The organism is Enterococcus sp. DIV1368d (assembly GCF_050542975.1).
Lineage (GTDB): Bacteria > Bacillota > Bacilli > Lactobacillales > Enterococcaceae > Enterococcus_D > Enterococcus_D casseliflavus.
Window position 1 is genome coordinate 1,556,026 of record NZ_CP172939.1, and the last position, 57,671, is coordinate 1,613,696.

General features: G+C 41.6%; 60 protein-coding genes (2 of these 60 only partly in view). 50 read left to right on the top strand and 10 right to left on the bottom strand.

Translation table 11 applies throughout. The features are described from left to right. Positions 1–456, top strand: partial view of a hypothetical protein gene (locus IGJ44_RS07175; protein ID WP_254777448.1) — the 3' portion only. The gene continues 114 nt to the left of window position 1, outside the view; 456 of the gene's 570 nt are visible here — the last part of the coding sequence; its start codon lies beyond the left edge, outside the window; the stop codon is at positions 454–456. Between the two features lie 71 nt (positions 457–527). On the opposite strand, the gene rlmD is transcribed toward IGJ44_RS07175, so the two are convergent. After that, a complete protein-coding gene (gene rlmD / locus IGJ44_RS07180) occupies positions 528–1,904 on the bottom strand; it encodes a 23S rRNA (uracil(1939)-C(5))-methyltransferase RlmD (RefSeq protein ID WP_074535747.1) in 1,377 nt (458 codons plus the stop codon). Positions 1,905–2,018: 114 nt separating this feature from the next. Between rlmD and recX the strand changes: the two genes are divergently transcribed. From recX to IGJ44_RS07200, 4 genes are all read left to right on the top strand, one after another. Next, positions 2,019–2,813, top strand: a complete 795-nt coding sequence (recX, locus tag IGJ44_RS07185; RefSeq protein WP_074535748.1) for a recombination regulator RecX — start codon at positions 2,019–2,021, stop codon at positions 2,811–2,813. Then, on the top strand, positions 2,806–3,957 hold the full coding sequence (gene mutY / locus IGJ44_RS07190) for an A/G-specific adenine glycosylase (RefSeq protein WP_074535750.1): 1,152 nt from the start codon (positions 2,806–2,808) through the stop codon (positions 3,955–3,957). The genes recX and mutY overlap by 8 nt, the downstream gene beginning before the upstream one ends. Positions 3,958–4,050: 93 nt before the next feature. Continuing rightward, positions 4,051–4,584, top strand: a complete 534-nt coding sequence (ntdP, locus tag IGJ44_RS07195) for a nucleoside tri-diphosphate phosphatase (RefSeq protein WP_005225863.1) — start codon at positions 4,051–4,053, stop codon at positions 4,582–4,584. A 160-nt stretch (positions 4,585–4,744) separates the two neighbouring features. After that, positions 4,745–5,707, top strand: a complete 963-nt coding sequence (locus IGJ44_RS07200; protein WP_074535752.1) for an N-acetylmuramoyl-L-alanine amidase — start codon at positions 4,745–4,747, stop codon at positions 5,705–5,707. 67 nt (positions 5,708–5,774) lie between these two features. On the opposite strand, the gene IGJ44_RS07205 is transcribed toward IGJ44_RS07200, so the two are convergent. After that, positions 5,775–6,209: a GNAT family N-acetyltransferase gene (locus IGJ44_RS07205; protein WP_016610225.1), complete on the bottom strand. Its 435-nt coding sequence runs from the start codon at positions 6,207–6,209 to the stop codon at positions 5,775–5,777. A 143-nt stretch (positions 6,210–6,352) separates the two neighbouring features. Here IGJ44_RS07205 and IGJ44_RS07210 point away from each other — a divergent pair, with 143 nt between their 5' ends. After that, positions 6,353–7,468 carry an AI-2E family transporter gene (locus IGJ44_RS07210; RefSeq protein WP_010748066.1) on the top strand — a complete coding sequence of 372 codons (1,116 nt, stop codon included), beginning with the start codon at positions 6,353–6,355 and terminating at the stop codon, positions 7,466–7,468. 112 nt (positions 7,469–7,580) lie between these two features. Next, entirely contained in the window at positions 7,581–8,957 is a 1,377-nt protein-coding gene (locus tag IGJ44_RS07215) for a hemolysin family protein (RefSeq protein ID WP_167827487.1), read from the top strand. A gap of 215 nt (positions 8,958–9,172) precedes the next feature. On the opposite strand, the gene IGJ44_RS07220 is transcribed toward IGJ44_RS07215, so the two are convergent. Both IGJ44_RS07220 and IGJ44_RS07225 read right to left on the bottom strand, forming a co-directional pair. After that, positions 9,173–10,039, bottom strand: coding sequence for an IS3 family transposase (locus IGJ44_RS07220; RefSeq protein WP_311776546.1), 867 nt, complete (start codon positions 10,037–10,039; stop codon positions 9,173–9,175). A 26-nt stretch (positions 10,040–10,065) separates the two neighbouring features. Further along, positions 10,066–10,758 (bottom strand): helix-turn-helix domain-containing protein, encoded by a 693-nt coding sequence (locus IGJ44_RS07225; protein ID WP_205821544.1) that lies wholly within the window; start codon positions 10,756–10,758, stop codon positions 10,066–10,068. A gap of 264 nt (positions 10,759–11,022) precedes the next feature. Between IGJ44_RS07225 and IGJ44_RS07230 the strand changes: the two genes are divergently transcribed. The 6 genes from IGJ44_RS07230 (at position 11,023) to IGJ44_RS07255 (ending at position 17,388) form a co-directional block, all read left to right on the top strand. Next, entirely contained in the window at positions 11,023–12,039 is a 1,017-nt protein-coding gene (locus tag IGJ44_RS07230; protein ID WP_074536447.1) for a lipoate--protein ligase, read from the top strand. A gap of 11 nt (positions 12,040–12,050) precedes the next feature. Beyond that, positions 12,051–12,776, top strand: a complete 726-nt coding sequence (locus IGJ44_RS07235; protein WP_074536446.1) for a methionine ABC transporter ATP-binding protein — start codon at positions 12,051–12,053, stop codon at positions 12,774–12,776. Beyond that, positions 12,763–13,431, top strand: coding sequence for a methionine ABC transporter permease (locus tag IGJ44_RS07240; protein WP_074536445.1), 669 nt, complete (start codon positions 12,763–12,765; stop codon positions 13,429–13,431). The genes IGJ44_RS07235 and IGJ44_RS07240 overlap by 14 nt, the downstream gene beginning before the upstream one ends. Before the next feature lie 5 nt (positions 13,432–13,436). Next, a complete protein-coding gene (locus tag IGJ44_RS07245) occupies positions 13,437–14,252 on the top strand; it encodes a MetQ/NlpA family ABC transporter substrate-binding protein (protein ID WP_074536444.1) in 816 nt (271 codons plus the stop codon). A gap of 191 nt (positions 14,253–14,443) precedes the next feature. After that, positions 14,444–16,024, top strand: coding sequence for a peptide chain release factor 3 (locus IGJ44_RS07250; RefSeq protein WP_005225872.1), 1,581 nt, complete (start codon positions 14,444–14,446; stop codon positions 16,022–16,024). A 665-nt stretch (positions 16,025–16,689) separates the two neighbouring features. Continuing rightward, positions 16,690–17,388 (top strand): hypothetical protein, encoded by a 699-nt coding sequence (locus IGJ44_RS07255; RefSeq protein WP_081343891.1) that lies wholly within the window; start codon positions 16,690–16,692, stop codon positions 17,386–17,388. Between the two features lie 184 nt (positions 17,389–17,572). On the opposite strand, the gene IGJ44_RS07260 is transcribed toward IGJ44_RS07255, so the two are convergent. Together IGJ44_RS07260 and IGJ44_RS07265 are read right to left on the bottom strand one after the other, a co-directional pair. Further along, positions 17,573–18,631, bottom strand: coding sequence for a hypothetical protein (locus tag IGJ44_RS07260; RefSeq protein ID WP_167827391.1), 1,059 nt, complete (start codon positions 18,629–18,631; stop codon positions 17,573–17,575). A gap of 21 nt (positions 18,632–18,652) precedes the next feature. Then, positions 18,653–19,147: a hypothetical protein gene (locus IGJ44_RS07265; RefSeq protein ID WP_074536442.1), complete on the bottom strand. Its 495-nt coding sequence runs from the start codon at positions 19,145–19,147 to the stop codon at positions 18,653–18,655. A gap of 1,032 nt (positions 19,148–20,179) precedes the next feature. Here IGJ44_RS07265 and IGJ44_RS07270 point away from each other — a divergent pair. Both IGJ44_RS07270 and IGJ44_RS07275 read left to right on the top strand, forming a co-directional pair. Continuing rightward, positions 20,180–20,647: a hypothetical protein gene (locus IGJ44_RS07270; protein WP_016610197.1), complete on the top strand. Its 468-nt coding sequence runs from the start codon at positions 20,180–20,182 to the stop codon at positions 20,645–20,647. Between the two features lie 472 nt (positions 20,648–21,119). Further along, on the top strand, positions 21,120–22,439 hold the full coding sequence (locus tag IGJ44_RS07275; protein ID WP_430606574.1) for a helix-turn-helix domain-containing protein: 1,320 nt from the start codon (positions 21,120–21,122) through the stop codon (positions 22,437–22,439). A 162-nt stretch (positions 22,440–22,601) separates the two neighbouring features. On the opposite strand, the gene IGJ44_RS07280 is transcribed toward IGJ44_RS07275, so the two are convergent. Together IGJ44_RS07280 and IGJ44_RS07285 are read right to left on the bottom strand one after the other, a co-directional pair. After that, positions 22,602–22,913, bottom strand: a complete 312-nt coding sequence (locus tag IGJ44_RS07280) for a DUF1827 family protein (protein ID WP_005225878.1) — start codon at positions 22,911–22,913, stop codon at positions 22,602–22,604. A 148-nt stretch (positions 22,914–23,061) separates the two neighbouring features. Next, a complete protein-coding gene (locus IGJ44_RS07285; RefSeq protein WP_205821503.1) occupies positions 23,062–25,326 on the bottom strand; it encodes an ATP-dependent Clp protease ATP-binding subunit in 2,265 nt (754 codons plus the stop codon). Positions 25,327–25,596: 270 nt separating this feature from the next. On the opposite strand from IGJ44_RS07285, the gene IGJ44_RS07290 reads away from it, so the two are divergent. The 7 genes from IGJ44_RS07290 (at position 25,597) to IGJ44_RS07320 (ending at position 31,747) form a co-directional block, all read left to right on the top strand. After that, entirely contained in the window at positions 25,597–25,788 is a 192-nt protein-coding gene (locus tag IGJ44_RS07290) for a hypothetical protein (RefSeq protein ID WP_005225880.1), read from the top strand. A gap of 160 nt (positions 25,789–25,948) precedes the next feature. Continuing rightward, complete coding sequence (locus IGJ44_RS07295; RefSeq protein WP_003126335.1) at positions 25,949–26,215, top strand: phosphocarrier protein HPr; 267 nt, start codon at positions 25,949–25,951, stop codon at positions 26,213–26,215. Then, a complete protein-coding gene (gene ptsP / locus IGJ44_RS07300) occupies positions 26,215–27,942 on the top strand; it encodes a phosphoenolpyruvate--protein phosphotransferase (protein WP_005225882.1) in 1,728 nt (575 codons plus the stop codon). The genes IGJ44_RS07295 and ptsP overlap by 1 nt, the downstream gene beginning before the upstream one ends. Positions 27,943–28,208: 266 nt before the next feature. Further along, on the top strand, positions 28,209–29,219 hold the full coding sequence (locus tag IGJ44_RS07305) for a glycosyltransferase (protein ID WP_010748077.1): 1,011 nt from the start codon (positions 28,209–28,211) through the stop codon (positions 29,217–29,219). Positions 29,220–29,250: 31 nt separating this feature from the next. After that, on the top strand, positions 29,251–30,483 hold the full coding sequence (locus IGJ44_RS07310) for a glycosyltransferase family 4 protein (RefSeq protein ID WP_005225884.1): 1,233 nt from the start codon (positions 29,251–29,253) through the stop codon (positions 30,481–30,483). Between the two features lie 74 nt (positions 30,484–30,557). Beyond that, entirely contained in the window at positions 30,558–31,433 is an 876-nt protein-coding gene (locus IGJ44_RS07315; RefSeq protein WP_074536438.1) for an NAD(P)-dependent oxidoreductase, read from the top strand. A gap of 83 nt (positions 31,434–31,516) precedes the next feature. Then, positions 31,517–31,747: a YkuJ family protein gene (locus IGJ44_RS07320; RefSeq protein ID WP_005225886.1), complete on the top strand. Its 231-nt coding sequence runs from the start codon at positions 31,517–31,519 to the stop codon at positions 31,745–31,747. Positions 31,748–31,815: 68 nt separating this feature from the next. Here the strand turns inward: IGJ44_RS07320 and IGJ44_RS07325 are convergent, their stop codons facing one another. Continuing rightward, positions 31,816–32,757: a GIY-YIG nuclease family protein gene (locus IGJ44_RS07325; RefSeq protein WP_016610190.1), complete on the bottom strand. Its 942-nt coding sequence runs from the start codon at positions 32,755–32,757 to the stop codon at positions 31,816–31,818. Positions 32,758–33,077: 320 nt separating this feature from the next. On the opposite strand from IGJ44_RS07325, the gene fabT reads away from it, so the two are divergent. The 24 genes from fabT to IGJ44_RS07445 all read left to right on the top strand — a co-directional run bounded on the left by fabT (position 33,078) and on the right by IGJ44_RS07445 (position 51,776). Further along, entirely contained in the window at positions 33,078–33,518 is a 441-nt protein-coding gene (fabT, locus tag IGJ44_RS07330; RefSeq protein WP_008378199.1) for a fatty acid biosynthesis transcriptional regulator FabT, read from the top strand. 9 nt (positions 33,519–33,527) lie between these two features. Next, a complete protein-coding gene (locus IGJ44_RS07335; RefSeq protein WP_005225889.1) occupies positions 33,528–34,490 on the top strand; it encodes a beta-ketoacyl-ACP synthase III in 963 nt (320 codons plus the stop codon). 52 nt (positions 34,491–34,542) lie between these two features. Further along, complete coding sequence (locus IGJ44_RS07340) at positions 34,543–34,767, top strand: acyl carrier protein (protein ID WP_005225890.1); 225 nt, start codon at positions 34,543–34,545, stop codon at positions 34,765–34,767. 123 nt (positions 34,768–34,890) lie between these two features. After that, on the top strand, positions 34,891–35,814 hold the full coding sequence (gene fabD / locus IGJ44_RS07345) for an ACP S-malonyltransferase (RefSeq protein WP_074536437.1): 924 nt from the start codon (positions 34,891–34,893) through the stop codon (positions 35,812–35,814). 9 nt (positions 35,815–35,823) lie between these two features. Then, positions 35,824–36,561, top strand: coding sequence for a 3-oxoacyl-[acyl-carrier-protein] reductase (gene fabG / locus IGJ44_RS07350; protein ID WP_008378189.1), 738 nt, complete (start codon positions 35,824–35,826; stop codon positions 36,559–36,561). A 12-nt stretch (positions 36,562–36,573) separates the two neighbouring features. Then, positions 36,574–37,812, top strand: a complete 1,239-nt coding sequence (fabF, locus tag IGJ44_RS07355; protein WP_005235583.1) for a beta-ketoacyl-ACP synthase II — start codon at positions 36,574–36,576, stop codon at positions 37,810–37,812. Next, a complete protein-coding gene (gene accB / locus IGJ44_RS07360) occupies positions 37,813–38,295 on the top strand; it encodes an acetyl-CoA carboxylase biotin carboxyl carrier protein (protein WP_074536436.1) in 483 nt (160 codons plus the stop codon). 4 nt (positions 38,296–38,299) lie between these two features. After that, positions 38,300–38,728, top strand: a complete 429-nt coding sequence (fabZ, locus tag IGJ44_RS07365; protein WP_005225895.1) for a 3-hydroxyacyl-ACP dehydratase FabZ — start codon at positions 38,300–38,302, stop codon at positions 38,726–38,728. 7 nt (positions 38,729–38,735) lie between these two features. Then, complete coding sequence (locus IGJ44_RS07370; protein WP_074536435.1) at positions 38,736–40,100, top strand: acetyl-CoA carboxylase biotin carboxylase subunit; 1,365 nt, start codon at positions 38,736–38,738, stop codon at positions 40,098–40,100. Between the two features lie 12 nt (positions 40,101–40,112). Further along, the gene (accD, locus tag IGJ44_RS07375) at positions 40,113–40,982 is read left to right on the top strand and encodes an acetyl-CoA carboxylase, carboxyltransferase subunit beta (RefSeq protein ID WP_005225897.1); all 870 of its coding nucleotides are present in this window, start codon (positions 40,113–40,115) and stop codon (positions 40,980–40,982) included. Then, a complete protein-coding gene (locus tag IGJ44_RS07380) occupies positions 40,975–41,760 on the top strand; it encodes an acetyl-CoA carboxylase carboxyl transferase subunit alpha (RefSeq protein ID WP_010748087.1) in 786 nt (261 codons plus the stop codon). Before accD ends, IGJ44_RS07380 begins: the two co-directional genes overlap by 8 nt. Before the next feature lie 190 nt (positions 41,761–41,950). Further along, complete coding sequence (locus IGJ44_RS07385) at positions 41,951–42,796, top strand: transporter substrate-binding domain-containing protein (protein WP_074536434.1); 846 nt, start codon at positions 41,951–41,953, stop codon at positions 42,794–42,796. A 22-nt stretch (positions 42,797–42,818) separates the two neighbouring features. Next, positions 42,819–43,508 (top strand): amino acid ABC transporter permease, encoded by a 690-nt coding sequence (locus IGJ44_RS07390; protein WP_005225900.1) that lies wholly within the window; start codon positions 42,819–42,821, stop codon positions 43,506–43,508. A 16-nt stretch (positions 43,509–43,524) separates the two neighbouring features. Beyond that, positions 43,525–44,250 carry an amino acid ABC transporter ATP-binding protein gene (locus tag IGJ44_RS07395; RefSeq protein WP_005225901.1) on the top strand — a complete coding sequence of 242 codons (726 nt, stop codon included), beginning with the start codon at positions 43,525–43,527 and terminating at the stop codon, positions 44,248–44,250. 359 nt (positions 44,251–44,609) lie between these two features. After that, positions 44,610–45,134 (top strand): YqeG family HAD IIIA-type phosphatase, encoded by a 525-nt coding sequence (locus tag IGJ44_RS07400; RefSeq protein WP_005225903.1) that lies wholly within the window; start codon positions 44,610–44,612, stop codon positions 45,132–45,134. Between the two features lies 1 nt (position 45,135). After that, positions 45,136–46,254 carry a ribosome biogenesis GTPase YqeH gene (gene yqeH / locus IGJ44_RS07405; RefSeq protein WP_010748089.1) on the top strand — a complete coding sequence of 373 codons (1,119 nt, stop codon included), beginning with the start codon at positions 45,136–45,138 and terminating at the stop codon, positions 46,252–46,254. Positions 46,255–46,269: 15 nt separating this feature from the next. After that, on the top strand, positions 46,270–46,581 hold the full coding sequence (gene yhbY, locus IGJ44_RS07410) for a ribosome assembly RNA-binding protein YhbY (protein ID WP_005225905.1): 312 nt from the start codon (positions 46,270–46,272) through the stop codon (positions 46,579–46,581). 12 nt (positions 46,582–46,593) lie between these two features. Further along, on the top strand, positions 46,594–47,235 hold the full coding sequence (locus IGJ44_RS07415) for a nicotinate-nucleotide adenylyltransferase (protein ID WP_005225906.1): 642 nt from the start codon (positions 46,594–46,596) through the stop codon (positions 47,233–47,235). Then, entirely contained in the window at positions 47,225–47,824 is a 600-nt protein-coding gene (gene yqeK, locus IGJ44_RS07420; protein WP_005225907.1) for a bis(5'-nucleosyl)-tetraphosphatase (symmetrical) YqeK, read from the top strand. Before IGJ44_RS07415 ends, yqeK begins: the two co-directional genes overlap by 11 nt. 11 nt (positions 47,825–47,835) lie before the next feature. Then, entirely contained in the window at positions 47,836–48,177 is a 342-nt protein-coding gene (rsfS, locus tag IGJ44_RS07425; RefSeq protein WP_034695537.1) for a ribosome silencing factor, read from the top strand. After that, on the top strand, positions 48,177–48,905 hold the full coding sequence (locus tag IGJ44_RS07430) for a class I SAM-dependent DNA methyltransferase (protein WP_034695540.1): 729 nt from the start codon (positions 48,177–48,179) through the stop codon (positions 48,903–48,905). The genes rsfS and IGJ44_RS07430 overlap by 1 nt, the downstream gene beginning before the upstream one ends. A gap of 27 nt (positions 48,906–48,932) precedes the next feature. Next, positions 48,933–50,099: a nucleotidyltransferase gene (locus tag IGJ44_RS07435; protein WP_167827389.1), complete on the top strand. Its 1,167-nt coding sequence runs from the start codon at positions 48,933–48,935 to the stop codon at positions 50,097–50,099. Positions 50,100–50,178: 79 nt separating this feature from the next. Next, entirely contained in the window at positions 50,179–50,901 is a 723-nt protein-coding gene (locus IGJ44_RS07440; protein WP_074536431.1) for a YebC/PmpR family DNA-binding transcriptional regulator, read from the top strand. A gap of 215 nt (positions 50,902–51,116) precedes the next feature. Beyond that, the gene (locus IGJ44_RS07445; RefSeq protein ID WP_005225912.1) at positions 51,117–51,776 is read left to right on the top strand and encodes a hypothetical protein; all 660 of its coding nucleotides are present in this window, start codon (positions 51,117–51,119) and stop codon (positions 51,774–51,776) included. Between the two features lie 57 nt (positions 51,777–51,833). Here the strand turns inward: IGJ44_RS07445 and helD are convergent, their stop codons facing one another. After that, entirely contained in the window at positions 51,834–54,113 is a 2,280-nt protein-coding gene (gene helD, locus IGJ44_RS07450; protein ID WP_167827388.1) for an RNA polymerase recycling motor HelD, read from the bottom strand. Between the two features lie 140 nt (positions 54,114–54,253). Here helD and IGJ44_RS07455 point away from each other — a divergent pair, with 140 nt between their 5' ends. From IGJ44_RS07455 to thrS, 4 genes are all read left to right on the top strand, one after another. Continuing rightward, on the top strand, positions 54,254–55,126 hold the full coding sequence (locus IGJ44_RS07455; RefSeq protein ID WP_167827387.1) for an aminoglycoside 6-adenylyltransferase: 873 nt from the start codon (positions 54,254–54,256) through the stop codon (positions 55,124–55,126). Beyond that, positions 55,096–55,593, top strand: coding sequence for an ASCH domain-containing protein (locus IGJ44_RS07460; RefSeq protein WP_081116852.1), 498 nt, complete (start codon positions 55,096–55,098; stop codon positions 55,591–55,593). Before IGJ44_RS07455 ends, IGJ44_RS07460 begins: the two co-directional genes overlap by 31 nt. A gap of 88 nt (positions 55,594–55,681) precedes the next feature. After that, positions 55,682–55,858 (top strand): 2-hydroxymuconate tautomerase, encoded by a 177-nt coding sequence (locus tag IGJ44_RS07465; protein ID WP_005225916.1) that lies wholly within the window; start codon positions 55,682–55,684, stop codon positions 55,856–55,858. 311 nt (positions 55,859–56,169) lie between these two features. Next, on the top strand, positions 56,170–57,671 hold the 5' portion of the coding sequence (thrS, locus tag IGJ44_RS07470) for a threonine--tRNA ligase (protein ID WP_167827386.1). Its footprint extends 439 nt past the window's final position; the window shows 1,502 of its 1,941 coding nt (coding positions 1–1,502); the start codon lies at positions 56,170–56,172; the stop codon falls past the right edge of the window.

Genomic DNA, 57,671 nt, shown 5'->3' on the forward strand with positions numbered 1-57,671 from the left:
AATACGCCGCAAACGCAAACACAATCAAGTCAAAGTGGAGACGAGACGCAAAATAATCACGATCAAATCGATCAAACCGATCAGACAAAAGCACAACAAGTGACTCAGACAGATGCAGAGCGAGCGAATGAGGAATTGGCACAAGCAGATGAAACGGGCACACTCATTTTTATTGATGGTGATCGTTTTGAGATGGAGTTGACGAACATTTCTCAAGGAACAGGGGAAGACGGCGAAGTCTTTGATATGGCGATCGCATCTGAGGAAAGATTATCCTTTACGATTACTAGCGAGACTGAGATAAAAGTAATTCTATATGATGCGCAATCACATAATTCTCGAATCGTGGAGGGGTCACGTGCGGATCTGCAGCTTGAACGATCGGTAAGTCTTTATGGGCAGCGAGTAGGGGACACCTTTATTGCCACGAAAGTCCTCGTCTTACAAATCAATTAATCGTTATACTTAAAAGACAACGAAAACAGCATTCGCCCGACAGATCACAAGATGATTTGTCAGGCGAATGCTTATTTGCGGGTCAATTTTACCACTACTTCGCAGCGGGCGGTTTGTGGAAACATATCTACTGATTGCAGATATTCTACGTGAAACACTTTGGCTAATTGGACCAAGTCTCTTGCTAAAGTAGAAACATTACAAGATATATAGACCATCTTCTTCGGTGGTTGTTTCAGCAAAGCTTGCAATAATCGTTCATCCAAGCCTGTCCTTGGCGGATCAACAATGATGCTATCAGGTTTGAAGCCTTCATTGAACCATTTTGGTAAGAGCTCCTCAGCAGTTCCCGTTTTATAATGGGTATTTTGGGCACCAATGCGGCGTGCATTTTCTTGGGCATTTTCAATTGCTTGAGGAATAATGTCCATGCCGCGGACTTCTTTGGCATAAGGAGCCACGCTCAACCCAATCGTTCCCACACCGCAATAGGCATCAACGACTGTTTCATTTTTGCTCAAGTCAAGGGCTTTTAACCCTTCTTGATACAAGATGCTGGTTTGCTGTGGATTCAGCTGGAAGAATGCGCGGGCGGACAAGTCGAAGGTCAGTTCATTCAACCGTTCTTCGATCGCTTCTTTGCCCCAAAGATGAATCGTTTCCTCTCCCATGACGACGGACGTTTTTTTGTTTTGCACATTTTGCATGATGGAAACGACTTGCGGCAAGCGCTGATTGATCTCGCGAATCAGCGCATTTTTTTGCGGCAGTTTGACAGAGTTGGTAATAAACACGACTTGAACTTCGCCAGTCGCGATCCCGATACGAACCATCAATGTCCGTAGAATCCCGCTGTTTTTGCGTTCATCGTAAATCGGGATCTGGTATTTATTCAACAATTGGACGATGCCGTTGATCACTTTTTGCGTATCTTGTTCTTGTACGAGGCAATCATCAATGGCGACTAAGCGATGAGACTCCATTTCGTATAAACCCGCTTCGATTCGTTTGGTTTGACTGTTGTAACGCAATTGAAATTGTGCTTTGTTGCGGTAATGCCAAGGAACATCCATGCCTAAAGTATCCCTTAGTTCAAACTGTTGGTAGCCTTTTGGCTTAAATTTTTCAAGTGCTTGTTTCAATAGGTCTTTTTTGAAGTCTAATTGTTTGTCGTAGACTAAGTGCTGCAATTGGCAGCCGCCGCACCGGTCGTAAAACTTGCAGGGTGGTTGGATGCGATCGCTGCTTGGCTTGATGATTTTGGTCATCTTGGCTTCCGCAAAGCGGGGAGATGCTTTGGTGACTTCGGCAATGACCTGTTCCCCCGGCAGAACACGGGGAACAAAGATGATCAGCTTTTTGTAATACCCGATGCCTTCTCCGTTGATCCCCAAGCGTTTGATCGTTAGTTGTAGTTTTTGTCCAAGCTGGACTTGTGTATTTGCCATGTGAACTCCTTAAATAAAATAGTCAGTTCATTTTACCACATTTTTTCAGCTTGATTAGAAGGAATTTCATCGTAGTTGTGGTAAAATAGAATGTACGTTCGCGAGGTGAAGAAGATGAATACAATTATTCGTATCAATAAAGGAAAAGGACCATTTTATGAAGTGGCGACATCAGAAGGTGAAACACTGCGGGTCTCAGAAGATCTTTTGGTCCATTTTCGGCTATTAAAAGGCAAGGAACTGAGTGAAGAAGAATTAAAAGAAATCAAAAAAAGTGCGGGGTTTGATTTAGGATTGCAGCAAGCCATGAACTATATCAGCTATCAGCTGCGTTCTGAAATGGAAGTCCGTACCTATTTGAAAGACAAAGAAATCGAAAAACAAGACAGAGACTTAGTCGTTGAACGTCTGAAAGAGCTGAATTTGATCGATGACAAAAACTACGGAGAGAGCTACATTCGCACCCAAGTCCGCATGAGTGACAAAGGACCCGTGGTCATCAGCCAGCAATTGAGAAAAAAAGGATTAAAAGATCCCGTGATTCAGGAAGTATTGCCTTTGTATACCGAGGAAATGCAGTTTGAAGTCGGTTATCATACGGCTGAAAAAGCGATGCGTCGTTTTCACAACAAAAGCCATAAGGAAATGATCCAAAAGATAAAAATGCATTTGATGCAAAAAGGTTTTCATCAAGGAGTCATTCAAATGATTTTGGATGAATTACCAATGGAAAAAGATGAGGACCAAGAAAATGAAGCGCTCCAAAGAGAAGGTGCTCGTCTTATGCGGCGGCATCAGCGATTACCGTTGATGAAACGAAAAATGAAAATCAAGCAAGGCCTTTATCAAAAAGGGTTTGCCATCGATGATATACAACGATTCTTAGATGAGGAAGTAATGGATGAGTAAGCAATGGGAAACTTGGGATGTAGAAAAAATCAAGACGTTCCAAGAAACATTTTTAACTTGGTATCATAAAGAAAAACGCAATCTGCCTTGGCGGGCGACCAACGATCCGTATGCAATCTGGATCTCAGAGATCATGCTTCAACAAACACGAGTGGAGACAGTGATTGGCTATTTCTATCGTTTTATGGAACAATTCCCGACGATCCAAGACTTGGCGGCAGCCGAAGAACAAAAGCTTTTAAAGGTTTGGGAAGGTTTAGGTTATTACTCTCGTGCCCGTAACCTTAAGGCTGCCGCCCAGCAAATCGTTGCCGAATTCGACGGAGAAATGCCCCAATCAATTGAAGAGATTCGCTCATTAAAAGGAATTGGTCCCTACACAGCTGGAGCCATTGGCAGTATTGCTTTTGGCTTGCCAGAACCGGCAATCGATGGAAATGTGATGCGGGTCGTCAGTCGGTTATTTTGTATCGAAGCAGATATTGCGAAAGCCAGCAGCCGAAGACCATTCGACGAGGCGATGAGAACGATCATTTCCCCCGATGAACCTGGTGAGTTTAATCAAGCCTTGATGGATCTTGGCTCACGAATCTGTACACCCACCACACCGAAATGTGAAGAGTGTCCCATCAGTCAGTATTGTCTTGCTTATGCGGAGAATCGACAAACAGACTTTCCAGTGAAATCGAAAAAAGCAAAGCCAAAAGATGTCTATTACATCGCAGGCGCCATCGAAGATCAAGGCTCGTTTTTACTCGTGCAGCGACCTGAAACAGGCTTATTGGCTTCTATGTGGCATTTTCCTTTGGTGGAAGTGACGAAAGAACAGTACGAGGCTCTGCAGCGAACATGGGCAAAAGAGGAGCAGCTGCAGTTGGATTTGATTGCCGAAGATGATGCGCTCGAGATTTTTCCTGATCTGCCTGTCGTTTGGCAAAAACGACATTTTGGCGAAATCACTCATATCTTTAGTCATTTGAAATGGCACGTCCTTTTATTTTACGGCAGAAAACGTGGAGAGCTCACGTTACAAGACAGCGAATGGGCAGCAAAAGAATCCTTTCAAAACTATGTTTTCCCAAAACCCCAGCAGAAATTGGTGGATCAATTAAAGAAATATCAGAAACTCGATAAAGATTTCTAGGCAAAGCTTTCTTTTATTGCTATAATATTAACGATGTCGGTGTAATGAACACCCAAACAAAACGCAAGTTTTCTTGCTGAGGGAAGGGTTGCTATGCGAGTTCCAAAAGAAGGAGAGTTTGTCAGCATTCAAAGCTACAAACATGACGGCAATTTGCATCGAACGTGGCGGGATACGATGGTCTTAAAGACCAGTGAATTCTCAGTGATAGGGGTCAACGATCATACATTAGTGACCGAATCAGATGGAAGACGCTGGGTTACCCGTGAACCAGCAATTGTATATTTTCATAAAAAATACTGGTTTAATGTTATTGCAATGATTCGAGAAAAGGGGGTTTCCTATTATTGTAATCTTGCTTCACCGTATTTACTTGATGAAGAGGCATTGAAATATATCGATTATGACCTTGATATCAAAGTATTTCCTGATGGCGAGAAACGTTTACTAGATGTGGATGAGTATGAATTGCACAGTAAGATTATGCAATATCCGCAAGACATTGATTTTATCTTGAAAGAAAATGTCAAAATTTTAGTAGATTGGATCAATAATGGCAAAGGACCCTTTTCGCAAGGGTATGTGGACATTTGGTATGATCGCTACAAGCAGTTGTCTCAAAAATAAGTGAAATGGGTCGGATCGCTCATTTTTCCCGAGAAACTTCAACCATTTCGGTTGAAGTTTTTTTGTGCTGTGAGAGGGTTGCTTCTAGCAGTTGCCTTTAAGTTCTGTTTAAGCTGCTAGTCCCATGATAGAAAGACCAAGAAAAAAGTGGGGGAAGCAAATGAAGAAAAAAGGGAAGCTTGTTATCGGTACTACCATGATTCTACTTTTTGCGGCAGGTTTTGCTGTGTTGAGAAATGATCATTTTGTTCAAGAAGAGACCCAAGAAAGCACGGCTCAAACCGAGTCGGACGCTCAAGCAGAAGAGGTCGCACAAACGGCAAGCATGGTCCAAATTTACGTGGATCCCTCAGAATACGATGCAGCGATTGAAAGTGAGAACGATTATGTATCGATTTATCAGACAACAAGTCAAGAAACCGTCATCGGGAAGATCCACCGTGGAAGTTGGGCAACCGTACTTAGTCAAACAGAAGAGATGGTTGAAATCCAAACTGACGATGGAATAACGGGTTACATTGAAAAGCATTCTGCATCCATCCAAGAAGTTCCACTTTCGGAGACTCCAAAAAAATTGTCAGACTTTAAAGTCGTTCTTGATGCGGGGCACGGCGGCGAAGATTCTGGGGCACTGTCAACGGATCAAACGATCATGGAAAAAGATTTGACGTTAGCCACCGTCCAAACGATCGGCGAAGTACTGACCCAAGCGGGAATTCAAGTCAGATATACACGCACCGAAGATCGCTATTTAGCGCTGTCTGAAATTACTGCAGCTTCACTCTCGGAGGAACCAGATCTATTTATCAGCATTCATTTCGACAATTCAGAGCTACCAAACAGCAATCAAGGACTGACAACTTACTATTACTATACTGGGGCAAAAGAGATGGCAGAAACGATCACTTCCAGTTTGAGTAGTTCAGTGGCATTGAGTTCCAACGGCACTCGTTTTGGTAACTATTATGTTTTACGAGAGCAATATATTCCAGCAGTTTTGTTGGAGTTAGGCTATTTGAACAGTGACACTGATTTAGCGGTGATTACAAGTGAAGGCTATGATCAAAGGGTGGCGCAAGCGTTGCTGACAGCGATTGAAGAGATCGTTGAAGCAGAGGAATAAAAAGCAGCGACCACAAAACAGAGGAAGGATCTGTTTTGTGGTCGCTGTTTTAAGTAATCACTGCTCGTTAAAAGGTTTTGCTCATTTTGATATGGGGCATATCCGCGTCTAAAAAAACATCGCCTTCAGGCTGATAGCCTAACTTCAAGTAAAATTCTTTGGCAGTTAACTGTGCCCCTAACGTGACTTTTTTGATTCCTTGTTTTTGAATGAAAGCTTCCGCTCCCTCGATCAACTGCCTGCCGTAGCCTGAACCTCGATGAGCAGCTGGCACCGCCATTCGCTGTAATTTCACCTCATGATCAGAGATCGGTAAAAAACGTAAGGTTGCGACTGCTTCATTGTCATCGTCATATAAGACGAAATGAACAGCCAATGCCTCATTTTCATCTACTTCTAATGCTAATGGAACCCCTTGCTCTTTCACGAACACTTGATTTCGTATTTTCAATGACGCCAAATAGATCTCACTTAGCGTATCTTTTGTTTGTGCGATATGCATAAAAAAACTCACCTCAGCTATGATTTCTCCGTTATTTTTATTAGTATACCACTTTTTTTACAAATTTCTTTTTTTTGCGGCTAAAGTCGCAAGCTTTTTTTTACAAAATCAACTATAATGTTATAAAAAAGGGAGGGAATCTTTTGTTCGACAAATTCAAACAATCAAAACTGTTCTTTTGGTCATTGGAAGCATTGGTTTTAGTGACACTCGTGTTTGTGTTAAGTAAAGTCAATTTTCTATTTGCACCGATCGGCACGTTTTTTTCTACTTTATTTGCACCAGTATTGATTGCTGGCTTTCTGTATTATCTGCTAAATCCAATCGTCCTATTTTTGATGAAAACGACAAAAATAAAACGACTGTTTGCTGTCATATTGGTTCTATTGTTATTAGTAGCAGCAATCATCTTGATTTTCGTCAGCGTTATTCCTAATCTGGTGAGTCAGATTACTTCATTGGCGGAAAATATTCCAACATTTGCCAAAAATATGGAAAGCTGGATCTCAAGAATCGCAGATGATCCATTTTTCAAACAAATCGATATCGCGCAGCAGTTAGAAAACCTAAATCTTTCTTATGGTTCTTTGCTGCAGCAGTTTCTTAGTGGGTTATCCACTAGCTTAGGATCGATCGTCAGTACGATTGCTTCCGCGACGATGATCATCGTTACAGTCCCATTCATCCTTTTCTATATGTTGAAGGATGGAGAAAAGCTAGTTCCTAATCTGAAAACAGTCTTTCCAGAAAGAAGACGAGATCAGATTGTTGGGTTGCTAGGTGATTTAAACAAGACACTATCCAATTACATTAGTGGGCAAGCGATCGAATGTATTTTTGTCGCTACCTTCACGTTTATTGGGTACTGGATGATCGGCGTCAACTATGCCTTTCTTTTTGGGGTGATCGCAGGGGTCACAAACTTGATTCCTTATTTAGGTCCGTATCTTGGCTTGATTCCAGCAGTCTTAGTAACGGTCTTTGATGAACCGTTCCGCGCATTGCTGTGCTGTGTCGTGGTACTAGTCGTCCAACAATTAGATGGAAATGTTATCTACCCGAATGTGATCGGAAAATCATTAGCGATCCATCCATTAACGATCATCTTGGTTTTATTGGTCGCTGGAAATCTGGCAGGTTTGCTGGGAATTTTCTTAGGAGTACCGTTTTACGCAATTTGTCGGACGATCGTGGTCTTTATTGTTCGTCTGATCAAAGATGACAAAATCAAGAAAAATCAAGAACGGTTGATCGAGTAATCAATGACTGGTGTTTTTTATTGCAAAGAAAAAAACTTTGTGATAGGATTTTATCGTGGGCTAAGCCCACGATTTTTTTTAGAATATGAAAAAATAAGGAGAGAATGCTATTATGAATGCTGACCCCGAGAGTCAGTCGCTTCTAGCGCAAATTTTATTATTGATCGTTTTGACATTGATCAACGCTTTTCTAGCGGCCTCTGAGATCGCAGTCGTCTCAGTCAACAAAAACCGTGTGGAGCAAAAAGCGGAAGAAGGAAATGTCAAATCACAAAAATTATTGAAAATCATTGATAATCCAACAAATTTCTTGTCAACGATCCAAGTTGGGATTACCTTGGTGAATATCTTATCTGGGGCATCTCTGGCAGATACCTTGTCGACCCGTCTGGCACCTTTATTAGGTGGAGGAACGGCGGCTAAAAGCTTAGCGAACATTATCGTTTTAGCGATCTTGACCTATGTGTCGATCGTTTTCGGTGAGTTGTATCCAAAACGTATCGCCATGAACAAATCAGAAGAAGTTGCCCAGTTCACTTCTGGTGTGATTCGAACGATCGGGATTATTGCAAAGCCCTTCGTCTGGTTCTTATCTGCTTCAACAAGCTTATTGGCGCGGATCACTCCAATGGAATTTGACGATGAAGACACAAAGATGACCCGTGATGAAATGCGGTATATGTTGGAAACAGAAGGGGTCTTTGAAGAAGATGAATTAGAGATGTTGCAAGGGATCTTTTCATTAGATACGAAAGTCGCCCGTGAAGTCATGGTTCCTCGAACCTCTGCCTTTATGGTGGATATCAATGACTCAGTAGAAGAAATTTTGAATGAAATTTTAGCAGAAAATTATTCTCGTATTCCTGTATATAATGAAGATAAAGACAAAGTCGTTGGGATTTTGCATACCAAAAATCTTTTGAAATGTGCCTACAAATACGGCTTTGAAACAATGGACATCAAGCAGATCTTGCAAGAACCACTGTTTGTTCCAGAAACAGTCTTTATCGATGATTTGCTTTATGAATTAAAGAAAACCCAAAACCAAATGGCGATCTTGCTTGATGAATACGGCGGAGTCGTTGGGTTAGTTACGTTAGAAGACTTACTTGAAGAAATCGTCGGTGAGATCGATGATGAATCCGATGAGGTCGAAGAGCTTTATGAAAAAATCTCTGATAAAGAATACGTGATCCAAGGTCGGATGCTGATCGATGATTTCAATGAAGCTTTCAATATGAGCTTGCATATGAGCGACGTCGATACGATGGCAGGCTACCTGATCACTGCTTTAGGAATGATTCCAGATGAAGGAGAAAAACTTTCCTTTGAAGTCGATAACGTGAAATTGATTTCTGAAGAAATGGAAGGATCACGTGTCTTGAAGATCCGTGTAATCTTCCATGATCCAGAAGAAGGCGAAGTGGAACCAGAAGAAGAACGCCGCTATTTCCGCAAAGATTTTGAGGAAGATGAGCCTCGCCGTTAAAGTTCCGCATGAATGAAATGAGAAAGACCAAGGCAACTGCTGGGCTCCCCGTCAAGTGGACAATGAAATAAAATAAAATTATTTTGACGACTGTCTACCGAAATTCGGTAGGCAGTTTTTATGTTTTTTACTTTGTTTAACCTCAACTTTGCTCGACTGGCCTCCTTTTTGGTTAAGCGGATTTATTCTATTCGCTTGTCCAAGAGGGGGAGTGATTAAGCTGCCATTAATAATTCTTGATGAACTTGGATCGGTGTTTTGCTCTTCAAACATCGTTGATAGCGACCATTGTTGTAATAGTTCATGTATTTCTCGATCATTTCAACGAGACTTTCTCTACTGATAAACTTTCGCCGATAATATTTTTCTCGCTTAAGCATTCCCCAGAAGCCTTCCATTGGACCATTATCGGTACAACGGGCGACACGAGACATACTCTGCTTCATTTTCGCTTTCTTTAGCTTTGTGCAAAATACTTTACTTGTATATTGAAATCCGCGATCGCTATGAAATAGCGGATGAGCGGTTGGTTCGGCGGCGACTGCTTGATCGAAGGTATCAAAGACTAATTTATTGTCATTTTTGTCGCTGATGACAAATGAAACAATGCGACGATCGGCGAGATCGAGAATAGCGCTCAAATAGATTTTCTTCACTTCGGCCCCTTCATAATACTTGAATTCACTCACATCTGTTAGCCATTTTTGATTCGGTTGATCCGCATAGAACTTTCGATTCAAATAATTTTTCGCAATATGATACGGAGTCTTGGATGCCTTAGTGATACTATTGCCTGAATGCTTGATGGTTGATTGGATTTGAAGTTTGCGACAGATTCGAAGAATACGCTTGTCATTCACTTGAAAGCCATAATCATTCACGAGATCTTCACAGATTCTGCGATATCCTTTATCGTTGTCTGCTTCATAAATATAACGAACAAGGTCTGCCAACTGTTCATTCAATACCACTTCAGGCAGTTTGGGATTTTTTAACCAACGATAATAGGCCGATCTTGTGACATGGAGCAGGGTACACATGGTGTTAATTGGATAGCTTTTTGTCTCGTGCAGCTCTTTGATCGATTGGTATTCAAACGTATGACGAACTAATTCAAATCCCGCCTCCTTTCTAACTCGCTGACTTTTTTTAACAGGTCATTTTCCATTTCAAGCAACTTGATCCGTCGTTCTTGTTGAGCCAGTTTATCGCGCATTTCTTCTTCGGGTGTTCTGGCAGGTTTACTTCCCGCTCGTTGCCCTCGACGGTCTTCTAAGCCTTTTTCTCCCATCTCGTCGTATTTCAACACCCAGTTCCGAACTTGTTGGTAAGAGACTTGGTACTGAATCGCGGTTTTCCCATAGTCTCGACCGTTGATAATACAGTCATGCACAATTTTAATTCGTTCATTCAATGTTGTTTTTCTGGATTTACTCATTCTACTTCCACCACTTTCTGATTTGAAGTTTCTATGAGTATTATATATCTTTAACCAGTCTTCTAATTGTTTTTTGTTACGAAGCCCGTATTTCTTGGCGACAGCTCTTAAGCTACCATGTGTTCCAGCTAAATAATCATGGACCGCATTCAGTTTCAACTCTGTTGAGTATGATTGATTCCTTTTTGTAGGGAGTAAACTTGTGGGTCCTTCATTCTCATAAAGAGTGATCCACCTTTCTATAGTACTGAAACTTACTTGTGCTTCTTTGGCCAGGCTGTTTATGCTAGCTTCATTTTTTAAAGCTCTTTCTACAAAAGCTAGCCGTTCTTCTGAACTTAATTTCATTTTTCCTCTAGACATACAAACTCCCCCTATATAAGCCACTTTATATTTCAGTGTCCTATATAGGGGGAGCATATCAACTGCTTTGGTCTTTTTTGTTCTTTTTTTTACTTATTCCCCTTGATTTGTTTGTAAGAAACGGTTACGATAAATCTAATCAATAATACAGTTTAAAAACAGATAAAAAAACACGTGTATCTTATCGTTAAGCAGTTTGATTGCAATTTTCCGTAAGAAAAGCGAGAATATCCATAGAAATCTAATAAGAACGAGGGGCTTGAAATGAAATTTTACCGTATGCTTAGTGAGGATATCCGTTACAATTTGGCAACTGAAGAGTATTTAATGAATAACGTAGATGTTTCAGAACCTTGTCTTCTGTTATACATACAAAAACCATGTGTTATAATCGGCAGAAATCAAAATGCGTATCAAGAGATTGATTTTGACTATTTAAGGAGTCGCAATATCGTGTTGACTCGCAGGACATCTGGCGGTGGAGCAGTTTATGACGATCTAGGCAACATGAGCTTTAGTTTTGTCACCAAAAAAGATGCCACGAGTTTTGGTGACTACCAAAGTGCAACACAACCGATCATGAAAGGCTTAGAGGCAATGGGAGCCAAGGAGGTAGAAGTGCATGGCCGCAATGATCTGTTCATTGATGGGAAAAAGTTTTCTGGCAATGCGATGTATACAAAAAAAGGTCGAACGTATTCTCATGGCACATTGATGTATGATGTGGATCTAGAAGAATTAACAAAAGTCCTACACGTTGCCCAAGAAAAAATTGCCTCTAAAGCAACGAAATCCGTACGGAAAAGTGTGACGAATATTAAACCGTATTTGGCAGAACAATACCAATCAATGGATACCAAGGCATTTCGAGACACACTCCTTTGCCGAATCTATGAAGTAGAATCGATTGATGAAATCAGTGAGCAAGAGATCGTCTTGACGGATACGGATCGCCAAGCGATCCAAACGTTGTTTGAAGAACGTTACGCGAACAATGAGTGGATTTTTAATGAAGCGCCTGCTTTTGAATGGCAAAAAAGAAAGCGGTTTGCGCAGGTTGGGATCGTTGAAGTCGATTTTACTGTCAACAAAGGCAAGATTGCAGCGATTCAAATTACCGGTGATTTTTTTGGACAAAAAGAGATCAGTGAACTTGAAGCGATGCTGCAAGGTATTGATTTTGAACAAAACACCATCAGCCGCTTGCTAAAGGATATTGCCATCGAGCAATTTATCCATCAGATGACTAACGCTGAATTTCTTGCGTTGCTGTTTGATTAGGAGGAAAAAAGATGTTAGAAGCGATCAACATCAAAAAGCGTTACGATCGAAACGTCCTAGATGGTCTTTCTTTTGCTGTTCAGCCGGGGGAAATTGTTGGGGTCGTCGGCAAAAGCGGCTCGGGGAAATCAACGTTGCTTCGGCTTTTGAACTTAATTGAGACACCTGACAGTGGGGAGCTGCTCTTTGACGGGAAACGAATCGATCCCTTAAACAAAAAGCAACTGCTACATGCGCAGCAGGAAATCGGCATGATTTTTCAAAATTACAATCTGCTACACAATCGAACCGTTTTTGAAAATGTCTATTTGCCCTTGAAGTTAATGGGGAAATCATCAAAGAAGGTGTTGGAGATGCTTTCATTTGTTGGGATGGAAGACAAAGCTGACAGTTATCCAGCCAAGTTGAGCGGTGGGGAGAAACAACGAGTAGCTATCGCACGGGCGTTGATCCGTGAGCCGAAAATCTTGCTGTGTGACGAACCCACTAGTGCGCTGGATGAAGATACGAAAGCCGATGTACTTGCTTTACTGCAAAAAGTTCAACAGACGTTTCAGCCAGCAGTCATTTTCGTTAGTCATGAGCTAACCGCAGTCAGACATATTTGTCAACGTGTGTTTGTATTGGAAGATGCCGTCTTTGCGGCGGAATTTGTCAATCATCCGCAGCCAATTGTCCGCAAAGAAAGCTCTTATGTGGACAAAGTGGAGAGGAGTTTGCTGCATGACGATCAGTGAGAGTATTTTGTATTATCTGCCTGAACTACTTCAGTCTTTGAAAGAAACAGCGATCATGATGGGGATTTCGATGCTCGCAGCCATTGTCTTAGGACTACCGCTAGGTGTCTGGCTCTTCCTTAGCCGCAGTCGTGGAAAAATAATCTCATTTCTTTATGAGGGTTTGAATCTCGTTGTGACGATCATCCGCTCGTTTCCGTTTCTATTATTTGTCGTAGCCTTGATCCCACTGACGCGAATGCTTTTAGGCAGCTCATTTGGACCGATTCCCGCCAGTTTCCCTTTGAGTATCGTTGCTATGAGTATTTTTGCTCGCTTGACGGAGCAAGTACTGCTGGATGTCCCAGAAGAAGTTTCTTATTTGGCGAAATCCCTTGGCGTCAGTCAATGGCAATACGTTTGGTCGTTTTTACTAGTGGAAGCTAGAAGCGGCTTGATTTTATCTTTAACGACGACAGCAGTCAGTATGGTTTCTTATTCGACGGTGATGGGGATCGTCGGCGGTGGTGGTATCGGCGATTTTGCGATCCGCTATGGCTATCAACGATATGAATATGGCGTCATGTATTTTGCAATTATCATCATGATTCTTTTGGTCTTTATCCTGCAAGGGATTGGCAATCAAGCAGCAAGAAAACTTGATAAACGAAAATAGGAGGAATGAAAGTGAAAAAAGGATTTGTTTTAGGATTTAGTGTATTGGCATTAGGTGTATTGGGGGCTTGCGGTACGGGTTCGGATGAGGCGAGCGAAGAGAAAATCATCAAGGTCGCTTCGCAAACGACGCCAATGACCGATGTCGTAAAAGTTGCAGCGGAAGCAGTGGAAGATGGCTGGGAAATCCAGTTGGTCCAAGTCAATGACAATATCCAGTACAATGAGCTGCTGAATAATGACGAGGTCGATGCCAACTTTGCGCAACATGAACCATATATGCAAATGTATAATGAAGAAAAAGATGCAAACCTAGTGGCATTAGATAAAATCTACAACGCAAAAGTCGGTTTTTATTCCAAAGAGTATACGGATATCAATGATATTCCAGAAGGAACAAAAGTTGCATTGCCGAATGATGTGTCTAACGAAGGTCGAGCGTTAGCGATTTTAGCAGAAGAAGGATTGATCACCCTTAAAGATGGCGTTGGTGTTAATGGAACACTTAAAGACGTTACCGAAAATCCCAAAAACTTTGAATGGTTATCTGTTGATTTACTGAATCTTGCGGAAGCCTATGATGAACCGAATGTATCCTTGGTATACAACTACCCAACCTATATCGCGAAAATCGGTTTGAAACCAGCCGATGCCCTTTTCTTAGAAAAAACGATCGATGATCGCTTTGCTATCTCATTGGTTGCTCGAGAAGACAATCAAGATTCTGAAAAAATCGCCGTTTTGCGCCGTGCCATGACTAGCGATAAAGTTCGCGAATTTTTAGAAAACGACCATAGCGATACCTTATTGCCAGCATTTTAATTTCTTTCCATCAAATGGAAAGAACGCCCTTTGCCTAACTCTGTAAAAGAGAGTAGTCAAAGGGATTTCTTGTCTTTTTTTGCTTTTTTATCACCCTTATCCATGATATACTGATTTGGTCAGAAAACTAGCGACAGGTTAAAATAGACACTGTTCGCATTGTAAATACAAGAAATGGAGCAATAAAATCAATGGATAATCCAAAATTAAAACAACAAGTAGATAGTCGCCGTACCTTTGCGATTATTTCCCACCCGGATGCGGGGAAAACAACCATTACAGAACAATTATTATTATTCGGTGGCGCGATTCGCCAAGCTGGTACGGTCAAAGGGAAAAAGACTGGGAATTTCGCAAAGTCCGACTGGATGGAAATTGAAAAACAACGGGGGATCTCCGTTACCAGTTCTGTTATGCAGTTTGATTACCAAGGCAAACGGGTCAATATTTTAGATACCCCTGGGCATGAGGACTTTTCTGAAGATACCTACCGTACCTTGATGGCGGTGGATAGTGCGGTCATGGTGATCGATAGCGCAAAAGGGATCGAAGCGCAAACGAAAAAACTCTTCCAGGTCGTTAAAAAACGCGGTATTCCGATTTTTACCTTTATCAATAAACTCGACCGTGATGGCCGCGAACCATTAGAATTATTAGAAGAACTAGAAGATCTTTTAGAGATCGAATCATTTCCAATGAATTGGCCGATCGGCATGGGGAAAGGCTTAGAAGGACTGTATGATATCCATAACCAACGGGTCGAATTTTATCGTCCAGACAATCACGGTGGGGAACGTTTAGTTGCCCTAGATGAAAATGGTCAATTTCCTGCAGATCATCCATTTGCCGAAGATGGGCTGTTCCAACAAGTTTTAGAAGAAGTAGAATTACTGCAAGAAGCTGGCGATGCCTTTGATACAGAAAAAATCGCACGAGGCGATCAAACACCCGTGTTCTTTGGTTCCGCCCTTACGAATTTCGGCGTGCAGACCTTTTTGGAAACCTTCTTGTCCTTTGCACCAGCGCCTTACGGTCACAAAACTTTGGCTGGTGATGAAGTCAGTCCTTATGAACCAGAAATGTCTGGGTTTGTGTTCAAGATCCAAGCAAATATGAACCCTGCCCATCGTGACCGGATCGCCTTTGTCCGTATTTGTTCAGGAACCTTTGAACGAGGCATGGACGTGACACTTGAGCGTACTGGCAAAAAAATGAAACTCAGCAATGTGACACAATTTATGGCAGACACCCGAGAAAATATTGAAGAAGCAGTCGCTGGAGATATTATCGGGGTTTATGATACGGGAAATTACCAAATTGGCGATACGATCTATGAAGGAAAACTAAAAGTTGCTTACGAAGAGTTGCCATCGTTTACTCCGGAACTCTTTATGAAAGTCACTGCAAAAAATGTGATGAAGCAAAAATCTTTCCACAAAGGAATCTATCAGTTGGTCCAAGAAGGGGCTATCCAGTTGTACAAGACGTATCTGAGTGATGAGTATATCATCGGTGCTGTCGGGCAACTGCAATTTGAAGTTTTCCAATATCGCATGATGAATGAGTACAATGCCGAAGTCATTATGACCCCAATGGGCCACAAGATCGCCCGTTGGATCGATCCGAAAGACTTGGATGAGCGTATGAGCTCAAGCCGTAACATTTTAGCGAAAGACCGTTTCGACCAGCCATTGTTCTTGTTTGAGAACCAATTTGCGATGCGCTGGTTCGCAGATAAGTACCCAGACGTCGAATTGAAGAGTTTGATGTAAGAGTCGTTTCCCGCGAGACTGTCTAGGTATGCGCAACATTGTACGTAAGGCTGATCTTTTTTAATTGAACGATCGTAGAAAGTCCTTTCTTATCCAAATGGATAAGAAGGGGCTTTTTTTGCTGAAAACGTGCTTTTGATACAGAAGGAAGGTTGCGTGATTGGGGGCAATCGTCCAATGATCAGACAATTATCCTAATTCATAACCATTCTTTTAAAAGAAGATAAAATGAGTCGGAAAAAGAGCGTAGTATTAAAGGTGACCACAAGGAAATACACTTGAAATGAATAGAAAAAGATCATAGGCACATTTGATGGTTCAGGAAATTTTCTCCTTGTTTGAAAGTAGGGGGAAAGCAGAGAATAGATTGCAGTGATAGAGGTCGTTTAATCATTTGATCGAGGGACATGTTCTTTTTGTCAGATGCTACTAGTGAAGCCTAAGCTTTCTTTATCTGAGCATGAATCGGTGATAGCCCTTGAAACTTCATTTGAAGCACTTCTAACAGATGGTTTAAGTATTCAGTTGGTGTACCATGGCTTCGGGACGCCAAAATGAATTAGTCTTATTGCTAGTCTACTAGTTATCTATCTATCGATTTTGCTAAAGCAAATGATTATATATTAAATAAAAGTGATTTCTGAAAGCAGAAAGGGGACCAGGTAGTGCTAAAAAGCTTGTTATTCATATTTTCGGCGATATTTTTCTTTCCAACAGTAGAGGTTGCGGCTGATGAGGTTTCCAAAATTTTAATTTTTGATTTGAACACGATTGACTTTAAGGACGAACACTATTATTTGTTGAAAACCACACAAGATCTTCAGCTGACCGTCAATAGCAACGGCAGTGAAGGTGCTTTTGACGTAACGATCACGGCTGTCGGAGAAGGATTTTCAGCAGAATTAAACAGCGTGAACGGTTCGGAAGAGAAGATCATTCAGATTGAGGATACTGATGAAGCATCAATGATTCTTAATGTAGCCGCAACATTGAACATAAAGGAATATCTTGATGCCAACTCTGAGTACTACCTATCAGTCACGTTTACAGCAATTGATGATTCAGAGACCTTTACGAAAGATATAAAAATGAATCAGTCGGATGAGGAAAAAGAAGAGACATCGGATGAAAACTTGACAGATGAAGACCAAGAGGATGAAAAGAAAGAAGACGATGGCATTGAAGATGAATCTGAACGCCCAGAGGAAGAAGACTCATTAGAGAATGATTCATTCAGCCAAGAAGAATCACTTGAGGATATCAATGATGATACTGTCCATGAGGATCGTTTAGAGGAAGAGTGCCAGTGCGAGATAGAGACAATTTTTATAAAAGAAGTGATTTTTGATAAAAGATATGTTTAAAACTAGTGTAGGAAAAACCGCTTAGCTGAATAGGAGCGGTTTTTTGCTGCACATCTTTTTCTAATACTAGGTGATAAGTGCTTTTGCTGGAACAAGTTTGTGACTAATTGGTGGTACTAAAAAAAGGAGCTTTGAAGCGACCTCCAAAAGTTAGTCCTAAAAGCTAACTTTTGGGGTCACAACACTAGCCCTCTCTTTTTCTTTTTGATTTAAAAATATAGATGACTGCAGCTGCCAACGCTGCAACGAGAACAAAGATGATCCAGATAAGGATTTGATTATTTTTCTGAACATCGGCAGTGTTCGTTGGACGGTTCTCTTTTTTGAAGTTATCCAAGTCTTCTTTCTCATAGGAAAAAGTAGTCGTGATCGCTTTTCTAGTTGTTTCTATAGTTAAACGGTATTCGCCTTCAATAAGTTCACTATCATCTATTAAAGGAATCTGCATTCTTGATCTGGTTAACGGCGTTAAAAGAACGGAATCTGCTAACTCCCCAGAGGCAATTGTTTCTCCATTTGGGTTTATTAGTTCGTAGAGCGCATTGTTTAAGTTGCCTAAAATAGGATTATAGTTGAGGGCATAAAATTGTAGGTTTACCGTATCTTGAAGCGCAACAAAGAAGAAATCTTCATAAACGACGTCTTTGAGCTCTTCTACATCACTAAAAAGTAAGTTGATAAAAATAAGTGACTCATACACAGATTTGATACCAACTGAATCTTCTGCTGTTTCAAGACCCATGATCTGACTAAAATTGATTGCCCCCATCACGGTTCCTTCACGTGCAGGCTCCTCTGGAAGAGTGATTGTAACGGTCACAAGAACGGATTCATTTGGGAGAATCTCGATTTGATCATCGTCATCTAATGCTTCTGATTCGATCAATGCATAATTTGAAAAGTTATACTTATCATCTAGCAGTAAAGTCAAGTCATCGCTATAGATGATAGCCGATTCTCGTGAGAGAGCAGTAGAGGTGTAAGGCGTGACAACAATGGATGAGTCACCAGATCCAACATTTTCTAGAAAAATTTCAACAGTATACGCCGTCTCCTTTTCCGGAGAAATACTCAAGGTATTATCTGAAATTTTGTACTCCGTTTCTCTCAGAGTAAGTTTCAGTGAGTTCGTCGTCTCATCGGCATTTGCATTACGGATGTTTGTATTGCTGACCAGTGTTAGTAAGAGAAGCAACACAGAAATCCTTAGAAAAGGATTTCTGTGTTTGAATGTATGATTCATGATTTTTTTTCCTTCTGAAAATTATAAAGGTGGAGTTTCACCAGTATCGGTAGCATCTTGTGCAGTTATTGTAATGACAGGTCTGTTTTCGTCATCATATGCTATGGCGGAGACTCTATCAATCGTGAACGTTACTTCTTTACTTTCGTTTGCAGCAGAATATGCCAATGCCTCTACAGGAATTAGTGCATTTTCTGTGATGCTGATTGTATTTTCTGGTGCAGTAGTCACAATATTAACTGTTTTTGCAGCAGAAGTTAAGTTTTGTAATGTACCCCCAACGTTTGGTATGGCTCCAGAGACTTTTCCGCCGTTTTCTTCCAATATATCAGAAGTAATTTCTACAGAAGACGTTTCTTCTGGCATTAGTTCATTAAACTGGAATGTTGCAACACCATCAATAACTTCAATTTCAATAGGTTTGGTAATTGTTGGTATAGTATTGGCAAACGCGTTGACTCCTCCGGCTAACAACAAAGATGCAATGAATGTAGTACCCAAAATAACTTTTTTCATAATAAAACCTCACTTTAATTTTTGCAGATGAATTACTGCTTAAATAAAGTATACAATGATGGTGTATTATGTTATTATCCGTTTTTTCGCTATTTTTAATGAAAAAGTAGAAAGTATTTTATTAATCTGATTTTTTTATACAATAATTTAATTAAATATTCTAGTGGTCAAATGATGCTGATTATCAAGTCGACCTATCTTTCTGTCTACGAATTATCAATTCGGTAATAATGACTATGAAAGTAAATTTGTTGCAGGGTCATATTTTGGCTTTTATTTTAAGTCAAAGCCTTCTCAGAGTTGAAAGAATTGTCGTTCCAACTAGGATTGGACCTAAAAAACGAAAAAAATGTTATTCGTAGTCTCTGAGAATTTGCTCTGAATCAGTCGCTGTCAGAGAAACGAGTTCTGAAAATTCATGTTTAATATTTCTTTAGTGAACCCCTGCAATTCAATAGAAATCAACTTTCTATCATTTTTAAGAAACTATTTTGGAAGTAGCTTTACGCGTATGAACAGTTGCGTAGGGTGGTGATTAAAAAGTATGATTCTATATATGTATTCCTATTGGATAGGTATATCAAAGTTACTTATTTAAAAAATATCAATTAACGTTTTCATTCAATTTGTAATCTGCCCCTACAAATCTTCTAGCTTCAAGCGACAGAGACATCAAGGGTTACTCCTGTGTTAATAAACGTTCATGTTTGTTTCATTATAAAGAAATCTCAAAAAACTAACTGTGTGGGATGGCTATCTCATGAACCATAGATTTTAATAGGAAGCATATTTTTTTAAGAATATACAATCAGACTCTTTGAAGAAAGCTTTGAAAGAGTTTTTTTGTCTTTCTTAATTTTATGAAGTTGCTACCCGTTTCTAATCGACAGGTCTTTTAGTCAGTAGAAAGAAAAAGAGTGACAATGATTATTTTATTTGTAGTTTTTTTGAAAAAAAGACGATAAAAATCAGCTGGTTCTTACTATATCCTTAATAGCAGAGGATCAAAGTTCTTTTAAGGAGTGAATCAAAATGCTGCAAACCAGAATAAATTTCAGTGGACAAAAGAATGCTACCATGTTGACTGTGCGCTTTTTCAGCAACAAGACGAACACGATTTTAGAGAGAAATTTAATTGTGGATCAAGAGGATGATCGTCAATCGGTTCTTGACTACTTAGCAGAATCACTAGGGGAAATCAACATCTTGCAATACTCTTCGAAAAACGTTTTGTGTATCGCTGAACGTTCAAGGCTAGAAAAAGCAGGAGGCACGCATCGATTGGAACATTTTTGGGGAGATGTCATCAGTTATATCGTTGAGTGCGTGGATAAATCTGGTATTCATTATGATTTGCATGTCATTGGCAATGTTGATTCGGATGATGAAGAAATTATGCGGGCAATTAATGAGATGAGTGATGAATTGTCGATCATCAACATTTATGAATACAAAGATTGCTGGCTAAAAAGAGAAGATATTTTATTACAAGCTCTTTGAAATGAACTTGATTCCTCAAAGAAGTTTGTCCAGCTAGAAAATGATTTTACTCTCCAAGTCACTTACCAATCAATGAAAGAATACGAATTTTTTCTAAGTCTATGGAAACAGCTAATTCACAGGATCTTTTTAATGGTTTCCTACACTTTTTTGTTACAAAAGGTAAGAATCGTTTCACAAGTTTTTCTCACCCGTTCTGTTTTAAGAAGCGGGAATTTTTCTGAAGTTTTTATTAAAATTGTCCGTTTAATGAAAAAAGAGGCTCAAATTTAAGTTTATTTTACTATAATTGGAAACTAGGATACTTTTTAAATAAGGCGGGTAAAAAATTTTGGAATATATAGAAAAGTTGTATAGGTTTTATTTAACCAAAAAACAGGTAGATAAATTAACTATTATTAGAAATATCATTTTGGAGAAGCAGCTGTCTCTTGATAAAATATGTGAAACGATAAACAAATCTTTGTATCAGGTGAAAATATTGATCAATGAAATCGCCGAAGATATGAGAGAGTTTACGACCTTTGACGAGTCTATTTTTTTGTTGAAAAAGAGAACCGTTTATTTGTCACGAGAATTAAACGAAGAACAAAGCCTGCATATTTTTGTGAATCTAAAGAAGAAGTATTTCTTAGAATCTCCTTATTATCGTCTATTATCCTATTTGTTAAGAAAAAGAAAGACCCGTATGGTGGACATCTCAGAAGAATTGATTTTTAGTATTTCTTATTGTTATAAATTGATCAGCTATCTGAAAAAAATGCTGGTTATCCAAAATGTCCCGATTACTATCAATAACAATACAGATTCCATTGATCTGACAGGGGCAGAGCCTTGTGTGCGGATGTACCACTATTTAGTTGAGATCATGGCTTGTAATGTTTACATCAATCAGCGCACCCGTGCAAACGTTGAATTAGCTGCGAAAGAATATGAGCCGTTGAAAACTACAAAAGTGAAGCACGACATTATGTTTTCAATCATTGAAAATGCGGTGTTGAGGGGCTATATCGTCAATGAATTAGACGAAGCTTCCATCGCTATTTATGAGCAAATCAAGCAACTCAATGGGGAAAAACAAGTGATCAAGCTGCTGCCGATCAGAAGTCAGCAAGATATCGAGAAAGAACAGATTTTTTATCATTTCTGGGTTTTTCTCTTCATACCTGAAACGATCTCGGATCAAGAGAAACTTCTTTTAGGAAAACAGCTGCGAAACCTCTCGGGGAATCCATTGGTCGAATTTTCTGCCGATGTTGTGGCTGTCTTGTCGCAAAAGTATGATCTTTCCAAAGCGATCGAAGCGTTTCTTACCTATGAATTAGTGATGAATACATGGGGCTGTCTTCATCTCTTTTTGGATAGTTTTGTGTCTACTGAAGATTTGTCCTCTACGAACGAACGCGTATTAGAGGTGGAGGAGCTGATTGGGACCGTCTTGCAGCGCCATTCGTTTGTAATAGAAAAAGAAGCCCTTTTCTTAAGGAAAATCGCTCAGATTACAGCATCTTATTTACCTATCCAAAAAGAGGAACCGATTCGCATTGGTATTTCTCTTTTGAACCACCCAGAATATATTCCGGTCATTAAGAACAAACTATTGAAAATTTACAATGAAAATGTGATTCACTTTAGTTCGGACTTAGGAGACTCAGACATACTGGTTTCTGATGGCGTGCTGATCCATAATGAGTCACAGAAATTTACATTTTTTGGCAATGTTCATAGTACCAAGGATTGGCACAATCTACATGTGATGATCCAGTCGATGATTTCTAATAAATATACTTGAAAAAGAGAGCGTAACGCTCTCTTTTTTTGCTTGACTATCAGGTAGCGTTGGTCGAAGTACTAGGCGAAAGAAGGAGGAGAGAAGACAAAAAAAGATATCTATAAAAGAGGGCTGCGACAGTCACCTTTTATAGATATTTTTTAAACACGTGATTAGGCAAAGCTAACGTGAGGAAGACAACGTTTTTTTGATGGAGATTTCTACCACTTCGGGCATTTGGATCACAGAGATCGTAGCAGGATCATAGGAGCCATCAGGTAATTTTTTCAAGAAGTAATTTTTGATTTCTTCTACTTCCGTCGGGCGAATATTCCGTTTTTTATTGATCAGCAAAATTTCATTGTGGTTCGGCGCTGAGGTAAAGATCACGGTCGTGTCTCCGGCAGTGTAAACCTTTACAAGTTCTGCGTCGGTATTTTCAAGTTGATTCAATACTAGTCGAGAATGGCTGTTTGTAACGTTGATTAATTTCACCAGACTCACCTCACATTCTATGTATTTATTAATAACATTATAGGTCGTTTTTTTTCAAAAGAAAAGCCAGACAACTCGGAATTACCCAATTTTTTGGCAAAACATGGTTGTCTGGCAAAACGAACGGATTGGTCACCGTTTTGACACGTTATTGCTCATCTGTTTCCGATGGTTTTTCCTCTTCAGCAGAAGGTGTTTCTTGAGGAAGTGCAGAGGATTCGGCTGAAGTTACAACGATTTTATCGGAATCCTCCAATTGTGCTTTTAATTGACGAACTTGAGGATGCTCAAGATAATATTCAGCAATCCCGTCTTCGATTTGATCTTGGATGGTCCTGCGCAATGGGCGAGCACCCATCGTTGCACTGTAACCTAGATCGACCAGTTTTTCTTGCACGTCTTGTGGAACATCGATATGCAATTTTTGATGACTAAGTGTTTGATTGACATCATGCAGCATAAGGGACACGATCGATAACAAGTTTTCCTTGCTTAGTACCTTGAATTCGATGATCCCGTCAAAGCGATTGAGAAATTCTGGCGTAAAGTAATTGTTCAATTGATTTAACACGGAACGAGTGATGCCTTCACGCGCTGCGCCAAAGCCGACGTTGGCTTCAACTTTGCCAGTTCCAGCATTACTTGTCATGATGATCAAGGTATCTTTAAAGCTGACTGTACGTCCTTGGGCATCCGTCAAACGACCATCATCGAGAATTTGCAAGAACATATGCAATACATCAGGATGGGCTTTTTCCACTTCGTCTAATAAAATCAGGCTATATGGATTCCGACGAACTTTTTCCGTCAATTGACCCGCTTCTTCATAGCCAACGTAACCAGGAGGAGAGCCAATCAGTTTGGATACACTGTGTTTTTCCATGTATTCTGACATATCGAAACGAATCATCGATTCTTCAGAACCAAACATCTCATAGGCTAATTGTTTTGCTAATTCGGTTTTCCCGACACCGGTTGGACCGACGAATAAGAAAGAGCCAATTGGACGGTTTTGTTTGCCTAAACCGACCCGATTTCTGCGGATCGCTTTGGCTACTTTATCGATCGCTTCATCTTGTCCGATAACTTTAGCTTTCAAGTCATCCGCAAGATTTTTCAATTGCGTTTGTTCTTTTTCTTTCAATTCACCAACTGGAATATTTGTCCGTTCTTCAACGATTTGTTCCATGTCTTTTTCGGTAATGACTGGCGTTTCTTCTTCGCTGATTTGGCGTTCCTTCATTTTTTGCAATTTATTGATTTGATCGCGATAGTAAGCAGCTTTTTCGAAATCTTCTTCTCGAGAGGCAGCTTGTTTTTGCTCTTCCGCTTCTTGTAATTTCTTTTCGATCGTTTTTGGATCAACGATTTGGATCGTTAAGTTTTTCTTAGAACCTGTTTCATCTAGTAGATCGATTGCTTTATCAGGCAAGAATCGGTCTTGGATGTATCGGTTAGAAAGGGTAGCGGCAGCTGCGATCGCTTCATCAGTATATTTCACATGATGATAATCTTCATAACGTGGTTGCAAACCTTTTAAGATGCGGATCGTTTCTTCCACAGAAGGTTCATCCACCCGTACTGGTTGCAAACGGCGTTCTAAAGCAGCATCTTTTTCGATGATGCGGTATTCATTTAACGTCGTTGCTCCGACCATTTGTAGTTCTCCACGGGCAAGAGCTGGTTTTAAGATGTTTCCAGCATCCATATTTCCGTCGCCAGCTGCACCAGCGCCAACGATTTCATGGACTTCATCAATGAACAAAATCACGTTTTCTGCTTGCTTGATTTCTTCAATCAATTTTTGGATGCGTTCTTCGAATTGGCCACGAATACCTGTGCCTTGAACAAGAGACGCAACGTCCAAACGAATGACTTCTTTGTCCATCAGTTTTTGTGGTACATCGCCATCGACGATTTTTTGGGCTAACCCTTCAACGACGGCAGTTTTCCCAACCCCAGGTTCTCCAATAAGCACAGGGTTGTTTTTTGTTCGGCGATTAAGGATCTCAATCACTCGTTTGATCTCTGAATCACGACCTACGACTGGATCGACTTCGCCATCACGAGCCATTTGGGTAATATTGATACCGTATTCTCCTAACAGACCTGCAGCTGCTTGGTTATTGCGTGGAGGCTGACCGCCGACAAAACCATTACCGCCGGTTTGCGTCGGAGGGGTTTGTTCATAAGGGTTATTTCCTTGCTGCATCTGGCGAGACATTTGACGAAATAGATCATCAATATTGCCGAATCCAAAAGGATCTTGCGCCATTGCAGCTGCAGCATTCCCAGATTGAGCTTTTAATTTTTGGTAACAACTTTGACAATAATCGAGTTGTTTTCTTTGACCATTGACACTGGCATATAAATGAATAGACGCTTCATTTTTGCCGCAATTTTGACAAAGCATAGATTCACGACCTTTCATATTTGTTCCAACACCCTTATTTTACGGCGCTTTTTTACACTTGTAAAAGAAAAGGGGCTGTGTGCATAGAAACGGTCATCTTCGAGGTAATGTGTTATTGACCTTTACTGACCATAATTCTATTATACTAACTTTTTGTCAGACTGCAAGAATTTTACTCGTAAAAATTTTTGCCGCTCTTTCATTAGCAGAAGCGTCTTTTAAATAAAAAGTAATTCCATTATAATAGAAAGAAAGAGGTGAGAATTGAGGATGGAGAACAGAGATTTTGCTTCAGAAATAACGCGTTTGCGCAATGGAGAGATCCAAGAATTGATTGTCCAACAGCCAGAATTCCTGGCGTTTAGAGATGTCTGGCTCCAGTTGGAAGATCGGTCTTCTTTTGTCGGAGAAGCGGGTTTAAATGGGAAGATCATCTACCGTTATGTGCAAGAAAATAAATAGGACATTTATTTCAATCGTTTATTTAAGAGAAAACGGTTGTCTATCGAGGAAAAAAATGGTAATCTTAACAGTTGAAAGGGCGATTTTTTTCGGGTGTCATTGCATGCATGAAAATTTTGCCTTCACACAAAAAAACGTATCATAAAGGAGATTGATCAATATGGAAAAGAAAGATTTTCACGTAGTTGCTGAGACAGGGATTCACGCACGTCCAGCTACATTATTGGTTCAAACAGCAAGCAAATTCAACTCTGATATCAACTTAGAGTACAAAGGTAAATCAGTAAACCTTAAATCAATCATGGGCGTAATGTCATTAGGCGTTGGCCAAGGTTCTGATGTAACTATCACTGCTGAAGGTGCTGACGAAGCAGATGCAATCGCTGCAATCGTAGAAACAATGAAAAAAGAAGGTTTGTCTGAATAATGGTTGAGATGCTAAAAGGAATTGCTGCTAGTGATGGTGTAGCCGTTGCGAAAGCCTACCTGTTAGTACAACCTGATTTATCTTTTTCAAAAGTATCAGTTGAAGATACTGCAGCAGAGGAAGCACGCTTAGATGATGCGTTAGCGAAGTCAACAGCGGAATTACAACAAATCCGTGACAAAGCAGCGCAAACTTTAGGTGAAGCAGAAGCACAAGTATTTGATGCTCATTTAATGGTTCTTTCTGATCCTGAGATGATTGGTCAAATCAAACAAAACGTGACAGATAACAAAGTCAATGCAGAAGCTGCGTTGAAAGAAGTTACTGACATGTATATTGGTATGTTTGAAGCAATGGATGACAATGCTTACATGCAAGAACGGGCAGCTGACATTAAAGATGTCGCAAAACGTATCTTGGCGCATTTGCTGAATGTGACTTTGCCTAATCCTTCAATGATCAACGAAGAAGTAGTCGTTGTTGCGCATGACTTGACACCAAGTGATACTGCACAATTAGACCGCAACTTTGTAAAAGCTTTTGTAACAGATATCGGTGGACGTACTTCTCATTCCGCTATCATGGCACGTTCTCTTGAAATCCCAGCAATCGTTGGAACAATGGAGATCACTGCAAAAGTGAAAGCGGGCGACATCTTAGCTGTTAACGGTATTATCGGTGACGTTATCGTCAACCCGACAGATGACCAAGCAGCTGAATTTGTTGAAGCTGGGAAAGCCTACGCAGAACAAAAAGCAGAATGGGAAAAATTGAAAGATGCTGAAACAGTTACCGCTGATGGTAAGCACTTTGAATTAGCTGCGAACATTGGAACGCCTAAAGATTTAGAAGGTGTCCACAACAATGGTGCAGAAGCAGTCGGTTTATACCGTACTGAATTCTTGTACATGGATTCTCCTGATTTCCCAACAGAAGAAGACCAATACAAAGCATACAAAGCAGTTTTAGAAGGAATGGCTGGCAAACCAGTGGTTGTCCGTACAATGGATATCGGTGGCGATAAAGAACTTCCTTACCTAAAATTGCCTCATGAAATGAATCCTTTCTTAGGCTATCGTGCATTGCGTATCAGCTTATCTGAACTTGGGGATGACATGTTCCGTACCCAACTTCGTGCGTTGTTACGTGCCTCTGCTCACGGCAACTTACGTATCATGTTCCCAATGGTGGCAACATTGAAAGAGTTCCGTACTGCGAAGAAAATGTATGAAGAAGAGCGTCAAAAATTGATTGACGAAGGCGTTGAGGTTTCTAACGAGATCCAAGTCGGAATCATGATCGAAATTCCAGCAGCTGCTGTCTTAGCAGACAAGTTTGCGAAGGAAGTTGACTTCTTCAGTATTGGTACCAATGACTTGATCCAATACACAATGGCTGCAGACCGCATGAACGAGCGCGTGTCTTACTTGTACCAACCATACAACCCATCAATTTTACGTTTGATCAAAAACGTGATCGACTCAGCGCATGCTGAAGGCAAATGGGCTGGTATGTGTGGAGAAATGGCGGGCGATCAAACTGCTGTGCCGCTTCTTGTAGGTATGGGCTTAGATGAGTTCTCAATGAGTGCAACATCTGTTCTGAAAACACGCAGCTTAATGAAACGCTTGTCAACGACTGACATGCAAGAATTAGCAAAACGTGCTTTAGAAGATTGCGATACAATGGAAGAAGTTGTTGAGCTAATCGAACAGTATGTAAACTAATCATTTCTAGGCAACAAGCAATTTTGCTTGTTGCCTTTTTTTTTATAATAAGAAGCCTTCTTGTTCGATTTGACTTGCAACAGCCTGCTCGTTTTTTCAGAAAACGAACAATTTTGTCATATCTTTGTATAAAGCTATGATTCCGTAGGTTTTTCACGTATCATGATTAAATGGGGAACAAAATCTAGGACCATGGTAGGAGTATGTCTCCGATTGCCTATGGTATACTAATATCAGATATAAGCATTTCCAAGGAGGAATCATCTTTGAAAGTACTTCTTTATTTTGAAGGAGAAAAATTATTAGCTAAATCAGGTATCGGTCGAGCGTTGGCCCATCAGCAACGAGCACTGACATCTGTCGGGATTCCTTTTACTCTTGATAAAAATGATGAGGACTATGATATCCTTCATATCAACACGTATGGGATCAATAGTATGCACATGGTCAACAAAGCCAAAAGACAAGGGAAAAAAGTGATTTATCATGCCCATTCTACAGAAGAGGATTTTCGTAATTCATTTATCGGCTCAAACCAGCTTTCGCCATTATATAAAAAATATTTGATCAATCTTTATTCTAGAGCCGATCAGTTGATCACCCCGACTCCTTATTCGAAAGAACTTTTGGAAGGGTATGGTATCCAAGTACCGATCGAGGCAATCTCAAACGGCATCGATCTTGACAAATATCAGCCGGATCAAGAGAAAGAAAAAGCCTTTCGCGAGTATTTCAATCTCTTACCAGATCAAAAAGTCATTATATCCGTCGGTTTATTTTTTGAACGAAAAGGCATTCTTGATTTTGTAGAGATAGCTAGACAGTTGCCTGAGTATACGTTTATCTGGTTTGGTCATACACCAATGATGACGATTCCTAAACAGATCCGCGACCTCGTCAATGAAGACCATCCAGAAAATGTGTTGTTTCCAGGTTATATCAAAGGGGATATCATCGAAGGCGCATATTCCGCTGCCGATTTATTCTTCTTTCCTTCTTATGAAGAAACAGAAGGGATCGTAGTCCTTGAGGCGTTAGCCAGCCGCCAAAATGTGCTTGTTCGGGATATTCCTGTTTATAAAGGGTGGCTAAGTAATGGGCGCAATGCATACATGGAAAAAACCAATGAAGGATTTATTGAGAAAATCAAAGGAATCGTGGAGGGCACGTTACCACCATTGAGTGAAGCGGGTTATGAAACAGCAAAGCAAAAGAGTATTGATGAAATTGGGTTTAAATTACAAGAGGTTTATACAAAAGTGATGAATACGGAATGAAGAAACTAATGTAAAGTTTGGAGGTACCGTTTTGAAAATCGGATTTTTTACTGACACCTACTTCCCCCAGGTAAGTGGTGTGGCGACATCGATCAAGACATTGAAAGAAGAGCTTGAGAAAAAAGGCCATAAAGTGTATATCTTTACAACGACCGATCCAAATGCTGATCTGGATGAAGAAGATATCATTCGCATGCCAAGTGTCCCGTTTGTGTCCTTCAAAGATCGGCGAATCGTGGTTCGCGGCATGTTGTATGCCTATTTGATCGCCAAAGAATTAGAATTGGAATTGATCCATACCCATACAGAGTTTGGTTCTGGGATGTTGGGGAAAATGGTGGGGCGTAAATTGCAGATTCCTGTGATCCATACCTACCATACAATGTATGAAGATTACTTGCACTACATCGCAAACGGAAAGGTCTTGCGGCCATCTCACGTGAAATATCTTTCACGGCTATTTGCCAACCACTCGACAGGTGTTGTTTGTCCAAGTGAACGGGTCATCGATACGCTGAGAGGGTATGGTGTGGTTTCACCGATGCGGATCATCCCCACAGGGATCGAAGTTGAGAAGTTTCGCCGACCGGACATTACAACTGACATGAAAAAAGAATTGCGGGAGAAATTGGGCATCACTGAGAATCAGCCCATGCTGCTTTCCCTCAGCCGTATTTCTTATGAAAAAAATATCCAAGCAATCATCGACGGCATGCCAGAAATTTTAACGAAGATTCCTGATGCGCAATTAGTGATCGTTGGGAAAGGTCCGCATAAAGAAAAATTAGAAGAAAAAGTGGTGGATATGGCTCTATCTGACCATGTTCAATTTGTTGGCGAAGTGGCAAATGATAAAGTGGCGATCTATTACCACGCTGCGGATTACTTCGTTAGTGCGTCCACATCAGAAACACAGGGACTGACTTACACGGAAGCAATGGCTGCTGGAACCCCGTTAGTCGTTGAAGGCAATGACTACTTAAATACCTTGATCGACGATCCGTCTTTAGGCGTAACCTATGAGAGTGATCGGGATTTCGCAAAAGCATTTATTGATTATTATGAACGAAAGATTCCTGCTGATCCCGAAGTTCTTGCTAGAAAAATGTACGAGATCTCGGCATTGCGCTTCGGTGAGTCGATGCTATCTTTCTACCATGACATGGTCGCTTATTATGAAACAGAACGCATCGAAAAAGAAACCGAGCAGACGCTAGAAAAATTCAAAGTAAAATTAAAGGCCTTTCGCCGAACGATCGATTAAACAGAAAATTTTCGCAAGTTCATGTTTTTAGCGTATACTAAAGACATGAACTTTTTTATTTTGGAGGGATCTGCATGAAATTAGGATTTATCGGTACTGGTGTCATGGGTCAAGCGATGGTTGGTCATCTTTTAGCTGCAGGACATACAGTGAATGTTTACAATCGGACGAAAGCAAAAACAGATGAACTCGTTGCGAATGGAGCAATTTGGTGTGACACCCCAACAGAAGTTGCATCAGAAAGTGAAATCATCTTTACAATGGTTGGTTATCCATCCGACGTTGAAGAGGTTTACTATGGGGCACAAGGGATTTTTCAAACGGCTGTGACGGGCAAAACACTGGTGGATTTTACCACCAGTACACCTGATTTGGCAGAACGAATCTACCAGACAGCGAAGGAAAAAGGAGCAGCGAGTATTGATGCGCCAGTTTCTGGTGGTGATCTTGGTGCGAGAAACGCCACGCTAACGATTATGGTTGGTGGCGATGAAGAAGCTTACCAACAAGTAAAACCACTTTTTGAAGTATTAGGAAAGACGTTTCAACTTCAAGGAGGGGCAGGGAAGGGTCAGCATACGAAAATGGCCAATCAGATCATGATTGCCGGAACCATGACGGGGATGACAGAAATGCTGGTCTATGCGAATCAAGCCGGTCTTGATTTACCACGAGTGATTGACACGCTTTCTGGCGGTGGGGCAGCCAATTGGTCCATGACGAATTACAGTCCTCGTATCCTAAAAGAGGATTATTCTCCAGGCTTTTTTGTCAAACATTTCATCAAAGATTTGGGGATCGCTTTGGATGAGGCCAAGAAGATGGGATTGGATTTGCCAAGCACCGCTTTAGCTAAAAAATTGTATGATCAGTTAGCTGAAAAAGGCTTCGAAAATGACGGAACGCAGGCGCTGATTAAACTTTGGTGGCAAGATGGAAAAAAATCTTAAAATGACAAAAAAAATACGAAAAATCAATGCAAGATAGAGGATGTTTTGATACAATATAACGGACAGAAAAAGGAGGCTTACGAATGAAAAGTTCGCAATTAGTCGCTATCATCAAACGTTTAGAAGCGATGGTCGAAGCGCAAGACAATGAAGTTCAAGTACGTCGTTTTGAAAAAGAAGGCGTCGAAAAATGTACCGTTACTTATGACAATTCGACAGAAACGTTTGAATTAACGGAAGCAGAATCAAGTCAATCTTATCAATTTGATAATGTTGATATTGTAGCCATGGAAATCTATGATTTGATCCAATAAGAATGAGTGGGACGTTCGTCGTCGCTTTCTCATTTCTAAACAGCAAGCCTACTTGGGCTTGCTGTTTTTTATTTATCTGCTGCTTTTTCTTGGCGATACAGGTGATTAAGGATGATCCCTAATGGATCGAGATCTTCCGGGGCTAAAGGAAGCGCAGCGCTTGCTGGCGGGAGTGGCTGGAATGTTTCCTCGGGAGAAAGAACTTTTGTTTGGATCAACTTGCCAAAGCTAACTTGATAGTATTTGATTTGAGTCGTCTGTGATCCTGGCTCCTCTAAGTCAAGGAGAATAGAAAAAATCACTTCTGGTTCTTGAATAAACTGATTGACCCTCACGATTTCTTGGTAAAAGCTTTGTGCTAAATGGATCTGGCGCTGCAGTACACTAGCTTGTTCAAACAATAGGTGATCAATCAGATATGCTAAGCGTTTTTTAAGGAGTGAAAAACAGTCGGTCTTCTTTCCTGCAAAAAAACAGCCGATTTCTCGCCACTTCTGTTCCAAGGGATACGCATCCATTTGAGGGAGTTGCTTACGTAAGGTCAATAGCGTCAGTTCGTTGACAGTCGGCAATTGAAAGGTTTCTGACAATACTTGAAACAATGCTGGCAATTTTTTTGTTTGCCGAAAGGGACCATAACTGCCAATTTGTGGTGTTTGAGTGATCGTGAAGGTATGATTCGTCAAGTCAACAAAGCAATAGTTGGCTGAATGGTTCATTTGTCGGTTGTAGATAGGATGAAAAGCTTGGATCAAACGACATTCAAGTAATAGTGCATCCAATTCTGTATCTGTTTCGATCGTTTCAAAATCAACGACATTATAAACAAGTCGAAGCACCTTATTGGCATGCTGCTGATTTTTTCGGAAGTAAGAAACGACACGCTGTTTCAATGATTTGGCTTTTCCTACATACAAGACTTCGTTGTGCTGATCCTTCATTAAATAAACACCAGGCTTTTCAGGCAGTGCATTTGCTTTGTTTTTTAGAAACTCTTTGTTCGGATTCATCGATCGTTCCTCTCCTTCCTTCAAAGAGTAGCAGATGAAGCGTAAGAGAGCAACGTTTGTTGGCTATCGACAATAAAAAATTAGAAATAGAGTGGAGGCAACAAAATGATAAACTTTGACATTCAAAGGAAATTTCTCTATAACAGAAACGGATTATTTTGTCAACTTGCAGCTTTTAAAATCTTAGAAAATCAATTCTTAAATAAAAATGCGCTTAAAAATAAAAAAAGTTCGAAAAAATTCTTGCATTTCTCAATAACTTCCGATATAGTTTGACTATCAAATGATTTGATTATCAAAGTATTCGGATGGTGAAGGTTATGGAACCCAATTTAGAAACAGTTAATGACTACTTAGTCAGCGTCTTTAATGACATCTTAGTGATTGAAGAATCTGAATTGAAAAAATCTCAATTCAAAGACCTTTCAATTACCGAAATGCATACCATCGAAGCCATCGGGATGTACAAAAAAAAGACCACGACTGAAGTTGCCAAAGAGCTTTCGATCACTGTTGGGACTTTGACCATCGCGATCAATCGTTTGGTGAAAAAAGAATATGTAGAACGGATTCGCAGTGAAGATGATCGGCGAGTCGTCAAACTAGGTTTGACGAAAAAAGGAAAACTCCTTTATCGTGTTCATCAGCATTTTCATCGTGAGATGGTGAAGGGTGTCTTGAGTCAGATGTCTCCTGAAGAGGAACAGGCACTGTTGAAAGCACTGAAAAATCTGCATGACTTTTTACAAGATTATAAGTGAGAATAATGGATGAATATGTTTGGAAAAATTACCGCGACTGCAAGTTATGTTCCAGAAAAAATCGTAACAAATGATGATCTATCAAATTTGATGGATACTTCAGATGAATGGATCCATTCTCGCACGGGAATCAAACGAAGAAGAGTCGCTGTCGGCGAAAACACTTCAGACCTTTGTATTCGCGTCGCTCAAACGCTCTTACAAGATGCTCAGCTTTCAGCAGAAAGTCTAGATTTTATCTTGGTAGCGACGATCACACCGGATTTCAATACACCGGCGGTTGCTTGCCAAGTCCAAGGGGCGATTGGGGCAGTCAATGCCTTTGCTTTTGATATCAGTGCAGCATGTGCTGGTTTCGTTTATGCATTGTCTATGGCTGAAAAACTGATTCGAACGGGCGCTAAAAAAGGATTGGTCATCGGTGGAGAAGTACTTTCAAAAGTCTTGGATTGGAACGACCGTTCGACGGCTGTTTTATTCGGAGATGGTGCCGGCGGTCTATTGTTGGAAGCATCTTCAGAGCAGCATTTGCTCAAAGAGTCTTTAAAAGCAGATGGGACGCGAGGCATGTCCTTAACATCTGGTTTTCGAACGAATGAGAATCCTTTTTCACAAAACGCTCCGGCGTATAGTGCTTGTATGCAAATGATTGGACGAGAAATCTTTGATTTTGCGACGCGTGATGTGGTCGCCTCGATCAATGATCTGACACAAGATGAAGCAATCGATTATTTTTTGCTTCACCAAGCAAATTCACGTATTTTAGACAAAGTTGCTCGCAAGCTGAAGCAGCCCCGTGAGAAATTTTTGCAAAATATGCAAGATTATGGCAATACTTCGGCAGCCTCGATTCCGTTATTGCTAGATGAAGAAATCAAACGAGGTACACTGTCACTTGGCAGTGGTCAAAAAGTGGTGTTCTCAGGTTTTGGCGGCGGATTGACATGGGGAACTATGTTAGCCACCTTATAACTTGTTCACGAAACAAAATTACTATTGAAAAACACATTGGAGGAATATACACATGGTATTCGAAAAAATTCAAGAAATCGTAGCAGAAGAATTAGGAAAAGAAAAAGAAGAAATCAAATTGAACACAAACATCCAAGAAGATTTAGAAGCAGACAGCTTGGATCTTTTCCAAATCATTAACGAGATCGAAGATGAATTCGATGTGAAGATCGAAACAGAAGATGGTATCACAACCGTTGAAGATCTAGTTAAATATGTAGAAAAACAACAAGCATAAAACAAAGGCTAGGCAGACAGCCTAGCCTTTCCTTTTTAAGAACGTGTTTTTGCTGATTCATAGACGAACTGCAAGAAGCCATGTTCTCCAACGACAACGATCAAAGTAATGAAGGAGTGCAAGATGAAGACAGCCTTTTTATTTAGCGGTCAAGGCGCACAGTACCCCCAAATGGGAGAAGAGCTCTATCACCAAGAAGCAATCGTTCGTGAGACGTTTGAACAAGCCAGCACCATTCTAGGATATGATATGGCCGAGCTATGCTTTACTGAAAACGAACGTTTAAACCAGACGGAATATACGCAGCCTGCCATCTTAACGGTAAGTACGGCTTTTTGGCGACTTTTGGATGCGCAAGGAATCAAAGCAGATGCTGTTGCTGGCTTGAGTTTAGGCGAATATACAGCCTTAGTCGCTAGTGGTGCGCTTGATTTCCAGACAGCAGTCGCATTGGTGCAAAAGCGCGGTCGGTATATGGCAAGTGCGGCGCCAGCAGGTATTGGGAAAATGGTCGCTGTGATGAACACACCCGCTGAAACGATTGAAGAAATCTGTAAAGAAGCAAGTCAAGTGGGGATCGTGACACCAGCGAATTACAATACGCCGCAGCAGATCGTCATTGGCGGTGAAGCGCCGGCAGTGGATAAAGCGGTGGAATTGTTACAAGCTGCTGGAACCAAACGGGTGATTCCTTTAAATGTCAGCGGTCCTTTCCATACTGCTTTGTTGGAACCCGCATCGCAGCAATTAGCACAGGAATTAGCTCAAATCACCTTTGATGAGTTACAAGTACCTGTCATCAGCAATACGACCGCGCAGCCAATGCAGCAAGACCAAATCAAGGAACTGTTGACGCTGCAAGTGAAATCGCCAGTGCGTTTTTACGAAAGCATTGCGACACTGAAGCAGCTTGGCATCCAACAAGTCATCGAGATCGGACCAGGAAAAGTATTGAGCGGTTTTATGAAGAAAATAGACAAAGAAATACAGACTGCGCGTGTAGAAGATAGCCAAACGTTGGCAGATACACTAGCCCGATTCAACTAGGAGGAATTTATGGATCTGCAAAATAGAAACGTCTTTGTAACTGGTAGCTCGCGAGGGATCGGTTTTACCATCGCGGAAGCCTTTGCCAAAGAAGGAGCGAATATCGTTTTAAATGGACGAAAAGAAATTCCCCAGTCACTGATCGATCGCATCACCAGCTACGGCGTGAAATGTGTAGCGATCAATGGGGACATTTCTGATTTTGATCAAGCGGCAGCCATGCTTTTAGAAGCAGAAGCGGCAGTCGGACCGATCCACATTTTAGTCAATAATGCCGGGATCACGAATGACAAATTATTGTTGAGAATGAAACCCGAAGATTTTGATTCAGTGATCAAAATCAATTTGACTGGTACCTTCAATATGACGCAGCACGCGTTGAAAAAAATGATGAAGCTGCGAGAAGGCCGCATCATCAATTTGACGAGTGTGGTCGGCTTGACGGGAAATATCGGGCAAGCCAACTATGCGGCAAGTAAAGCTGGCGTGATCGGTTTTACGAAATCTGCCGCTCGTGAAGGTGCCGCTCGGGGGATCACCTGCAATGCGATCGCCCCAGGATTTATCGAAACAGAGATGACTGAAGTGCTGTCGGATAAAGTCAAAGAACAATCATTGGCAAATATTCCATTACAGCGTTTTGGTTCCACACAGGATGTTGCGCAAACAGCAGTCTTTTTAGCAAAAAGCCCCTACATCACTGGTCAGGTGATCAGTGTAGACGGCGGGATGGCAATGCAAGGGTAGGAGGAAGAATAGATGAATCGAGTAGTAGTTACAGGATACGGCGTCACTTCTCCAATCGGAAATGACCCAGAAACATTTTTAGCAAGTTTACAAAACGGGACCAACGGCATCGGCCCGATTACAAAATTTGACGCAGAAGCAACAGGGATCTCAGTTGCCGCTGAAGTCAAAGATTTTCCGTTAGAAAAGTACTTCGTTAAAAAAGATACGAAGCGGATGGATCTTTTTTCCATTTATGGAATTTATGCGGCGTTAGAAGCGATGGAAATGGCGAAGTTAGATACAGAAACCATTGATGTGGATCGTTTTGGCGTGATGGTTGGTTCAGGGATCGGCGGCTTGCCAACGATTCAAGACCAAGTAATTCGGATGCATGACAAAGGAGCAAATCGGGTATCACCAATGTTCGTACCGATGTCGATCGTAAATATGGTTGCCGGCAACATTGCATTACGGGTAGGTGCGAAAGGCATTTGTACGACGACTGTTTCCGCCTGTGCTTCTGGTACCCATTCAATCGGTGAAGCTTTTCGGAACATCAAGCATGGCTACGCAGATGTCATGATCGCTGGTGGTTCAGAAGCGACGATCTGTGAAATCGGTATCGCTGGTTTTGCGTCTCTGACGGCGTTAACCACTGAATCAGACCCTGACAAAGCTTCCGTTCCGTTTGATAAAAATCGTAGTGGGTTTGTCATGGGTGAAGGCGCTGGCGTCTTCATTTTAGAATCATTGGCGCATGCGCAAAAACGTGGGGCAACGATTTTAGGTGAAGTCGTAGGGTACGGTGCGAACTGTGATGCCTACCATATGACTGCGCCAAATCCTGATGGATCAGGTGCTGGAAAAGCAATGAAATTGGCGATGCAAGAAGCATCGATCACCCCAGCTGAAGTTGGCTACATCAATGCCCACGGTACAAGCACGCCTGCCAATGACAGTGCAGAAGCGACATCGATCCAATACGGATTGGGCGAAGACTATAAAAAACCATATGTCAGCAGTACAAAGTCAATGACTGGTCATTTGCTTGGGGCGGCTGGTGGAATCGAAGCCATTGCTTCACTATTAGCATTACAACATCAATTTATTCCACCAACCATCAACGTGACAGAACAAGATCCTGAGATCGACTTGAACGTTGTTATCAATCAAAGCCAACCAGCAGAATTGACCTATGCCATGAGTAATTCACTTGGGTTTGGCGGTCATAATGCAGTGATCTTGTTGAAACGTTGGGAGGAAGCGTAATTGGAAACACATGAGGTAAAAGAGCTGCTCAGCCAATTCGATCAATCGACGTTAACTGAGCTTCAATTAAAAAAAGAGACATTTGAACTTTATTTTAATAAAAATACGACAAGTGGGCTACAAAGTGCATCCTCTGCACCTGCATCTGCTCCTGCAGCGAATGCTGCGCCAACTCCTACTGCACCAACGCCTGCTGTCTCAGCAACACCGGACACAGTAGAAACGGCAAAACCTGTCTTAGAGGGCAAAGAAGTTGTCTCTCCATTAGTGGGTGTCGTTTATTTGAAACCAAGTCCTGATAAAGACAACTTCAAACAAATCGGCGATCACGTGAAAAAAGGTGATATTCTCTGTATCGTTGAAGCGATGAAAGTCATGAATGAAATCGTCAGCGACGTCGATGGCGAATTAGTTGAAGTCTTGGTTGAAAGCGAACAAATCGTTGAATACAATCAACCATTATTCCGTGTGAAAGAAGGGTAAAGCAATGAGCGCATTAACGATTCAAGAAATCAAAGAAATCATCCCTCATCGTTATCCGATGCTTTTAGTGGATCGGGTAGAGGAGTTAGAAGAAGGCAAACGGGTCGTTGCGAAGAAAAACGTTACTATCAATGAGCCGTTTTTCCAAGGTCATTTTCCCCATGAACCAGTGATGCCCGGAGTATTGATCGTGGAAGCAATGGCACAAGCAGGTGCTGTGGCATTGCTATCATTGGAAGATTTTCGTGGGAAAACTGCCTACTTTGGCGGTTTAGACAAAGCGAAATTCAGAAAAAAAGTAACACCAGGCGATACCTTGATCTTAGAAGTAGAAATAATCAAAGTGAAATCTGCAGCTGGCATCGGCAAAGGAATTGCCTATGTTGATGGGAAAAAAGTGGCGGAAGCAGAATTGACTTTCATGATTGGATAGGTGAGACATGTTTTCTAAAGTATTGATCGCAAACCGTGGCGAAATCGCCGTACGTATCATTCGCGCTTGTCGCGAATTAGGTATTCGAACGGTCGCCGTTTATTCAGAAGCAGATAAAGAAGCGTTGCATACAGAGCTTGCCGATGAAGCGATTTGTATCGGACCTGCCAAAGCAGCCGACTCTTATTTGAATGTACAGCAGATCCTAAGCGCTGCGATCGTCACAAAGGCTGAGGCGATCCATCCTGGATTTGGCTTTCTTTCAGAGAATAGCCGCTTTGCTGCGATGTGCGAGGAATGCAATATCGTCTTTATTGGGCCAAAGAGTGAGACTATCGATGCAATGGGAAACAAAATCAATGCAAGACGCTTGATGATCGAAGCAGAAGTACCGGTCATTCCCGGAAGCAAAGGCGCGATTTCTGATGTGGAAGAAGCTTTAACGATCGCTGAAGAGATTGGTTACCCAGTCATGCTCAAAGCTGCGGCCGGCGGTGGCGGTAAAGGGATACGGAAAGTCGCCGATAAAGAAGCGTTGCCGCATCATTTTGCTTCGGCGCAGCAAGAAGCAAAAGCGGCATTTGGCAACGATGAAATGTACATTGAAAAAATCATTTATCCTGCTCGACACATAGAAGTGCAAGTGTTAGGTGATTCTTTTGGTAATATTATCCACCTTGGTGAACGCGATTGCTCGCTACAACGCAACAACCAAAAAGTGTTGGAAGAATCCCCTTCTGTGGTGATTTCTGAAAGCAAGCGAGCAGAACTAGGAGAAGCAGCGGTGCGTGCCGCACAAGCGGTAGGGTATCGTAATGCTGGCACGATCGAGTTTTTAATGGCGGACACTGGGGAGTTTTATTTCATGGAAATGAACACTCGAATTCAAGTGGAACACCCGATCACCGAAATGGTGACAAACATTGATCTAGTCAAAAAACAACTTGAAGTCGCTAGTGGCGAACCGCTAGGCTTGACGCAAGCAGACATCAAGATGACGGGCGCGGCGATCGAATGTCGGATCAATGCAGAAAATCCAGCCTTCAATTTTGCACCGTCACCAGGCAAGATCAACAATTTGTTTTTACCAAGTGGCGGCCTAGGCGTTCGTGTAGACAGTGCCATGTATTCTGGCTACACGATTCCACCTTATTATGATTCTATGATCGCTAAAGTGATCGTTCACGGCGAGAACCGTTTCGAAGCGTTGATGAAGATGCAGCGGGCGTTAGCCGAATTAGTGACCGATGGTGTCATTACGAATGCAGAATTCCAAATGGACTTGATCAGTCACCCGAAAGTGATTGCGGGAGACTATACAACCGCCTTTTTACAAGAGGAATTTCTGCCAAATTGGACACCTGAACAATAGGAGGGAAGATGAGTGGCTTTATTTAAGAAGAAAAACTACATTCGCATCAATCCTAATCGAGGTCAGCTGCCAACGAACGAACCAGTCGTACCAGATAATCTTTGGGCGAAATGTCCTAGTTGCAAACGAACGCTTTATACGAAGGAGATGGGGGCAGAGAAAGTCTGTCCTCACTGCGGGTATAATTTCCGAATCAGTGCCTGGGAACGGATCGCTATCACGATTGATGAGAAAAGTTTTGAAGAATGGGACACAGATGTAACCACAAAAGATCCTCTTGATTTTCCTGGATATTTGGATAAAGTCGCCCAAATGCAAGAAAAAACTGGGTTGCATGAGGCTGTCCTCACAGGAGAAGCAAAAGTTCAAGGATTGCCGTTAGCGATCGGAATCATGGATGCGAATTTCATCATGGGCAGTATGGGAACGGTCGTAGGGGAGAAGATTACCCGTTTGTTTGAACGTGCGATCGAAAAACAGCTACCAGTTGTTCTTTTTACCGCTTCAGGTGGTGCGCGGATGCAAGAAGGAATTTTGTCACTGATGCAAATGGCAAAAATCTCTGCGGCGGTAAAACGCCACAGTAAAGCTGGCTTGTTTTATCTAACGGTTTTAACGGACCCGACAACCGGTGGCGTCACCGCTAGTTTTGCGATGGAAGGGGATATCATCCTGGCAGAACCGCAAGCCTTGATCGGTTTTGCTGGACGACGTGTGATTGAACAAACCATTCGTCAGGAACTACCTGAAGACTTTCAAAAGGCAGAGTTTCTGTTAGATCATGGCTTTGTCGATCAAATCGTTCCGCGGACGAACTTGCGGGAGAAAATCCACCATTTGATTTCTTTGCATACGCGGAAAGGATGGGATCGTAATGACTAGAGCAGCCCACGAAATCGTTGAACTCGCTCGCAGCAAAGACCGTTTGACGGCACTGGATTACTTTGACGGCATTTTTTCTGAGTTTGAAGAGTTTCATGGAGACCGTCTGTTTGGCGAAGATGAAGCCGTTGTTGGCGGCATTGCTTGTTTAGATGGCAAGCCAGTGACCGTGATCGGTATTCAAAAAGGCCGTAATCTGCCTGAAAATTTACGCAGAAACTTTGGCTCGCCACATCCTGAAGGTTATCGCAAAGCGTTACGCTTAATGAAGCAAGCAGAAAAATTTCAGCGACCTGTGGTCACATTGATCAATACAGCAGGGGCGTTTTGCGGTATTGGCGCGGAAGAGCGCGGAGAAGGCGAAGCGATTGCCCGTAACTTGATGGAAATGTCCGATTTAACGGTGCCGATCTTGGCAATCATCATTGGTGAAGGCGGCAGCGGCGGTGCCTTAGCACTGGCATTAGGCGATGAGGTTTGGATGATGGAACATTCGATCTATGCCATTTTATCTCCCGAAGGCTTTGCTTCGATCCTATGGAAAGATGGCAGCCGTGCCAAAGAAGCTGCTGGCTTGATGAAGATCACAGCTCAAGAACTATATGAACTCGGTGTTATTGAAAAAGTGATTGCTGAAACCCATGAAGAGGCCTTTTTACCGAAAGAGCAATTGATGGAACAGATGAAAGCGGCAATTTCAACGAAACTTGCCGAACTTTCTACCTTGCAAACAGATGAATTGCTTGAGGCAAGGTATCAACGTTTTCGCCGATTTTAAAAACTAGGATATCCACTCTGATTAGAGGATGGGTATCCTAGTATTTTTTTATTAAAAGTGTTATTGAATAAATCGTACAAATGGCGAAGTTTTTAGTTTAAAATTTAATTATTCTGTGCTATTATGTATATATTCTGAATATAAGAAGATTATATTGCATAAATATTTGTTTTGAAGAGGAGCGTTTTTAATGAAAAAATTATTTGGAGCACTTGTTGTATTGACGGGGATTTTGGTTTTAGGAGCTTGTGGGAATGGCGGCTCATCGAGTACTGGAAGTTCTAGTGCCAGCGGTTCGTCGGATAATCAATTGGAAGCCATCAAAGCAGCTGGTGTGTTAAATGTGGCAACTTCTGCTGACTTTGCCCCGTTTGAATTTCATGCCTTGATCGATGGCAAAGATACGATCGTGGGCGCAGATATCGATATGGTCAATGAGATCGCTGATCGTCTTGGTGTCGAAGTGAATATTTTGGACCTTGATTTCAATGCTGTTTTGACTGCTTTGCAACAAGGGAAAGCCGATATCGCTGTTTCAGGCATCTCAGCAACTGACGAACGTAAACAGACTTTTGATTTCACCGATAACTATTTTACACCAGAACAAAAATTAGTTGTTAATAAAAACAATGAATCGGCATTTGATTCAATCGAAAGCTTGTCTGGCAAAAAAGTAGGCGCTCAAAAAGGCTCGATCCAAGAAATGATCGTTCAAGATCAATTAGCTGATTCGCAATTGGTTTCCATCGCCAAAGTTCCGAATCTAGTCAATGAATTGAAACAAGGCTCGATCGACGGTTTGGTCCTTGAAAGTGCGGTTGCTGAATCGTATGTTGCACAAAATGATGACCTCGTGATCACTGATGTAGCATTAGAAGCATCTGAAGGCGATTCTTATGCAATTGCTTTACCTAAAGGGAGTACCGAATTACAAGAAGAACTAAACAGTATTTTGAAAGAATTGATTGAAGATGGTACAATCGATGAGTATGTACAAAAGAACACAGATCTAGCCAACGAAAATGCGGCGCAATAGATAGAACGGAGTAGACACAATTATGGATTTATCCTTTTTAGCGATATATTACCCTTATTTTCTTTCTGGTGTGGTGATCACCATCGTGATCTCTATCATCACCGTGATCTTTGGAACGATTCTAGGGGTGATTTTCGCCCTGATGAAATTATCAAAAGTGACGCCTTTGCGCTGGTTTGCTAATGCGTATATTGAAGTCATCCGCGGCACACCGATGCTGGTGCAGATATTGATCGCTTTTGGTCTTTTGCAAGGAATGTTTGCCTTGCCGACGGTCTCGATCGGCGTGTTGAGTCTTGATTTTGGGCGGCTATTTCCTGGGATCATTGCGCTCTCGCTTAATTCTGGGGCATATGTTGCTGAGATCGTCCGAGGGGGAATCAATGCCGTTGATTACGGTCAAACAGAAGCGGCTGGTTCTTTAGGGTTGCGGCCTTTTCAAACGATGCGTTATGTCGTATTGCCACAAGCACTACGCAACATTTTGCCGCCACTAGGCAATGAATTTATCGTTTTGATTAAGGATTCCTCTTTGCTTTCAACGATCGGCATCTACGAGCTGATGAACAGTGCGCAGATCGTTGTCACCAGTTCTTTCCAACCATTAACGCCTTTCTATGTGGCGGCGGTCATTTACTTCATCTTGACGTTTACGACTTCGCGACTATTGAGTTTATGGGAAAAGAAACTAGGCAAAGGCTATCGTCGTTAAAAGGAGAAGACAAGCTATGATGTTAGATATTCAAGATTTACACAAAACCTTTGGCAGCAATCAAGTGCTAAAAGGGATCACAACGACGATCGATCAAGGAGAAGTCGTAGTGGTGATTGGGCCATCTGGGTCAGGAAAAAGCACGTTTTTACGCTGTTTGAACCTATTAGAAGTACCGACAAGCGGAAAAATCTTTTTTGAAGGAACCGATATTACCGATCCAAAGAATGATTTGTATAAGATGCGTGAAAAAATGGGTATGGTATTTCAAAATTTTAATCTTTTTCCGAATATGACGGTTTTAGAAAACATTACTTTGTCCCCGACGAAAGTCAAGAAGGTAGCAAAATCGGCGGCTGATCAGTTGGCAAAACAACTACTAAATGATGTTGGCTTACCAGACAAAGCAAAAGCCTATCCTCAAAGTCTTTCTGGTGGACAAATGCAACGAATCGCTATCGCACGTGCCTTGGCGATGGAACCAGACGTGATGCTCTTTGATGAACCGACTTCAGCGTTAGACCCAGAAATGGTTGGCGAAGTATTGTCCGTCATGCAGCGTTTGGCTCAGCAAGGAATGACGATGGTCATCGTCACTCATGAAATGGGCTTTGCGAAAGAAGTCGCGGATCGGATTTTATTTATGGATCAGGGAATCATTATGGAGGAAGGAACGCCAGAACAGATCTTTGATCATCCGAAAAATCCACGAACCATTGATTTTTTGAGTAAAGTATTGTAAACTGCGAGAAGTTCGCAGTTGTTAGTGATAAATTTGGACCTTTCCTAAGCATCCTTTCAGTAAAAGGATGCTTTTTTGACGGAAAAAAGACTACTTTAAAGAAGTGATAGAACAAACGGTTGTCTTGGCAGGTTCCTTTTTCAGTTCTTTTACAAGAAACCTGCAGAAACTGGCGCACTTGCTAGTATTCAAAAAGATTCTATTGTATAATTACAGGTTGAAGAGGTCTGATCTTGATAGAAACCATCTGCGTGATTGTAGGCAGATCGGACTGTTTCTTTTTAAGGATCGACAATTTGGATCGATGACTAGTCGCCGATTTTTAATACGTGAAGAAATCATGCAGCAAAGGAGATTTTATGTTTTCAAATTATAAACCGACTTGGATGGTCGATGCGATTTATAAAATCACCCCTAGCCAACTAAAGGCACAGGGGATCAAAGGGATTTTGACCGATCTTGATAATACCTTGATTGCTTGGAACAATCCTGACGGAACCGAAGAACTAAAAAACTGGCTACTGGAAATGAAAAATGCTGGGATACCGGTAGTTGTCGTTTCCAACAACAATAGTGAACGAGTGGCACGGGCAGTTGCGCCCTTTGGCTTGAAATACGTACACCGCGCATTAAAACCTTTTTCAAGAGGGATCAAACAAGGCTATCAGCAATTAGGCTTGAAAAAAGAAGAGGTCGTGATGATCGGCGATCAAATCATGACGGATGTACGAGGTGCCAATCGTGCCGGTGTTCGCAGTATTTTAGTGAAACCAGTGATCCCAACGGATTCTTGGAAAACCCAATTTAATCGAGCCGCAGAAAGAAAAATCATGAACTATTTATTGAAGCACAACCCAGAGTTAAAATGGCGTGGAGGAATTTAATATGACAGAAGGAATCGAAGAAATTCACTGTATCGGCTGCGGGGCAGTGATTCAGACAACGAACCCCAATGAATTGGGCTACACCCCGCAATCCGCATTAGAAAAAGGACTTGAATCAGGAGAAGTCTATTGTCAACGCTGCTTCCGTTTGCGCCATTACAATGAGATCCAAGATGTTTCCCTTACAGACGATGATTTTCTGCGTCTACTGAATGAAATTGGGGAAAAAGAAGCCTTGATCGTTAATGTCGTCGATATTTTCGATTTTAATGGTTCATTGATCCCAGGACTGCACCGCTTTGTCGGCAATAATCCTGTTTTATTAGTGGGCAACAAGGTGGATATTTTACCAAAATCTTTGAAAAAATCGAAGATGACCCAATGGATGAAGGAACGTGCTCATGAAGCTGGTTTAAGACCAGTGGATGTATTATTGACGAGTGCCAAGAAGCCAGGTGAAACGGAAGCTTTACTGCAAGCGATCGAAACGTATCGTGAAGGACGCGATGTCTATGTGGTGGGTGTGACGAATGTTGGAAAATCAACATTGATCAATCAAATCATCAAACAAACAGCGGGGATCAACGAATTGATCACGACTTCGCGTTTCCCGGGAACCACATTGGATAAAATCGAGATTCCCTTGGATGACGGACACTTCTTGATCGACACACCAGGAATTATTCATCGTCATCAAATGGCGCATTATTTAGGTAAAAAAGATCTAAAAATCGTGGCACCAGCCAAAGAGATCAAACCAAAGGTGTATCAGTTGAATCCAGAACAAACTTTGTTCTTAGGAGGACTTGCCCGATTTGATTTCATTCAAGGAGAACGCAGTTCATTTATTGCTTATGTAGCAAATGATGTGGCGATCCATCGGACCAAATTAACGAAAGCCGATGAGTTTTATGAGAAACATGTTGGTGGGCTGCTGCAGCCGCCGCGAGCAGATGAAGTGGCGGATTTTCCTGAACTCGTCCGTTTCGAATTTTCAATCAAAGAAAAAACCGATATCGTTTTTGCTGGACTTGGCTGGATCACGATCACCAAACCGTGTGTCATCGCTGGGTGGGCGCCAAAGGGTGTCGATGTGCTTAGACGTAAAGCATTAGTATAAGGAAGAAGGAAGAATATGGACTTACGAGGAAAACAAAAAAGATTTTTACGAAGTGAAGCGCACCATTTAAACCCGATTTTTCAAATCGGCAAAGGCGGCTTGAATGACGCGATGATGGCGCAAATTGAAGAAGCGCTAGAAAAACGAGAATTGATCAAAGTCTCATTGCTCCAAAATACCGATGAGGTTGCTGACGAAGCAGCTGAAACGATCCGTGAGAAAGTCGGCTGTGAAGTGGTACAGATCATCGGACGAGTGATCGTTTTATTCAAACCGTCAAGCAAAGAAAAATACCAAACGATTTCAAGCAAAGTTCGTTCAATTTAGGAGGGAGAAGGCATGCAAGGACAAACATTTGGAAAGGTACAAACGGTTTTAGAGACACAAACACAAGAACTTGTACCGAAAAAGCAAGTGGGCATTCTTGGTGGGAATTTTAATCCAGTACACTACGCACATCTGGTCATGGGTGAGCAAGTAGGGCAAGCATTAGGGCTGGATAAAGTTTATTTCATGCCTGAGTATTTACCGCCTCATGTTGATGAGAAAAAGACGATCCCAGCTGAGCACCGCTTGGCGATGTTGGAGTTGGCGATCGCCGATAATCCACGATTTGCTGTAGAGACCATTGAGTTGGAACGAAAAGGTAAGAGTTACACGGTTGATACGATGCGGGAATTGACAGCTAAGAATCCAGATACCAATTATTATTTTATCATTGGCGGAGATATGGTGAACTATTTACCAAAATGGCATCAAATTGATGAGCTGATGGAATTGGTGACTTTTGTGGGGGTTCGTCGTCCAGAAGTGCCGATCGATAGCCCATACCCGATTATTTGGATCGATATCCCGCTAATGGATGTCAGCTCAACAACAATTCGTAAAAAAGTGCAACAAGGTTGTTCGGTTCGCTACTTATTGCCAGATAATGTGTTACACTATATTCAAGAAAAGGGGTTGTACTTGGATGAAGAGTGAACACTACACACAAGCAGAACGGGAACTTTTGATGCAAAAGGTCCAAATGCAGATGAGTCAAAAGCGCTTTGAGCATGTGTTAGGTGTCGAAAAAACGGCCGTTGCCCTTGCGGAAAAATATGGTGCTTCACCGGTCAAAGCCAGCATCGCCGCCTTGACGCATGATTATGCGAAAGAACGCAGCGATGAAGAATTTCAATTAGTCATTCGTAGAGACGGATTCGACTTGGATCTCTTGAACTGGAACAATGCCATCTGGCATGGACTTGTCGGTGCTGATTTCGTTCAACGAGAATTAGAAATCGATGACGAAGAAATCTTACAAGCGATCCGTTTGCACACCACCGGAGCTGCTAAGATGAGCCTGTTAGATAAAATCATCTATGTGGCAGATTATATCGAACCCGGACGTACGTTTCCTGGAGTCGTTGAAGCCAGAGAGATCGCAATGATTGACTTAGATGCCGCTGTTGCTTACGAAACGAAACATACCTTGCTTCATTTGATCGAAACAGAAGCAGTTATCTACCCAAAAACGATCGAAACCTACAATTTTTGGGTAGCCAAATATAGGAGGGAATTACCATAGATAGTCAGAAAATATTAGAAATTGCTGTAAAAGCCGCCGATTCAAAACATGCCGAAGATATTATGGCATTAGATGTGCGGGAAATCTCTTTGCTCGCAGATTACTTTGTGATCTGTTCAGGAAATAGCGAACGTCAAATCAATGCGATCATTGATGAAGTCATCGATAAAGAAGAAGAAAATCAAGTATCTGTTCGCCGTGTCGAAGGAAAAGATGGTGGAAAATGGGTCTTGATCGACTTAGGTGACGTGATCGTTCACGTATTCAGTGCCTCAGAACGTGCTTTTTACAACCTAGAAAAATTATGGTCTGATGCGCCGCTTGTGGATCTTAATGAATGGGTCGTGGCGTAATGGCTTACGAAACCTTCGCATTTGTCTATGACGAAGTAATGGATTCCAGTCTCTATAAAAAGTGGCTGGATTTTTCTTGTCGTCATTTAGGAAAAAGAAAACAGCTGTTAGAATTGGCTTGTGGAACTGGTGCGTTAGCCGTTGAGTTTGCCAAGGCTGGTTTTGACGTGACTGGGTTAGATCTTTCAGAAGAGATGCTGATGATCGCTAGTCAACGGGCTGAAAAAGAAGAGGCGGCTGTGCAATTTGTTGCGGGTGACATGCTGGATCTCGTAGATGTTGGCACCTATCAAGCAATTACCTGCTATTCTGACTCCCTTTGCTACATGGAAGACGAGCAGAGTGTGCAGCAAGTGTTTGATGGTGTTTACAGTTGTTTAGAAGAAGATGGCGTCTTTTTATTTGATGTGCATTCCGTATATCAAATCGATGAAGTCTTTCCTGATTATAGCTATCATTACCAAACCGATGAATTTGCCTTTCTTTGGGAAAGCTATCAAGGCGAAAAAGACCATAGCATTGAACACTTCTTGACCTTTTTTGTTGCACAAGAGAATGGGTTGTTTGAACGCTTAGATGAGCTTCATCAAGAAAGAACCTATCCTCTTGAAAGCTATTTAAGAATGTTAGAAAATGCTGGTTTTGCTAATGTTGAATGCTATGCCGATTTTATCGATACGAAGCCAAATGAAAAAAGCCGTCGCTGGTTTTTTGTCTGCCATAAGTAACCGTTATGTAAAACAGGAGGGATGTCGATGAAGGCTTGCGGACTAGTCGTAGAATACAATCCTTTTCACCATGGACACCAATACCATGTGGAAAAAGCACGGCAAGTAACGAATGCTGATGTCGTCGTTGCGGTGATGAGTGGAAATTTTTTACAGCGTGGCGAACCAGCAATCATTGATAAATGGCAGCGAGCTCAAGCAGCACTACAACATGGTGTAGACTTGATCGTCGAATTGCCCCCCGCTTGGGCCGTCCACTCCGCTGATTTTTTTGCATCGGGAGCGATTAGGATTCTGCAGGATCTGCAATGTGAGTTGTTATGCTTTGGCACAGATACGAAACAACCCTTCGACTATGCCAAGTTTGCTCACTTTGAAAAAGAAAATCAAGTGATGATCGATGACGCATTTCAACGCTTAGCTAGGCAAAATGCTACCTATAGTCAAAAAATGAGTGCGGTCCTCAGTGAGCTTTATCCCGAGTACCATGCAGAAAAAGACCAGCCCAATCATCTGTTGGGTATGGCGTATGCACGGGAAGTGCTGCATTATGAAAAACCAATGCGCTTGGTCCCCATCCAACGCGTTGCGGCGTCTTATCATTCAGAACAATTCGATCATCCAACAATCGCCAGTGCAACAGCCATTCGCCAAGCAATCAAACAAGGTGCAGCTGTTGTGGATTTTGTTCCTGAAGCCACACAAAACTTTCTTTCACAAGCAACAGTCGACTGGGAAGCCTTTTGGCCGTATCTTCAATACCAGATCATTTCTGCCCCAATCGAAAAATTAGCTGCTATTTACCAGATGGAAGAAGGACTAGAATATCGACTAAAACAATATGTGACGGCGGCGGATTCTTTTGCAGATTTTATCAAGTTGTTAAAGACAAAACGCTATACCCAAACGCGGCTGCAGCGTCTTGCTTGTTATGTATTGTTCCAAGTGACAAAAGCTGAAATGAAGGAAGCTCAAGAACATTCCTTTATTCGAGTCTTAGGGTATACGAAGCAAGGGCAGCACTATTTAAAAGAGGTCAAAAAAGAGCTGACCCTGCCGCTGATCGCTAAATTTGGTAAGCAAGAAGCACAGCGCTATGGCTTGTCATTGCGGATCGACCAGATTTATCAGCAAGGGAATCCTCAAATCACAGAACAAAATTTTCGAAGAATTCCGCTTTTTATTGATAAATAAGTGAAAATTACTTCACAGAACGCCATTTGACAAGTATAATGAATAAGGATTTTTAAAAACAAGAAAGCGAAGTGAAATCATGGGTCGTAAATGGGCAAATATCGTAGCGAAAAAAACTGCTAAAGATGCAAACAATAGCCGAGTTTATGCGAAATTTGGAATCGAAATCTACGCAGCAGCAAAATCGGGTGATCCTGATCCTCACGCGAACCAAAAATTACGCTTTGTTATCGAACGTGCGAAAACCTACAATGTGCCAAAACACATTATTGACCGTGCGATTGAAAAAGCCAAAGGTTCTGGCGATGAACAATACGCAGAACTTCGATATGAAGGATTTGGACCAAATGGATCAATGGTGATCGTCGATACGTTGACAAATAACGTCAACCGTACCGCAGCCGATGTTCGGGCCGCTTTTGGTAAAAACGGTGGGAATATGGGTGTTTCAGGGGCCGTTGCTTATATGTTTGATAACACGGCACTCTTTGGCTTTGCTGGTGACGATGCAGATGAAATCTTAGAATACTTGATGGACAAAGAGATCGATGTTCGTGATGTCGTTGAAGAAGATGGACAAATCATCGTTCACGGTGAACCAAGTGACTTCCATGCCATTCAAGAAGCCTTGAAAGAAAAAGGAATCACTGAATTCTCAATTGCAGAAATGCAAATGATTCCTCAAAATGAAGTAACCTTGACGGGTGACGATCTAGAAAAATTCGAAAAAATGATCGATGTGTTAGAAGATCTTGAAGACGTACAAAACGTCTATCACAATGTGGCAGACGCGGAAGAATAAGTGTCACTTGGCAGCCTAGAGACAATCTGGCTGCCATTTTTTTAGTATGTTTTTTTATGTAGAAGCTTTATCGCTTATGCAAGAGAAATAATGAAGCGGTAGCGTTGCTCATTTACTGAAAATTCTTCTGTGTTGATCATCTTTTCAGTTGGTTTCTATACATTTTATGTGTTATGATTTACTACATAAGCAAACAAATCGTTAGGGGGGCAGACATGGAAGAAAAAATCGTTTTAGAGCCATTTAATCGAATCTTAAGTGGTTTTGAAAAGCTAGCAGAAGTGTCTGTATCGATTTCTGACTGCTCGGCTCTTTGTCGGAAATATCAAAAGTATGGGGTAGAAGGGTATCGTCTAGGTGATTATCGTGGTTCTTCTTATTTGAATCGTTATTTAAATGTCGTCGTTGATCGCGCACCCTTATTAATTTATAAAGAGCGATTCTTGATTCCATTAGTCTTTCGCATGTCGGAATACTCTGAACGGCTCTTTATCGATGAGTATCGAATGGAAGGGTTCTTCTTGCTGTTGGATTGGCTTTTAGAGCACCGACCAGAAAAAGCAATTATTGATTATAAACGAACGCGTGCTTTGCCTCATAGAAAAGAATTTGTCATCGACAGTTCCTATGTACTTTTTCGATTGACAGAAATTCTGGATGGCGCTGGCTTTCCTCTTAGTCGCTTTACGACGATTGAAGAATTTAGTGAGTGGAATCGTACCCATCGCTTGATCGATAACGGCAGCATTGGACGACATACAAAATTATTTGTTCCAGAAGATCCCGAACACGTTTCTGAGCTGCAAATGATTTTAACCATCGTAGGGATGCGCTATCCAGAAACCCGTTTATTTATTGGCGAGTTAAAAGGCTAAAAAAACATCACGATCGGCTTGTTTCCTTTGGGAACTCGCCGAAAGTGATGTTTTTTGTTATCCGATCGTTGATGCTTCTTGGAACTGATAAGTGGTAGGATCAGCTTTTGCTAGCAGCGGCAATTCCTCTTGGGTGAGGACGGTCAACTGATGCATCGCCCGTGTCGCCATTGTATAAAAAATCAATTGGTCTTGTTCAGTCACGAAAGTGGCACCTGGTGTCCAGACAAATACTTGGTCAAACTCTAGCCCTTTTGCTAAAAAGGCCGGGAAGATCATCACATTGCGTTTCATGAAGTCTTCTTCAGAGGTGATCAGCTGCACTTGTTCCTGCATTGTTTCTGCCAGCTGGGCATATAACTGCTGGCAATCCTTTGCGGTTTTACAAATGATCGCGGTGCGCCAACGCTGATTCTCAGCGGCGTCACGAATACTGGTTTCTAGGAAAGCCAGATTTTCAGTTGCAGTTCCTTTAACAACTGTTGGTACCGCCCCTTTACGAGCCGTCAATTCCACTTGATCACTGCCAACTAAAAATTGATTGGCGAAATCTGTGATTTCCTTAGTCGAACGATAGCTGGTTTTCAATTGATAACGTTTCACACTTTCGCGGGGGAATAATTCTGCTAATGCCCCGACGATCGTTTCATTGCCATACACTTTTTGATTCAAATCGCCGCACAGGGTGATGCCAGCCTTTGGATAAAGCTGACGCAGTAGGGCCACTTGTGCTGGTGGAAAATCCTGCATTTCATCGATAAAGATAAACCGAGCTTTTTCTTCGACATGAACAGGATAAAGCTGTTTGATCAGTAAGAAAAACAAAACGGCGTCTTCTTGTTTGATCTGTCTTTGGCGCATGCCTTGTCGAATATCGGCAATACTTTGCTGCCAAGTCGCAGCCTCGATGCCAGTTTCTTTGACTGCAGCAGACTCAACCGATTGTAAAAAGTGTAAGTATTGCTTGGCTTGGTTGATAAACTGAAAGTTTTTCACTCCTCGCGTCAAGGAACGGAACTTCTTGCGGACGATCTGCTGTCTAAGTTTCTTCCGCAAACGGCGTTCGTTTTCTTCGCTGTATTCCTGATGAGGATCATTGGCAAATACTTGTTGCAATTGTTCTTCGGTCGCTTCTTTGACCCAGTCTTTTTTGGCTTCATCTTTTTCCAAGCCGCCGATTTTTTTTAATAATTTCGTTTGAAGCAGTTGGGTTCTTTGGTAAATCGGCAGTTCGTTATTGGTTTCTTGATACCAGCGGCGAATCTGTTCTTTTGTCAAATAGGTTTGCCCTTGGATTTTTAGATCACGGAACAAGGGACCGATCGGTGCAATCGAACGGACATAACGGTTGATTTTTTCCACCAAGAAAAGACTACTTTTGATTTTTTCAATGGCATCATCGTCGCCGCTTAAAAAGGTTTCTTCTTGTTGGGTTTCTTTCGTCACTTCATAGCCAGTCAGAATCAATTGGATAAAGTGGTGGAAGGTTCTTGTGGGCACTTCACTTTCACCTAAAGAAGGCAGGACCATGGAAATATAGTCAGAAAACAAATGATTGGGTGAAAACAGCAAGACTTGTTTTTCGTCCAACCATTTGCGATTCCGATAAAGTAAAAAGGCGACCCGCTGCAACAAAGCAGAGGTTTTCCCACTTCCAGCAATTCCTTCGATCAGTAAGAATTTATTGGTGGTATCACGAATGATTTGATTCTGTGCTTTTTGGATCGTCGAAACGATGTTACGCATTTGAGAAGAAGAGGCTTCATCCAATATTTCCAACAAAAATTCGTCATTGATGATCTCCGAAGTATCGACCATCGACAAGATTTCACCATTTTGAATTTTAAATTGGCGTTTCAAAAGCAATTCTACCGTAAACCGATCAGTGTCTGTTTCGTAGAAGGTCTCACCAAGCTCTCCTTCATAATAAAGATTGGCGATCGGTGCGCGCCAGTCGATGACGATCGTTTCTTCATCTTTGTCTCGCAATGAAGCGATCCCCAAATAGAGGGTCTCGGTTTCTTGTTCTTCTTTGAAATCGATTCGAGCAAAATACGGATTGCCCGCCATCGTTGTTAAGGTTTTGACGCGTTTTTCTTGTGATTCTGCGGTTTGGTATTTTATCAGCAATTCTTGTTCATGCTGCTGGTACTCGATAACTGATTCATAAAAGGCTTCACTGTCGCCCCCGCGAATTTTCTTATCGGCGATTTCTTTTAATTGATCATCCATTTTAGCGGCTAACTCTTGTTTTTGCTGCGAAAGGATCGCTTGTTCTCTGTGGATCAGAGCAATGGTTTCATTGACATGTTGTTGTTCTTTTTGACGTTCGTTCACGAAGGATCCTCCTTAAAAAAATTGCGACATAAAATTATAGCATATTTTCCCTGCGAATGTCGTGGAAAAAAAGAAACTATGCTAATATTTATAAAAAGAGCTTAGGTGTTCAAAAACGAAACGAAAAAGAGGTGGAGACGGTGAGGGAAGAAGCAGAATTGCACCAATTGATCCTGTCTGTGGGGCAACGTGTTGGGGCACGTGCCATCGGTTTATCTGGTTCACGGACCGATCCACAGGCGCCAAAAGATTTTTTACAAGACTTTGATGTGGTTTACGTAATGAATGATATTCAGCCCTTGGTCGATGATCCTTCATGGTTAGAAGCCTTTGGACCGATCATGATCAGGCAAACACCGGAAGCTAGCACCATCTATCCGCCAAGTTTGGGCGGGTGTTTTACGTACTTGATGCATTTTTTAGACGGAGTAAGAATCGATCTCATGCTATGTCCTCTTGCACTGGTCGATCGTCTGGCTAACGAACCAGGCTTGCATCCGCTGCTTGATCCAGACCAAATACTAAGTTTTGCTAATCAAGCAAATCATTCGTATTACTGGATCAAGCGCCCGACCCAAGCCGCTTTTCAGGAACACTGCAACGAATTTTGGTGGGTAAGCACGTATGTCGTGAAAGGGCTGCTTCGAAAGCAGCTGATTTATGCTGCGGATCATTTATACACTATTTGTTGGCAAGAATTGTTATGGATTGAAGATTTGTTCGTTGCCCAAGCTCAGCAATTTCAGGTGAGTACAGGGAAAAATCATAAATACCTACAGTCGTTTCTAACGGAAAAGGAGTGGCGGGAATTGACCTCATTGCTTGATTTTTCCACGATCACTGCCTGCGGTCAGTCCCTCTTGAAGATGCAAAAACGTTTTGATGGCCAAGCAAAGAACATCAGCGAGAAATTAGGGCTGGCCTATGATTGGCAAGAAGCTGAGAATGTCCAAACATATACGAAGTATTGGAGTGAAAAAAATTGGCAGATGAAACCAGAGAATCAAAAATAAAAGACTGTCAGATTCAGGCGTTTTGGCAGCGGTTTTTAAAAGCAAATCCAAGAAATCAATCTCCTTTGACCTATGAAGATGCTTGGTCCTTTGGTGATACACCACAAATGGCCGATGAACTGGCAGCACTGGTTTTAGCTGGCAAAAAGACGGCAACGACATCTGCCGCTGCGCTCTATGAAATCGAGCAAGAAGCATTGCCGCAATCAGGAACCTATAGTGTCCTTTTAAATGGGTCGGATGTACCAAAAGCTGTTCTTTACTTAGAGTCAGTGTCGATCGTGCCTTTTGATGAGGTGACAGCAGACTTTGCCTTTTTAGAAGGGGAAGGAGATCGCACTTTGGCTTATTGGCGCCGTGTTCATGAAGCTTTTTTTCGACGAGCTTATGCCTCAGCGGGGTTGTCTTTTCACGATCAAATGCTGTGTGTTTGCGAAAAGTTTTGTGTCGTTTATCAGGAAGAATAAAGTCATGGTTTTCTTTGGAAACCAAGGTAATAGTTTTTGTCTTTTTGAAAAAGGTGTATAATCAAAAGCAAACAAAGGAGGAAGTCGTATGCCATTTATCCATGTCGAACTAGTTGAAGGACGTTCGCAAGAGCAACTGACGAATATGATGAAAGAAATCACTGAGGCGGTCCATAAAAATACAGGCGCCCCTAAAGAGCATATCCATGTTATCATCAATGAAATGAAGCAAGGAACCTATGCTGTGAATGGCGATTGGAAATAATTCTCTTGCTTTTTTATCAAGAGAGTGGTTTAATTGAGCCATAATCGATCAATAAAAAAGACACCTGAATTTGAGAGTCTTCGATAAGAGAGGGAAATCTTGGCTGAAAATTTCCTAGAAGAAAACCAAAGGATGACCACTTTTTTAAGACCTCTGTTGAAACGGAGGCGGTTGAACCGTTATCTCATGAAGAGGAAAACAGACTTTTTCTGTTTTTGAAGAATAGGTGGAACCACGAGTGATCGTCCTAGTATCGTAACCGATACTAGGACTTTTTTTATTGATTGAAATCATCAAAGGAGGACATTCATATGTCATTATTTATTACATTTCCTGATGGCGCAAAAAAAGAATTTGCTGTTGGGGTAACAACCAAAGAGATTGCTGAAAGTATCTCGAAAAGTCTTGCAAAGAAAGCCTTAGCTGGAAAAGTCAATGGACAACTGATCGATCTTTCACGTCCGATCAAAGAAGATGCAACGATTGAGATCGTGACACCCGATCATGAAGACGCCTTAGGCTTACTTCGTCATTCGACAGCTCATTTAATGGCTCAAGCCATGCGCAGACTCTATCCATCGATCCATTTTGGGGTAGGACCTGCAATTGATTCTGGTTTTTACTATGACACAGACAATGGGGAAAACCCAGTAACTGCAGAAGATCTACCAGCAATCGAAGCAGAGATGATGAAGATCATCAAAGAAAATCTGCCAATCGAACGCCGCGTGTTAACAAAAGAAGAAGCGTTAGCTCTTTTTGCCGAAGATCCATACAAAGTAGAGTTGATCACTGAATTACCAGATGATGAAACGATTACTGCCTATCAGCAAGGTGAATTTGTCGATCTTTGCCGCGGTCCTCACGTCCCATCAACTGGTCGTATCCAAGTGTACAAATTGTTATCAGTGGCAGGTGCTTACTGGCGTGGAAGCTCTGACAACCAGATGATGCAACGGGTATACGGAACAGCCTTTTTCGATAAAAAAGACTTGAAGGAATTTATCCGTTTACGGGAAGAAGCAAAAGAACGCGATCATCGCAAATTAGGAAAAGAATTAGAATTGTTCATGTTATCACCTGAAGTCGGCGCTGGTTTGCCTTTCTGGCTGCCAAAAGGAGCTACGATCCGTCGTACGATCGAACGGTATATCGTGGACAAAGAAATCAGCTTAGGGTACCAACATGTGTATACACCAATCATGGCAAACGTGGATCTATACAAAACCTCAGGGCACTGGGATCATTACCATGAAGACATGTTCCCGCCAATGGATATGGGTGATGGGGAAATGTTAGTATTGCGACCAATGAACTGTCCGCATCATATGATGGTTTATAAAAATGACATTCATTCGTATCGTGAGCTACCGATTCGGATCGCTGAATTAGGCATGATGCACCGCTATGAAAAATCAGGGGCATTATCTGGATTGCAACGGGTTCGGGAAATGACTTTAAACGATGGGCATACATTCGTCCGTCCGGATCAAATCAAAGAAGAATTCAAACGGACACTTGATTTAATGATCGGTGTTTATGAAGACTTTAATATCACCGATTATCGTTTCCGTCTAAGTTATCGTGATCCACAAAACAAAGACAAATATTTTGATGACGATGCAATGTGGGAAAATGCGCAAACGATGCTAAAAGCCGCTATGGATGAATTAGAATTGGATTATTTTGAAGCAGAAGGCGAAGCAGCTTTCTATGGACCAAAACTAGATGTCCAAGTGAAAACAGCTTTAGGCATGGAGGAAACCTTGTCAACGATCCAATTAGATTTCTTGTTGCCTGAACGGTTTGACCT

Excerpts from the sequence above, each read along its gene's own strand:
- IGJ44_RS07290 (WP_005225880.1), top strand. The coding sequence starts at position 25,597 with ATGGAGAACAGAGATTTTGCTTCAGAAATAACGCGTTTGCGCAATGGA.
- IGJ44_RS07340 (WP_005225890.1), top strand. The coding sequence starts at position 34,543 with ATGGTATTCGAAAAAATTCAAGAAATCGTAGCAGAAGAATTAGGAAAA.
- IGJ44_RS07230 (WP_074536447.1), top strand. The coding sequence starts at position 11,023 with ATGAAATTTTACCGTATGCTTAGTGAGGATATCCGTTACAATTTGGCA.
- IGJ44_RS07265 (WP_074536442.1), bottom strand. The coding sequence starts at position 19,147 with ATGAAAAAAGTTATTTTGGGTACTACATTCATTGCATCTTTGTTGTTA.
- IGJ44_RS07430 (WP_034695540.1), top strand. The coding sequence starts at position 48,177 with ATGGCTTACGAAACCTTCGCATTTGTCTATGACGAAGTAATGGATTCC.
- IGJ44_RS07225 (WP_205821544.1), bottom strand. The coding sequence starts at position 10,758 with ATGTCTAGAGGAAAAATGAAATTAAGTTCAGAAGAACGGCTAGCTTTT.
- fabD (WP_074536437.1), top strand. The coding sequence starts at position 34,891 with ATGAAGACAGCCTTTTTATTTAGCGGTCAAGGCGCACAGTACCCCCAA.
- IGJ44_RS07260 (WP_167827391.1), bottom strand. The coding sequence starts at position 18,631 with ATGAATCATACATTCAAACACAGAAATCCTTTTCTAAGGATTTCTGTG.
- recX (WP_074535748.1), top strand. The coding sequence starts at position 2,019 with ATGAATACAATTATTCGTATCAATAAAGGAAAAGGACCATTTTATGAA.
- ntdP (WP_005225863.1), top strand. The coding sequence starts at position 4,051 with ATGCGAGTTCCAAAAGAAGGAGAGTTTGTCAGCATTCAAAGCTACAAA.
- yqeK (WP_005225907.1), top strand. The coding sequence starts at position 47,225 with ATGAAGAGTGAACACTACACACAAGCAGAACGGGAACTTTTGATGCAA.
- IGJ44_RS07395 (WP_005225901.1), top strand. The coding sequence starts at position 43,525 with ATGATGTTAGATATTCAAGATTTACACAAAACCTTTGGCAGCAATCAA.
- IGJ44_RS07250 (WP_005225872.1), top strand. The coding sequence starts at position 14,444 with ATGGATAATCCAAAATTAAAACAACAAGTAGATAGTCGCCGTACCTTT.
- IGJ44_RS07315 (WP_074536438.1), top strand. The coding sequence starts at position 30,558 with ATGAAATTAGGATTTATCGGTACTGGTGTCATGGGTCAAGCGATGGTT.
- IGJ44_RS07370 (WP_074536435.1), top strand. The coding sequence starts at position 38,736 with ATGTTTTCTAAAGTATTGATCGCAAACCGTGGCGAAATCGCCGTACGT.
- IGJ44_RS07270 (WP_016610197.1), top strand. The coding sequence starts at position 20,180 with ATGCTGCAAACCAGAATAAATTTCAGTGGACAAAAGAATGCTACCATG.
- fabT (WP_008378199.1), top strand. The coding sequence starts at position 33,078 with ATGGAACCCAATTTAGAAACAGTTAATGACTACTTAGTCAGCGTCTTT.
- fabG (WP_008378189.1), top strand. The coding sequence starts at position 35,824 with ATGGATCTGCAAAATAGAAACGTCTTTGTAACTGGTAGCTCGCGAGGG.
- IGJ44_RS07200 (WP_074535752.1), top strand. The coding sequence starts at position 4,745 with ATGAAGAAAAAAGGGAAGCTTGTTATCGGTACTACCATGATTCTACTT.
- ptsP (WP_005225882.1), top strand. The coding sequence starts at position 26,215 with ATGGTTGAGATGCTAAAAGGAATTGCTGCTAGTGATGGTGTAGCCGTT.
- IGJ44_RS07215 (WP_167827487.1), top strand. The coding sequence starts at position 7,581 with ATGAATGCTGACCCCGAGAGTCAGTCGCTTCTAGCGCAAATTTTATTA.
- IGJ44_RS07435 (WP_167827389.1), top strand. The coding sequence starts at position 48,933 with ATGAAGGCTTGCGGACTAGTCGTAGAATACAATCCTTTTCACCATGGA.
- IGJ44_RS07285 (WP_205821503.1), bottom strand. The coding sequence starts at position 25,326 with ATGCTTTGTCAAAATTGCGGCAAAAATGAAGCGTCTATTCATTTATAT.
- IGJ44_RS07240 (WP_074536445.1), top strand. The coding sequence starts at position 12,763 with ATGACGATCAGTGAGAGTATTTTGTATTATCTGCCTGAACTACTTCAG.
- IGJ44_RS07295 (WP_003126335.1), top strand. The coding sequence starts at position 25,949 with ATGGAAAAGAAAGATTTTCACGTAGTTGCTGAGACAGGGATTCACGCA.
- IGJ44_RS07445 (WP_005225912.1), top strand. The coding sequence starts at position 51,117 with ATGGAAGAAAAAATCGTTTTAGAGCCATTTAATCGAATCTTAAGTGGT.
- IGJ44_RS07245 (WP_074536444.1), top strand. The coding sequence starts at position 13,437 with ATGAAAGTGAAAAAAGGATTTGTTTTAGGATTTAGTGTATTGGCATTA.
- IGJ44_RS07380 (WP_010748087.1), top strand. The coding sequence starts at position 40,975 with ATGACTAGAGCAGCCCACGAAATCGTTGAACTCGCTCGCAGCAAAGAC.
- IGJ44_RS07320 (WP_005225886.1), top strand. The coding sequence starts at position 31,517 with ATGAAAAGTTCGCAATTAGTCGCTATCATCAAACGTTTAGAAGCGATG.
- yqeH (WP_010748089.1), top strand. The coding sequence starts at position 45,136 with ATGACAGAAGGAATCGAAGAAATTCACTGTATCGGCTGCGGGGCAGTG.
- IGJ44_RS07440 (WP_074536431.1), top strand. The coding sequence starts at position 50,179 with ATGGGTCGTAAATGGGCAAATATCGTAGCGAAAAAAACTGCTAAAGAT.
- IGJ44_RS07325 (WP_016610190.1), bottom strand. The coding sequence starts at position 32,757 with ATGAATCCGAACAAAGAGTTTCTAAAAAACAAAGCAAATGCACTGCCT.
- rlmD (WP_074535747.1), bottom strand. The coding sequence starts at position 1,904 with ATGGCAAATACACAAGTCCAGCTTGGACAAAAACTACAACTAACGATC.
- IGJ44_RS07415 (WP_005225906.1), top strand. The coding sequence starts at position 46,594 with ATGCAAGGACAAACATTTGGAAAGGTACAAACGGTTTTAGAGACACAA.
- IGJ44_RS07390 (WP_005225900.1), top strand. The coding sequence starts at position 42,819 with ATGGATTTATCCTTTTTAGCGATATATTACCCTTATTTTCTTTCTGGT.
- yhbY (WP_005225905.1), top strand. The coding sequence starts at position 46,270 with ATGGACTTACGAGGAAAACAAAAAAGATTTTTACGAAGTGAAGCGCAC.
- IGJ44_RS07205 (WP_016610225.1), bottom strand. The coding sequence starts at position 6,209 with ATGCATATCGCACAAACAAAAGATACGCTAAGTGAGATCTATTTGGCG.
- mutY (WP_074535750.1), top strand. The coding sequence starts at position 2,806 with ATGAGTAAGCAATGGGAAACTTGGGATGTAGAAAAAATCAAGACGTTC.
- IGJ44_RS07465 (WP_005225916.1), top strand. The coding sequence starts at position 55,682 with ATGCCATTTATCCATGTCGAACTAGTTGAAGGACGTTCGCAAGAGCAA.
- fabF (WP_005235583.1), top strand. The coding sequence starts at position 36,574 with ATGAATCGAGTAGTAGTTACAGGATACGGCGTCACTTCTCCAATCGGA.
- IGJ44_RS07235 (WP_074536446.1), top strand. The coding sequence starts at position 12,051 with ATGTTAGAAGCGATCAACATCAAAAAGCGTTACGATCGAAACGTCCTA.
- IGJ44_RS07335 (WP_005225889.1), top strand. The coding sequence starts at position 33,528 with ATGAATATGTTTGGAAAAATTACCGCGACTGCAAGTTATGTTCCAGAA.
- IGJ44_RS07385 (WP_074536434.1), top strand. The coding sequence starts at position 41,951 with ATGAAAAAATTATTTGGAGCACTTGTTGTATTGACGGGGATTTTGGTT.
- IGJ44_RS07400 (WP_005225903.1), top strand. The coding sequence starts at position 44,610 with ATGTTTTCAAATTATAAACCGACTTGGATGGTCGATGCGATTTATAAA.
- fabZ (WP_005225895.1), top strand. The coding sequence starts at position 38,300 with ATGAGCGCATTAACGATTCAAGAAATCAAAGAAATCATCCCTCATCGT.